Consider the following 57,671-nt stretch of genomic DNA (forward strand, 5'->3'; position numbering starts at 1 on the left):
GGGTCGCAAACCCATCCTGCCTATAAATTCAAAGTCGCCATTGGTTCCGAGCATGGGAGGTTTGCGTGTCTCTGCGGAACCGCCATTCGACGACCGCCTAGCTCTGGCTGTGCTGTGCATAGGCTCGTGCCTTGATCTCCAAGGGTTGAGATGTTTGAGCATGTCTCCCAATACATACAAGTCGCGGCTTTGGTCTTCAATCAGGTCGTCATAGTGGATTGGCCTGCAAGACCGGTGATTGATGACGAGACGGCGTTTTCTACATGAGAAAGGCCAATGATCCCTTGCCGGGCGACGCAGCCGCTGGAGTTGAAATATGCAACGGTACTTGAATCAATGCTATAAACACTGCACCTAGCTTTGTCCACGTTATGGGTCCCTGCATTTTCCAGGTTGTAGGGAGTCGGCGGATCGAGTTTTGGCAGTAGTTCTTCGGGTTGTGGGCCCTTGTATCTCAATTCAATTAGATAACAGTCAAATCAACGAGGAGAGGGTATGTCAAACCTTAATAAATGGACCACTCAACATATTGTGAAGAAATGTAACGGAGATGGACTGTGCGGGGCTTATCCGGATTGGGGGATGCACCCATCCTGGATCGCGGGGGTTGAGGGGTTGGACGCTTACAACCGATGGGTTTGCGAGGTTGTGATTCCGATCGTGTTTCAGTGGATCGACGAGCACAAAAAAGAAGTCTACGAAGGCGTGTCAGATGAACATAAAGATGATGTCGGCGTCGTGATTGCTTCGGCGTTCGAGATCGTGAAGAAGATGTCGAGTTACACGAATGGATTGATAAAGGCTGAGGAGTTTGAGGAAGCCCTAGAGAAGGAAGAGGTGGATCTCAAGACGATCAACCCGGTATGGACCGACATTGCGAAGAAGGTGAGAGAGGGAACAGAGAAAGTTTTTGACGAGAAAAGGAATGTGCTTAAGGATACGATTCGGCGAGCCGACGATAGCTCGTCGGGCAGCTCGTAGCTAGATACTTTGAGTGTCTGCCGCGATGCCGGTCGATTCTTTGCTGATGGGTACGCGGACCAGGGTGACGACGGTGATGTCGTCATCCTGGCCAAAACGTACCGCGGCTTCTGCTGCTCGGGCGGCGTCTGGGAGTGTTGCGAAGAGCTCGCTTATCCGCTCAAAGCCGTAGAGTTCCCCGGTCTTGCTGCGGGCTTCGAGCAATCCATCGGTGTAGAGCGCGAGGTGATCGTTAATCTGCAGGCGTAAGCGACTCTCTTCGTAGGTGACGGCTGGAAAGAGGCCGAGCGGGAACGAGCCGGGAATGGCTAACTCTCGATCGTTGAGGTAGGGAGGTGGGTGCCCGGCGCTGGCCAGAGTGCAGTTGCCGTCAGGGTCGATGCGCAGGGTCACACAGGTGGCAAAACCGCCTTGCATTCGACCACACAATCGCCGGTTCAACTCGGTCAACAATTGAGCGGGGCTATGCGTGTTTTCTACCAGGACGCGCACCAGTCCGACGATGAGTGATACCGCGATGGCAGCTTTGATGCCTTTGCCGCTGACATCGCCAAGAATGACGAGTGTGAAATCGCCGTCGAGGGGAATGATCTGGAAGAAGTCTCCGCCAACTTCAAGCGCAGGACAATAGGCGCTGGTAACGGCGAAGCCGGGTATCGACGGGAAAGTTTCGGGGATGAGCACCTGTTGGAGCTCGCGGGCGCTGCTCATCTCCTGCTCAAGAAGGCTCCTACGACGGCGGTCGTCCACGGAGGTGCGATAGACCGTGTAGAGCAGTGCGAGGAGCAGGAAGATTCCGGTGAGCGTAGGCAGCGATACTGCACTGCCATAGATGTGGAAGATGGGCTCGCGCAATTTGTCGGCTAGGGTCCAGTGCGTGAAGCGCCTTCCCTGGGGAGCTAACCCCTGCACAACCTGCATCATGCCCGAGAGAAATGCCGCGATGACAAGCAGCCTGCGGGCCAAATCCAATCGGCGTCGCTGTTTGACGGCGAGGGCGACCAGTGCCAGAGGTACCGTCGCGGTGATGAAGTAGATGCCGGTGAGCAGCGCGTCCGCAATTTGAATGAGCCAGAACCATCCCACGCTCGCGTCCACCAGCGACAGAAGACCATCGAGAATACTGACGGACAAGCTGACAATGGCGAAGCGACGGACCAGACGGATTAAGGACTGGTTGTCGTCAAGGCGCAGAAGCCAGAGCAGCAGAAACCAAAGGGAGATGTCGCGAATGGAGGAGACAGGCGGTCCTAATGCGTTTGATACACCTACTGGCCAGGCGATGCGCATCCCGTAGAGAACCATTCGAATGAGCGGGCTGAGGGCGAACCCGGTCATCCACAAGAGCGTCCGCTGCTGCCGATCTCGAAGCCAGGAGAATAGGCCGAGCAGACCGGCGATTCCGTAGAGCAGGTATTCGCTGAAAGAGAATTGATTGGCACGGAGCCACTGGTAGTCCAACGTGGTTTTATAAGCGGCGAGAGGTTCGGGATAACCGACAACTGGGGACCCCTCGAAGCCGCCGGATCGTCCGGAATCTTCGGAAAGAAGAGGCGCTTTCCAGACGCGAACGGCAAGGGTGCCATGAAATGGGTGCTCGAGTCTTGGTTCGAATTCGGGAGCGCCCGGACCGAGGGGGTAGATGATCGGTGCATCTGAGGATCGGTACCAGATGGGATAGGAAGGAAACTTTCCGCTGCGGCCGATGGAGTCGCCGTTCCAGAAGATCTCGTACACATCGTCCAGGTGGGGCACGAGGAGGGCGAAGTTGGTTTGATTTCCTGGCGCTGAGTCTAATGACAGGTGCAGGCGGTACCAAGCATAGCCGGTGTAACTGGGATGTCCCTGCTCGCCCCAAGGCCTTTCTGCTGTCAGTTTTTCCCATCGAGAGTCGTCGAAGGAGGGCGAGGCCCAGTTGGGATCGTCTCCCAGATGGAATTGCCAGGGACCATCGAGGGGTGCGACGGCTTTCCCTAGACCTTCGATCCTCATTCCAGATTCGGATGAGGGCGGTGGCGCAGCAAGCGCTTGTCCCGAAGCGAGCCCCGGTAAAGATGCGAGGAGGGAGGAGACGTAAAGCAGGAGTGCGGGCAAGCAGCACGAATGCGTTAGACGCCAGGCAAGCCGAAGCATGTGGCCAGCATACGCCGGGTATCCGACTCTGAGGTATCGAAAGCGTCCGGAGCTTGCAGTATCTCAGAGTCTCGTGTTTTCACGAGCTGTATTTCGCGTAAGAACGCACTTGATTTTTATTACAAATCGCGATATAAATATTGCGATTTGTAATAGCATGAAACTCAGTGACAAAATTCGTTATCTTCGTGAGGTCGAGGGCAACCTCCGCGGTCTCAACCGCGCCATGACTCAGCAGGAGCTGGTCCGTGCGATTCAACAGGAAAATGGCACGGGCAAGAAGGCAAGCAAAGCGACGATCAGCCAGTCGTATCTGTCCCAGATTGAGAGTGGAGCGCGCCCGCATCTGACGAATACGACGCGGCTGCTGCTGGCGAAGTTCTTCAAGGTTCATCCCGGCTATCTGGTCGACGATCCCGAGGGCTACCACTCTGAGTTGATCTCCGACCTACGGACCGCCGAAGACAAGCTCGATCTCTGGCTGGTCGGCGGCGCGGAACGTTTCCGTCGTGATCCCGCACTCTGTCAGGCTCTGCTCGCGCTGGCTAACCATAGCGATTCACGGCGCTGCTTTCTTCTAATCGAAAGCATTCTTGATACGCCCACGCTACTGGACCGCCTCTTTCAGGTTCTTCGTCCTGAAAGTTCCTCGCTGATGGCTGTACCAACTCAACCAGCTCCCAAAAAAGCTGCGAAACGGAGCACCAAATAATATGGACTCCTTCTATCTCATCTGTTTCTGTGTCGGTCTGATTCTCAGCCTGATCTCTGTCTTTGGAGGCTTCGCCCATCTGCACGTCGGCCGCTTTCACATTGGCCATGCGGCTCACGGCCACGCGGCACCCGGCGGAGCGCATCGTGGATCCGGAATCTCGGCAGTGAACGGCTTCACGATCACAGTTTTTCTCTGTTGGTTTGGTGGAGCTGGGTATCTACTGCACCACTCCAGCATATTTGGAGGCGCTCTGGTCTTGCTAATCGCCTTGATAAGCGGTGTCGCTGGAGCCGCGCTCATCTGGGCTGTTCTCTTTAAATTGCTTCTTCCTCGCGAGCGTGTTTTGACACCGGAAGAGACGGAGATGGCCGGCGTACTCGCTCAGGTCAGTGACTCAATTCGTGACGGCAACGGCATCGGCGAAATCATCTTTTCGCAGGCCGGGGCTCGTCGTGCTGCTGCTGCCCGGAGCGAAGACGGCAGCGCGATCGAGCGTGGCGCGGAGGTTGTTGTGATTCGTTATGACCGTGGTGTGGCGTACGTTCGCCGGTGGGAGGAACTCACAAACGGGCTGCCATAACACGCCGATTTTTTCGTCACAGGGCGGCCTCACTTGCCGAGGCGCTTCCCCGCCATCTCCCTCGTGAGGCAAGCACATCACACGCTCTCTCGTCCGTCTCGGACAAAGGAACGATATGCCGAACTCGGTCATTATTATTGTTGGTCTGGTAGTTCTCGCCACGCTTGCCTTAGCGCTGCTCATGGCTAAGATGTTTCGCAAAGCTGGTCCTAACGAAGCGATTATTGTCTATGGTTTTCGCGGGCCCCGCGTCATCAAAGGCGGCGGTGCGGTGATCTTTCCGGTCGTTGAAAACTCTCGACAGCTTTCGCTGGAGCTGATGAGCTTTGATGTTGCACCGCAACAGGATCTCTATACCAAGCAAGGCGTCGCGGTGACTGTGGAAGCGGTTGCTCAGATCAAAGTCCGTTCGGACAAAGAGTCCATTCTTACCGCGGCTGAACAGTTTCTGACAAAGTCTCCCGACCAGCGTGAAGGTCTTATCCGCCTTGTGATGGAGGGCCATCTGCGGGGCATCATCGGCCAGCTCACCGTCGAGCAGATTGTGAAAGAGCCGGAGATGGTTGCCGAACGGATGCGCTCCACTTGCATGGATGACATGAGCAAGATGGGGCTTGAGGTGATCTCTTTCACGATTCGCGAGGTGCGCGACAAGAACGAGTACATTACCAACATGGGCCGTCCCGATGTCGCTCGCATCCGCCGCGATGCCGAGATCGCGGCAGCGGAGGCTGAGCGTGACACGGCCATTCGCCGCGCCATTGCACTACGCGAGGCGGCAGTAGCGAAGGCCTCAGCCGATCAGGATCGTGTGATCGCAGAGACGGCATCGCTGGCCAAACAGGCCGAAGCTCAACGCGACCTTGATATCCAGAAGGCGCAGTTCACTGAGCAGAGCCGTCGTCAGGAGGCACAGGCCGACAAAGCTTACGAACTTCAGACGAACGTCATGCAACAGAAGGTGATTGCTGAGCAGGTCCGGGTGCAACAGGTTGAGAAACAGGAGCAGGTGAAGGTGCAGGAGGCTGAGATCCTGCGTCACGAGAAGGAGCTCATCGCGACTATTCTCAAGGGTTCCGAGATCGAGCGTCAGCGCATCGAGAATATTGCTCAGGCTGATAAAACACGGATCATGATGGAGGCGGAGGGCCGCGCCGCGGCGACTAAACTGCAGGGCGAAGCGGAGGCCAACATCATCTTCCAGAAGGGCGAGGCGGAGGCGAAGGCGATGAACGTCAAGGCCGAAGCCTATCAGGGGTGGACGCAGGCCGCTGTCGTCGACAAACTCATCACGAATATGGCCGATGTTGTCCGTGCCATGGCAGAACCGCTCAGCAAGGTCGACAAGATCACTATTGTTTCGACTGGGAATGATGGGGCGACAGGAGCCAACAAGATCACCGGCGAGATGACTAAGATCGCCGCCCAGGTTCCCGCGCTCTTCGAAGCTCTATCCGGCATGAATATTCATGATTTGATGTCCAACGTCAAAGCGATGAAACCTCGCGATGACGGCAACAGTCCACAGGCATAATGTGTCAGCCGGCGTGGAGCACTCTCCGCGCCGGCGCACTACCGCAGTAAAGGAGGACTCTCATGGCACTGCTCGAACGTGTAGGAACACTCTTACGAGCCAATATCAACGACCTCATCGAGAGGGCTGAAGATCCCGAGAAGCTCGCAAAGCAACTTGTTCTCGATATGGAAAACCAGCTTCTCCAGGTCAAGACACAGGTCGCCATCGCCATCGCCGACCAGCACCTTCTGCAGAAAAAACTGAAGGAGCACGAGGATGCCATGAACCAGTGGAATCGCAAAGCCGAACTCGCTGTTCAGAAGCAGCAAGACGATCTGGCCCGCGCTGCACTGGAGCGCAGTTTGAGTAACCAGCGGCTGACGTCGAACTTCGCTCAGCAACTGGAAGATCAGAACGCTGAGACTGAAACTCTTCGCAACGCTTTCAATCGCCTTCAACAAAAGCTGTCCGAGACGCGATCTGCTTGCGAGTTGTTGATCGCCCGGCAGCGTCGAGCCCGCACCGTCGGCAAGGCCAATACGGCTCGCACGATCGCTGCTTCGCATGACCGATCGACCGCCATGAATCGTCTGCGCGCCAGCATTCAGCGCGACGAAGCCAACAATGCCGCCAGCCACATGATCCTTGAAGCTCAGTCGCTCGAAGATCAACTGAACACCCTGGAGAGAGAGGATCAGATCGAGCGCCTCCTCGAAGATCTCAAGAGCCGCCAGCCCAGACTGACGTGATGGCGGGTGTCTTGAAGGTAGGGTTGCTATTTCACAGCGTATTTACTTCGCCATACAGTGAACCCGTTTTGGTACAAGTTATCCACTGTTATTGATCGGGTTAGGTGACTTAGGTCTTGATTGGCGCGGGTTTCGAAGGCATACTCCAGAGAGAGTTCGCAGGATGAACTTGTAAGACGGTGCCAACTGAGACACCACTGTGACCCGATATAGCCGTCAAGACGTAATCCGGATCCTTCACTTGCAGGCACGCCAGCTGACGGCGTGGGAGCGAGCGGGGCTGATCTCTCCCCGCGAAGACTACTCTTTTGAAGCGTTGGGCCAACTGCGAAGGCTGCGCGATCTGCAGGCGACGACGAAGATCTCTGCGAAAAATATACGAGCGTCGGTAGATGCTATGCAGCGGCTGGGGGGAGTGCGAAACCCGCTGCTGGAGGCGAGCTTTGTGCGTCGTGGATCGCGGTTGAGCTTCCGGCATGGCGGTGCGCTAATGGATCCGGTGACTCAGCAGCTTGCCTTTGATTTCGAAACTGCACCGGCACGTCAGCTTCGCGTTGTGGGCAGCGGAGACGCTGTTCTGCGGCAGGCGGCAGAGGTGCAGGAGATGTTTTTGCGGGCCGTGCAGTTGGAGGAAAATCCATCTACGATCCAACAGGCTGCCGAGATCTATGCGGCGATTCTGGAGATGCGTCCGCAGCATGCGCCCGCGCTAATCAACCTTGGGACGATCCACTACAACCTGCGCCGATTTGAAGAAGCGGAAGGCCTCTATCGGCAGGCAACGGTGGCCGACCCCGAATACGCGCTTGCATTCTTTGACCTGGGCAATGTACTGGATGAGATGCAGAGGCTGGGTGAGGCGACGACCGCGTATCAGAAGGCTGTTGCGTTGGTTCCCCAGTATGCGGATGCACACTACAATCTAGCGTTGGCGTATGAGCGGCAAGGCCAGCGTCGACGGGCGTTGCGGCACTGGCTGGCGTATGTGCGGCTTGACCCAGTTGGGCCGTGGGCAAACCATGCCAAAGAGCAGGCTAGGAAGATTTTGAATACCGAGAAGCTCTCGATCGTCAGCCGGCGTGGACGTCTGGTGAAGGTCGCTGGATAGCGGTCTTGCTCTCTTCTTCGATATCAATTTAGATAGTGTGTCTCTGCTCAGGGGACATAGTGAATGCCTATTCAGTCGTGTGTTCAAGATGCTAGACTCACCTTTTCCTGAATACGAGTTGAGGTGAGTGGATGTCGCAGCAGGCTGGACCGATGGCGTTGACGCAGTTGGGGGATGACGAGCAGCTTTTTCGCGATACGATACGGCGATTCGCGGTGGAACAGATTGGTCCACTGGTGCGCGGCATGGATGAGTCGCAGCAGATGGATGCCGCGATGATCCGGAAACTCTTCGAACTCGGGTTGATGGGGATCGAGATTCCCGAAGAGTACGGCGGGGCAGGTGGTACGTTTTTCAATGCGATTCTCGCGGTCGAGGAGCTCTCTGCGGTCGATCCGTCCGTAGGGGTGATGGTCGATGTGCAGAACACGCTTTGCATTAATGCGCTGGCGCGATGGGCGAACGTAGAACAGAAGAAAAAATATCTGACGCGCCTTGCGACAGATACGATCGGATCGTATGCGCTGAGCGAAGCGTCGTCCGGTTCCGATGCCTTTGCGCTGCAAGCGCGGGCGGTGAAGCGCGGCGACGATTACGTTCTCAACGGGCAGAAGCTCTGGATCACGAATGCGAAAGAGGCCGGGCTGTTTATCGTCTTTGCGACGATCGATCCGGCGGCAGGGTACAAGGGAATTACGGCGTTCCTGGTCGAGAAGGGCGCGCCCGGATTTACGCTTGGGAAGAAAGAAGACAAGCTTGGTATTCGCGCGTCCAGTACGTGCGAACTGATCTTTAACGACTGCGTTGTACCGGCAGCGCAGGTGCTGGGCGAGCCGGGCAAGGGATATAAGATCGCTATCGAAACCCTGAACGAAGGTCGTATCGGGATAGGGTCTCAGATGCTCGGGCTGGCGCAAGGTGCGTGGGGCCATGCGGCAAAGTGGGCCAAGGAGCGCAAGCAGTTTGGCAAGACTCTGGTAGAGTTTCAGGCGATGCAGTTTCAACTGGCCGAGATGGCGACGGAGATCGAGGCCGCGAGACTGATGGTCTATAACGCGGCTCGGCTGAAAGATGCGGGCCTGGATTTTCTAAAAGAAGCGGCAATGTGCAAATATTTCACGTCGCAGGTAGCTGAACGCGTTGCCAGTCTCGCGGTCGAGGTCTATGGGGGATCGGGCTTTGTGAAGGACTATCCGGTCGAGAAGCTGTATCGCGACGCCAAGATAGGCAAGATCTATGAAGGCACGTCGTTTATGCAGCTAGCTACTATCGCTAAGTTGACGCTGGGCAAGGTTTAGCGTCTCCACGTCGATTTCTGGCCCCTAGCCGATTGCTGTCCAATGCTCTAAACTAGAAGAGAGCATTGGTATGACCACTTTATTGAAATCAGAACAACGCGCGCCACTCCCCTTTCTGGGGTTGGCCTGCGCAGTTGGTGTTTCGACGATCTACTACAACCAGCCGCTTCTACTGGAGATGGGTCGCTCCTACGGTGTTACGGCTGGCCATGTGGGCTTTGTCGCGGTGGCGACCCAGGTGGGTTACGCGACTGGTTTGCTGGCCTTCGTTCCACTGGGCGACGTGCTGGAGCGCCGCGCTCTGATGATGCGAATGTATGGTGCGGAGGCGGTTGCCCTTCTGCTGGTTGCGCTTGCCCCTGGACTGACCTGGCTGATTGCTGCGAGTGTGTTGCTTGGGCTCTTTGCGTCGGTTACCCACGTTGCGCTTCCTATTGCGCCCGACCTTGTGTCGCATGAAAAGCGCGGACGGGCTATCGGCACAGTCATGACCGGGCTGCTGTTGGGTATTCTGCTGGCCCGCACCTTCGCTGGCTGGGTGAGTAGCATTCATGGCTGGCGCTGGGTCTTCGTGGTGGCGGCGGTGGTGAATGCGGCATTTGTTCCGCTGATGGGGAAGGTGATGCCCAAACTGCCCCCGAAGCAACAACTGCGCTATGCGGACGCGATGAAGTCGCTCTGGACGCTATTTCGTACGCAGCCTCTGCTGAGAGAATCCTCCGTTGTCGGTGCGCTTGTCTTTGCGTCCTTCAGCTGCTTTTGGACGACGCTGGCTTTTGTACTGCATAGTCATTACGGACTTGGCGCGGGCGTCGCCGGCACCTTTGGTGTGGTCGGCGCGGCGGGAGCATTGGTCGCACCACTTGCGGGAAGGTTGTCCGACAGGCATGGGTCGCGATGGGTGATCTCGCTTGGGATGGGGCTCCTGGCGTTCTCCTACGTTCTGTTGTGGGTGGAAGAGCCGATCAAGCTGCCGGTGACGATCCACATCGTTGCCCTCGCGGTTGGAGTGCTGGTGCTGGATATAGGGGCGCAGATGACGCAGGTAGCCAACCAGACTCGGATCTTTGGGCTGGTCCCCTCTGCGCGCAGCCGGATCAATACGGTCTATATGACGGTGTATTTTAGTGGGGCGGCGGTGGGGTCAGCCCTGGCGACGATCGCGTGGGAGCACTGGAAGTGGAACGGAGTCTGTTGCCTGGCGATCGGCTTTATCGCGTTGGCGGGGCTACGACATGCGACTGCCAAACGCAATGTCGAAGCGGATCTTCACCGCACTGAGGAAGAAGATCTTTTGCTCGAGGCTTAGGGGAGCTTAGCGCGCAGCAGACGCAGTGTGCGGGTGGTGGGCGAGGCGGGGATCGAACCCACAACCCCGAGCTTAGAAGGCTCGTGCTCTATCCAATTGAGCTACTCGCCCGCGAGCGTCTGTATCGATTGTATCGGGGAAGGCGAGCTTTCAGGTTTGAAAAATTGGCGGAAGCTTAGCCCAAGGCAAGATCCTTACTGCGCAACAGTGCAACGACAGCGTCCAGAGCAGAGGCCCAGTTCTGTTCTGCGGCGTAGGGATCGTGGCCGATGGCCTTTACATAGAGGCTGGCCGCGAAGCCCTCCTGGGGACCAGTGAGATCAACGAGTGCAGGGCGGATGACACAGTCGAGCATGGCATAGGGTTGATCCAGCGGAGAGGAGTGGCGTGTCAAACGGTGCATCATTTGCTCCATCTGATGGTAGGAGGCGAAGAGAGATCGTTCGCGCCAGAGGATGTCGATGTAGCTGCCAAAGCCGGCCGGCGCATCGTCGGAGGTTACGTCAAGGTTTGCGCGAAGACTGTCGAGCTCATCTGCATCGAGCGGCCATGCGTCGCACTTCGCGGTGAAGACGGCAGATCGGGGGGCGTTGAGCGCGCGCAGAGCATGCATCAGTGGTGGATGCTGTTCGACTTCAGGGAGATGGTCGAGGTCGTAGGGGTTCTCGCGGAGATCGATGAATCGGCGATTTCCGGAGAGATCGGATGGGTCAGACCAAGGAACCACAAGCACAGGATCGTCTGAAGAACATTCGGCGGACCAGTCAGAGAGCATTAGAAACTATCTTATGCGTTGGCGAGCAGGAACCGCAGCAAGGTGTGCTCGGCCCAGTAACCATCGTATCCGGTGTCAGCGTCGGGCTGGGCAAGAAAGGCGCAGTGGCCGCCGTGGTGAGTCGTGATCAGCCGGATATTCGGATTCGCCTCGAGTCTGCTGCAACTCTCATCGGTAATGCGGACGAAGGGATCGTCCAGCGCATGGAGGATGAGCGTCGGCACAGCGATCTGGTCGATGACGCGGGCTGCAGCGGCGCGGTAGTAGTAGTCTTCGGCGCCGGCGAACCCTGAGTAGAGTGCAGTGATGCGGTCGTCCAACTCGCGCAGAGAACGTACTCCGATAGCAAGATTTGGATCGTAGACGTGAGGAAATAGTGCGACTTTGCGGCGATAGCGGCTCAGGAGAGCGCGAAGGAACTTCAACTCGTAAAGACGGTTCTGCTTACGATGCAGAGCATCGGCCGAGGGGCCAAGATCGAGCGCGGGGGATACGCCGATTACGGAATGCAGTTCTGAGGGAGCGTCAGAGCCAAGCTCGCCAGCAAGCTTGAGGACTAGATTTCCGCCCATCGAGTAGCCGATCAACGACACTGACCGGAGCCCGCGTTGTGCCACGAAGAAGTTCATCACAGCGAGCACGTCATTGGAAAGGCCCGAATGATAGAGTGTCGGCGTGAGCGCCTCGGTGCCTCCGCAGTTGCGCATATTCATCCGGATGATGTTGCATCCGGCCCGCCACAGCTTGTTCGAGTTGCCGACAACGTACTGCGAATCCGAGGAACCTTCCAGCCCATGCACGATGATGGCTGTTGGTCGTGAAGAACGAATATCTTCCGGCTGCCAGTGGCAGTGGCAAAGAACCTGGCTTGCGATCTGGCTGGCTGTGGCTGGCGAAACCTCGACGAGGGTGGCCTCCGGCGCGGGCAGGCTATTGAATCGCGGCAGGTAGTTGCCCATGATCGTTTGCAGATGTCCGTTGATAATGAAACGCCGAGGCTGAAACTCAGCAGCGTGGCTTTCGATGCTCTCGATCTCGGCTGTCGGCGTCACTGTTTCCCCGCCAGAGCCTGGATGCGGGAAAGAAATTGCGTGGCGTTGAGTGCGCCAGTTGGCTCGTCCTCGTGCTTGAAGTAAACGTAGACGTCGCGCTGCTGGGCGAGGATTGCGAAACGCTGCGCAAAAGCGTCAAGCTCGATTGCAGAGTAACCGCTGCTCCGCCGCAGCCGATAGCAGGTATGGCCCTCCGCGGTATGCACCTCTGGCGTCAGTAGGTCATCGCTCTCGGCAATGCAAACTGCCGCCTTATGCTCGCGCAAAATCGAGTAGATCTTCTCGTCAAACCACGATTCGTGACGGAATTCAAACGCGATCGGCGGGGCGCCTTTTTCGTGAAGCGCGGAAAGAAAGAGGAAGGTGCTGAGAAGTTCGGCGTCAGCCTTGAAGTTTGGAGGAAGCTGGAAGAGCAGGAGACCAAGTTTGCCCGCCTGACGAACTGGCTCAAGCGTCGCCACAAACTGAGCTACAAGCTCTTCGCAGTTGCGTAAGCGCTTGAGGTGGGTGATGCGTTGCGGCGCCTTGAAGCTGAAGCGAAACTCCGGCGGGGTCGCGGCGAGCCAGCCCTCGAGTATCTTCGCCGTCGGCAAGGCGCGGAAGGTGTAGTTGACCTCGACCGAGGTAAGCTGCGAGGCGTAGAACTCAAGAAATTTTTTCGCCGGAATGCCCGCAGGATAAAACTCGGGCTTCCAGGTCGGATACGCCCAGCCCGATGTCCCGGCGTACAGGCGCGCCAAGGATTTAGGAGCGGCGACCGGGACGGGCGTAGAGGAAGCTTTGGGAACGCGGGGCAAGGTTGATCCGCAGTCTAAAGAATTGAGAAGTTTGGGGCGGCTAGTGGGTTTCGAACCCACGACATCCGCTGCCACAGAGCGGCGTTCTGCCACTGAACTATAGCCGCCGTATACTGGAATTATAGCACTGGCCGCCTGCGGGGCAATCTCTCGGTGGGGGCGGGGAGGGTTCCATGCCGTTTACCGCGAAGCCCGAGGTCTTGTCACCCCGTATCAAGCGCAGCGGAAAAGCCTTTGATGACGAAAATCTCGATCTGCTCTCGCACGTTCTGGACGATTTCATCAGGATCCCCGGCACCTCGATCCGCTTCGGTCTCGACGGCATTGTGGGCTTCATCCCAGGGATCGGCGACCTGATCGGCGGGATAGCCTCCTGCATCATCATCGTCGCGGCGTGGGTGCGCGGGGTCTCCTATGCCACCGTGGCGCGCATGGTGGCCAATGTCGCGATTGAGGTCGTGGTCGGTTCGATCCCCGTTCTCGGCGATATGTTTGATATCGCCTGGCGCGCTAACCGTCGAAACTACGCTCTTCTCGTCGGCAGTGTCGATGAGCCACGTAAACACACCCTTCAGAGTTGGCTGTTTCTCGGGGTCGTCTGTCTCGTGTTGGCTGGCCTGGTCATTCTGCCGCTACTCCTGCTCACGTGGGTCTTCGACGGCGTCTTCCACGCGATCTTCGGGACCAGCAGCCACGGCCTCTTTCGAACGTTATGATCGCAGTAGCAGGTTTGATGCGATAAACTAAACAGAGTCGGGGCGTAGCGCAGTCTGGTAGCGCATCTGGTTTGGGACCAGAGGGTCGGGGGTTCGAATCCCTCCGCCCCGACCATTATTCTTGTGTTTGCGCGAGCACGCGCTCCAGGCTGCGAACCAATCTCTCATTGTCTGCTTCCGAACGAACTGCAATTCGCAGGTGCCCTGCTGCGAGTCCGGTGAAATTTATGCAGGAGCGAAGCACTATGTGGTGCTCGACGATCATCTTCTCCCAAATGAGATGGACGTCTACCTCTGCGGCAAACCGCAGCAGCAAGAAATTCGTACTCGAGGGATAGGTAAAGATCTTCAAGCGAGCGAGTTCCTGCTGCAGCCAGGTCCGTCGTAAAACATTCTCCCGGCGAGCGTTCTCAGCATAGAGTTCATCCTGCAAAGCGGCACAAACTGCATCTGATGCCAATGTTGTAAGCGGCCATGGCGCAATCCTACGATTCAGACCCTCTATCGAAGAGTCATTGCTGACTGCGTAGGCGACTCGTAGCCCGGGAATCGCAAAGAATTTTGTAACTGAACGGAACGCAATTAAATTTTCCTGTTCAGCGGCAGCTCGTGTGAGGGACTGCGCTGGAGCGTAATCTATGAAGGCTTCGTCGAGCAGCACTTTGATTCCGTGCTTTGCGGCCATTTCTACCAGTCCTCGCATCTTGTCGGCTTCGCAAAGTACACCGGAAGGGTTCTGGGGATTCGCGAGCAGAAGTGCGTCACATCCATCGTCCAGCAGAGCTCGCACCAGGACGCCCGGATCGTACGAAAAGTTTTCTTCCTCGGAGAGATTGTAGGGAACCACCGCCACGCCTGCGTTCACGAGCGTTTGCCAATACTCGCTGAACGAGGGCACGGGCAGGAGACAGCGAGAAATCCTGAGCGAACGCAGAGTGGCTTCGAGCAGAGGTACAAAACCATTTGCTACAGCGATGTTTTTTTGCGAGCTATTCGAAGCTTCCGCAATTATTTTTTTGAGTTCGGTAAGTTCAAGATCGGGATATGCTGCCAGAGTGGCTGGGTCTGTGAGTGCGCGATGCAGCGCGGCGAGCGCGGATGCAGGGGGGCCGGCCGGATTTATATTGGCGCTGAAATCAACAAGCTGTTCCGCCGGGACTCCATATCGAGCAGCGATCTGACGAAGTTGCCCACCGTGTGCTGGCAAGAAGACCTGCGGAGGCTGTTTCATCTACGTCCCCGGCGCAGCAACAGTGCGGCAACTGCTCCAACGGCAGAGACGACTGCGACTATGCGAATTGCCTGTCTCGCCTTGAGTGCATTGGGAGGTGGAAAGCTAGCGCCGATGAAAGGCGCAGGCACCGGCTCTCCAGCATAGTAATTTCCCCCTCCCAGCCGAACCTGGAGGGCACCGGCCATGGCACTCTCTGGCTGCCCCGCATTCGGACTTTTGTGTTTCATGCCGTCGCGATGCCACGTCTCGATCGCAGACGAAGGACTTGCGTCTACAACTCCGGCGACGGTTGCAATTCCTAGAGCTGCCAATCGGGAGGGCAGAAAATTGGCAACATCATCCAGCCGCGCTGCCGCCTTTCCAAAGTAAAAATACCTATCATCTGCGTGGCCGATCATAGAATCGAGAGTGTTGATCGCCTTGTAGGCCATAGCGAGCGGAACCCCTCCGATAGCCATGTAAAAGAGTGGTGCGATGATGCCGTCCGAACTACTTTCTGCGACGGTCTCGATCACCGCCCGGCTGATCTCGTGTTGGTCGAGCGACTGCGTATCGCGACCGACGATCCGTGCCAGTCGTTGTCGCGCCTGACCATTGTCGCCTTCCTCCAGAGCGGTGACGACAGCAGAAGCCTCATCGTGCAGACTGCGCGATGCGAGGCACGTCCATGCGAGCAGCGTCTCCGCAACAAATCCCGACCTCCGGCCTCGTTTGTTCACCCAGTCGATGATTCTTGCCGTACCTAAATACACCGAAACGACCACGCCGAAGGTCAGCAATCCGCCCGTGGCAAACTCTGCTGCGGGAGTCTGCCGAGTCCTCCGCAGAATTCGCTCCCCTCCCTCGATTCCTCTGCCAATCAATCTAACGGGATGAGGGAACCATTCAGGATCGCCTGCCATCCAGTCGAATATATAAGCTGCTGCAACAACTCCTCGACTGCTCATCGCCCTACGCCTGCGCTTCGAAGTTGCGGATAGGTGTCTTCAAGAGGAACCTTGTAAGGCAGCCCCACCCAATCGAAGACTGTTTTTATATCGAGTGAACTCTCTACTTCACGCGCGAGCCGATTCAAGGAGTCTTCGCGAAGTTGCTTCCAGAGATTCATCTTTCTTGGCGAGGAGAGCTTGTGAAACCCACGAGCAGCGCCGAGAAACTGGTGGCGAAAGCTGTCTTCGTCGAAGATGCCGTGGAGATAGGTACCGAAGACGCGGGTGTCAGCGCAGATGCAACCGTCTCTGCTTATGCCGGACGGATCGGTCTCAGACGAAAGAGTTGAGAAATGCTTCGCTCCCGCTTCATATTCTGTATGTCCGATGTGAATCTCGTACCCGGAGACTCCGCTGTTCGCAACGGACTGTCCAAACAGAACTGCGGCCGCCAGCTGTCCCTTTGCGTTTCGAGTCACCTTCTCGGTTTGCATGATAGTGTGAATCGGAAGCAAACCAAGACCCGCAACTGATCCATTCCGCTCCATCCCAGTGGGGTCACTGATCGTTTTTCCGAGCATCTGCATGCCACCGCAGATACCTGCAACCAGACCTGTCTGCGCGTACTGCTTTATGGCAATCTCGAGACCGGATCTCTTCATCCATAGCAGGTCGTCCACAGTCTGCTTACTACCCGGAAGAATGACTACATCAGCCTGTTTGATTGCCTCTGCAGTGCGACAGAACAGAAGAGATACAGATGGCTCCGCACGCAATGAATCGAAGTCAGTGAAGTTCGAAAAAGAGGGCAGCGCAATCACTGATACCCGCAGAGCACGGTCTGTTGAGCTGTTTGACGCTTGTGCTGGTGTCCACTGAGTTTGAGTTGTAGCAGGCAAGCCCAGGCTGTCTTCTTCTTCGAGCATCAGCGAAGACAGGTGAGGAACGACTCCCACACATGGCTTTTGCACTCGCTCTTCCATCATTCGTATACCGGGCTCTAGAAGATTCGCATCGCCGCGAAATTTATTGATCGCGAATCCGCGAACGCGTTGGCGCTCGTCAGGCTCCAATAGTTCAAGCGTTCCAAGCAACGACGCGAAGACCCCTCCGCGATCTATATCCCCGACGAGCAGACAGCTCGCCTCGGCCATCTCTGCCATTCGCATGTTTGCAATATCATGTTGCTTCAGATTGATCTCTGCGGGCGATCCAGCGCCCTCCAGAATAATCACCTGATACTCAGAGGCCAGGGAATCATAGCTCTCGCGGACCACTGGCAGCAGCTCTTCTATGCGCCGTCGATGATAGTCCGCTGCCGTGACACGTCCCCAGATCTTTCCGCGTACAACCACCTGAGAAGAATGATCGCCAGACGGCTTGATCAAGATAGGATTCATGTGAACCGAAGCCGCGACACCGGCAGCCTCTGCCTGCAAAGCCTGCGCTCGGCCAATCTCAAGACCTTCAATCGTTGCCGCAGAGTTCAACGACATGTTCTGAGATTTGAACGGCGCGACACGATACCCGTGCTGCGCAAAGATGCGACACAGAGCGGTGGTCATCAACGACTTGCCGACATGGGAGCCTGTGCCCAGAACCATAATCGCACGCGCCCTCATGATGCCGTCCGTCCTTCATCCCATTTGCTGTCGTATTGGTCCAACGAGAGCACGCTCTTCAGTGGTGTTCTCTTTTCCCAGCCCGCGCGCTCCAAATCCGGCGTCGTTGAAAACGCATCCACATATCCCAGGCAGAGATAAGCGACCGGAGTTATATGGACGGGAATCTTCAGCGCCTCGCGCAACAAAGCTGGTTCGAGAATACTCACCCAACCGACGCCAACTCCCTCAGCCCTCGCAGCGAGCCACAGATTCTGAATCGCGCAGACGGCCGAGTAGATCGCGGTCTCAGGCATCGTCCGCCGCCCCAACTGATGCCCCTGGCTACTCTGCGAATCACACACGATGCACAGATTCTGCGGCGCTTCTAAAATTCCTTCGAGTTTCATTCCTGCATAGCTCTGTTGCTGTTCTCCTTTGTAACCGGCCCGTGCCTGCTCGTTTGCTCCGAGAAAAATCTGATGGACCCTCTGGCGCACGGCGAGTTCGCGCACAACGATAAATCGCCACGGCTGCATCAGGCCGACAGAAGGCGCATTGTGTGCGGCCTCCAGGAGCCGATGTAGAAGTTCATCTGGGATCAGCTCTGGCAGAAAGCCGCGACGCACGTCTCTCCGTTCGCGGATCGCCCGGTAAACCGCCCGTCGCTCACTCTCATCGAAGCCTGTAGCCTTCGTCATTTCCATGCTCTTGACCACTTCGGTCCCGCGGTATCTCCGCTGCGCAACCGTGCATCCACGCCTGCTTTGACTTCAATGAGTCTGCCGAAGAGCCAGATCACATCGGATAAGCGATTGAGGTAAGAGAGTATTTCCGGCTTGAACTCTACGCCGCTGTTTGCAAGTCGAACCGCGTTTCGCTCTGCCCGGCGGCAAACAGTGCGTGCGACCTCAAAAGCCGCCGATTCTGTATGTGCGCCTGGTAGCGACCAGTCGGAAAGTATGCCTTCGGTCGCCTCGATCTGATGAACGAGATTGGTCAGCATATCAACGTCCTCAGTCAAGACAGATGGTGGACTTTTCTTGCTCTCTGGAGGAGTAGCCAGCGCAGACCCCACTCGAAACAGTGTGCGTTGAATTGTCTCGGTCCAATCGTGAATCTCTTTGTTCGTGCAGATGCTTCGGGCAAAGCCCAGAGTCGAGTTCAACTCGTCGACTGTGCCATAGGCCTCAACGCGCAAGTCAGCCTTCGAGATACGAATCCCGCCGGCAAGTCCTGTCTCGCCTCCATCTCCTCGTTTTGTTGCGATGCTCATAGTCTTTCCCCTTGTCCTTCTTGAATTTCGTCAAACGGCTCCAGCGACTCTTCCACACGAATACGAATGACCTTGCGAAGAGCGGTTCTCTCGTAGCGCAGAATCATGCTGCTATCAAGAAAATCCGTGACCCGCGGAGGACGATCGGAGAACAGCTGCTCATCATGGAAGAACCATGGGGTCGTCGCACCCAGCTCCTCGATGCTCCGCGCATAGATCACAACGGCTGGTATCCGATCTACTCCCGCCTGTAGCAGATGGTAGGCGCGATGATAGCCGTCGCGCAAAAACCACCGCCCGCGTAGTTCAGCCACTTCGAAGAAAGGGCTGCCGCCATAGAGTGAAAGTGGCAAAGCCCCACATCCGCTTGTCTTCGGAGTAAACCGCAGTTGGAGGTCAGGATTGTTCGAGTGCAGGCTAATATCCAAACGGTCAGTATCGCTGCCGTTATGAACCAGAAGATGCTCGGTGCTGCGTTGCGAACTGACTGCGAGCGAGATCAATCCGGGCCAATCACCTTGTTTTGGCGTGAACGAAGCTTGCCGCGAAGGGCTAAAGATCAACCTGCGCTGAAATGCAAGCAAGAGGCGCAGGTCGACCACGCCCAGCGTCCAGTCAAGGCTCTGATACTCCAAGTGCAAGTCTTCGCGTTGCGTTGCCATCGCGAGCAAAGGTTGAATGTCTCGTGTTTCTTGCTCGAGCAGGGCGTTTGTAGTTGCGTAACGATCGCGTTCGGCTAATCTCGTGTTTGCTCGTCTAATTCGAGCAGCCAACTCTGTCGAATCGAAACCTGCGGCGCCGTCGCGGTAGGAATATTCATCCAAACCCCAGGCTATCAACTCATGCACGTCAACCTTAGGGGAGGTCATAAGTGTGCTCCAATGACCTGGCCCCGGAGCGAGAGTGCGACACTATGACGAACGATGGCACAGTAAGTCTTAGTCTGCCTCCAGGCATCGGCCTGATTGCAGTTGTTCAGCGAACACAGCACAGTCCTCAGCACCCCGGCGTGAGTCACAACCGCGATGCTTTGCTCTGCTGCCTTTGTAGACAAGAATTCCACTTCATTCAACACGCGCTGTTCAAAGTGTCTGAAAGCTTCCCCGTCAGGGGCGGCCAGCATCGGGTGTTTCGCTATCCATTGACGCGCATAAACCGCGTCCCGTTGCTCAATCTCTTTCCAGCTAAGACCCTCCCATGTGCCGAAGTTGATCTCGCGCAGTGTTGGACGGACATTGCACTCGACCCCGAATGCCTCGGCGATCGCGTTGGCAGTCGATGAGGCGCGACGCAGATCGCTCGTGTAAACAATCTCGATACTCTCCTCGCGAAGCCTGTTGATCAGTTCGGAGATCTGTTCACGTCCCCGCGCATTAACCTCAGGGTCAGAGTGACCGCAGAAGGTTCCGGCCATATCTGTCTCGGCATGACGAATGAAGAGGATTCCGCTCATGCGATCCATACTCCACAGAAGTAAACCGCGATTTCAGTGAGCTGATTGGTCGCACCGAAGCAGTCGCCGGTTACGCCATCGATCTTTCGATAGTAGAACCACCCGCTCAATACCACCACGAGGAGAGAGGCGAGAAGCGGCTCCGTGGAAGCACCCCGAAGAGCGAAGACCACGACCGCAGCAGCGAAGATCGAACCAAATAACAGTGAAGGTAGAGATGTAAGTCGAGCGATGCGCGCACCTTGTCCCTCCTGTTTGCGAGCAGGGGGAAGAAAATAACTTAGTGGAAGGGAACTCCATCGGCAGAGTACATGGGCCGAGATGACGTATGCGGCAAAGTGCTCCATCGGCATCGAAGACAGCAGCAGATAGCGCGCCAGTAAAGACAGGACAAGTGCGGTTGCGCCATAACTTCCAATTCTGCTGTCTCGAAGGATCGCCAATACCCGATCCTTCGTCCATCCACCACCGAACCCGTCTGCAGTATCCGCAAGGCCATCTTCATGGAGGAAGCCGGTAATCAACACAAGGTAAGTCAACACGACTACCGCGACGAGTGGACGAGCCAGGTGCGACGTCAGCAGCTTTTGCAGCAGCACGGCTCCTGATCCGACGACCAGTCCAACCAGCGGAAAGAATTTGACGGCACGCGAGAGGGAATCGGACTCGAACGCTATTTCAGGCATGGGAATTCGCGTGAGGAACTGAGAGGCGACCACAAGCTCTTCACCAAGTCTCCGAATCTGTTTTGCTGCCGTCAATCCTTAGCCTCGCTCACCCCAGCAGATTCAAACGTCGCCATCTGGTTGTAGAGGCACATTGCTGATTCGAGAATCGGCATAGCCAGGACCGCGCCGGCGCCTTCGCCGAGCCGCATATTTAAAGTCAGAATCGGCTTCAATCCCAGGTAGTCCAGGAGTGCCTGGTGTCCAGGTTCTTCGGATTGATGCCCAGCAAAAAGATAGCCGCGCACCTGCGGCACCATCGCAAACGCAATCGCCGCTGCTGCCGTCGAGATGAACCCGTCGACAACGATTGCCACTCCATGCCGCGCCGCGCCGAGTATGAAACCTGTCATCGCGGCAATTTCCAATCCGCCGACGATACGGAGTACATCGACTGGATCAGGCAGAGTATGGCCTCCCGCTTCACCGAAATACTTCTGCAAAACCGCTTCGATGATCCGGCGCTTGTGCTGCAACGCCTCGGTATTCACGCCGGTCCCTTTGCCGGTCGTCACCTCAACCGACCTCCGGGTAAGGAGAGATGTGATGGCGCTCGCCGCCGTGGTATTTCCGATGCCCATCTCTCCGACAGCGACTAAGCTGTGGCCCTTCGCCTTCGAATCGTCTGCGAGGTTCAATCCAACGTTGAGAGCTTCTATCACTTCCTCTCTGCTCATCGCCGGCTCTCGCATCATGTTGCGCGTTCCTCGGCGCACTTTTCGATGCAGCAAACCATCAATCCGATCGAAATCCGCATCAACGCCTACATCGACTACGTTCATCTCTACACCATGAAGTTTCGCAAGCACATTGATAGCCGCACCATGAGCAAGAAAGTTGAGCACCATCTGCCGCGTCACTTCGCTTGGATACGCACTGACGCCCTCAGCGGTGACTCCATGATCGGCGGCAAAGACGTACACGGCCTTTTGCAACGGCTTCGCATAGTTTTGCTGTCGAATCGACACCATCTGGGCCGCGAGATCTTCGAGCCGACCGAGGCTACCCAGCGGCTTCGTCAATGCATCCAAATGCACTCGCGCTCGCGCAAGCCATTGTTGACTTGGCACTTCGATTGTCGACGTGATTTTAGGATCGATTAATTGAGTTGATGCGTTCACCCATCCCTCCAGACCCAGAGTCTGCACGCCGCCTCACTTCGTCACCGCCTGCGGCATTCGCGCTCGTCGAACTGCAGCGACAAAATCTCTCGCGATCTTAGTGTTCGCTCGCAGGTGTAGATGGACATAACTGGCCAGCACATTGCCTTGACGGAACCCTTCAAGCTCTTCTTTCCCGGACATTGAGTATTGCACGCGATAACATGTTGCCGCTTCTCCCCGCGAGACGATACAGGAGTAGTGAAAGCTATGCCCGCGCACAGTTGTCCCCTTCACGCCCAGCAGACAGTCTTCAGTGAACTCTACGGTGACGTATCCAAACTGTACGAGCTTACCGGTCATCTGCATCGAGAGTGGCAGCACGTCAGCCATTGCGAAGGTCTCTCCGCTGGCGGTGCTAAGGCTCTTGGACAGATAAATCATTCCACCGCACTCCGCATAGACCGGTCTTCCCGAAGCAGCGAAGGCACGAACATCATCCAGCATGCTCCGATTGTTGCTCAACTGTTCTGCATGGAGTTCGGGATATCCTCCTCCTAAGTAGAGTCCGTCCAGTCCTGTTGGAAGACACCTATCGTGCAGTGGACTGAACTGAACGATCTCGGACCCCTGTTCGCGCAGTAGATCCAGATTGTCCTCGTAATAGAACGAGAAAGCGTGATCCGATGGCACGCCGATTCGCACAGCTTCTTCAGATTGCGAGTGCCTCACGCCTGAATCCTGATCCTCGTTCAGCTTCAAACCGCACTGGAGTTCAAGCAAACGATCAAGATCGAAGAACCTTTCTGCAAGCGCAGCCAGTGTGTCGATCGCAGTATCATCTTCAGTCGCAGCCTCAGCTGCACCCTGCAGGCCTAGATGCCGCTCGGGAATTGCGATCGTCTGATCACGGGGCAGCCAACCCAGAATCTTCGTCCTGCACGAGGTCTCAATCGCCGCCCGCAGCATCTCGTAGTGCCTCTCGGTCGCAACGCGATTCAAAATCACACCCGCAAGCCGCAAATCCGGATCGAACATCTCAAAGCCGAGCAGAACCGCAGCGATGCTCCTCGCTGTCTTCGCAGCGTCGACAACCAGCACCACAGGCAGCTTTAGCAGCTTGGCGATCTCCGCAGTGCTACCTGCTTCGGTGTTCCCGCTCTTTCCGTCGAACAACCCCATCATACCTTCAGCGACTAGAACATCCACACCGCGCGCGACACTGCGCAGAACACTGCGATTAGCCTCTTCGCTTAGCATCCACGTATCAATGTTTCGAGCTTTTCGGCCGCAAATTCGCGTGTGATGTCCAGTATCCAGAAAGTCGGGTCCACATTTAAATGGCTGCACAGCGAGCCCACGTCGTCGGAGCCCCGCCATAATCGCCAGTGCAACCGTCGTCTTGCCAACGCCGCTAGCGGTGCCCGACACTAACAGGCCTCTCACAGCGTCACCTCAAGATGTCCCTTCAAGGCAAGCGGCAGTCCCGCCACCATCAACACAACATCATCGGCAACTCTTGCCACGCTTTGATTGATCTCGCCCAGCAGATCGCGATATCGCCGCCCCAGGGGATACGCCGGCACCACGCCACTGCCTACCTCGTTCGAAACCAGCACCACTGAACAACTTGCCGACCGCAACGCCTCACATAAAGCCTCGACGCGCCGATCCACAGCCCCCCGATCGTCACCTTCGGCCTCAAGAAGATTCGCTGCAAAGATCGTCAGGCAATCAACCACCATCACATCGCAGCTGGATCCCCGCTGCGCCAGCACCTGAACCAGCTCCAGTGGCTCCTCCACGGTGATCCACTCTGCCGGCCGCTCTTCGCGATGCCGTTCGATCTTCCTCTGCATCTCGTCGTCCGAGACCTTCGCCGTCGCCACAAAGATCACGCGGCTCTCTCGCTCTGCAAGCTGTTGCGCATAACGGCTCTTGCCGCTGCGAACGCCACCAAGAACGAGTGTCACGGAACTCTGGCGCATCTCCTGCATCGTTAGCTCCTCGCCCGGCATCTTTCGAAGCAATCGAGCAGAGCGGGATGAATTTTAGGCAGCGCTCGGGCAGACTCTTACAGTCGGCGAGAATGCTCTCCAGCTCTCCCAGCGAAGCTGAATCAAGCCTGATCGGCCACCAGCAGGTCTCCTGACTTACGCTTCGTCGAGCTCTGACTCACCTTCCCAGGACGAATCCCAGTGGCTTAGTACCAATCGTCAAAACTCTCAGCGCTTACAGTTACGGGGTAGCGACGGATTCACACCGTCTTCCCAACACCAGTGTAGAAAAAGACTATCCCGGTCATTGCGCCGGGTCAAATCTTTACAACTCCGCGACCTCAGCTAGACCTTCGCTCTTCCTTGCCATCCGCCGCGCCGCAACCCGAGCATCGCGCACCAGATCGGGCACGCCCACGCCATGATACCCGTTGCCGAGCAACCACAATCCGTCGAGCGCGCTCACTCGCTCATCGAGCTTCTTCATCCGCTCCAGATGTCCCACTGCGTACTGCGGAAGACTGCGAGGCCAACGTCGCACCACAGTGACCTGCGGCTCCGGCAGCGGACCCAGAATCCTCGCCAGCTCCATCCGCGCCACAGCGGCTGTCTCGTCATTACCGCACCGCATCAGCCGTTCGGCCGCTTTCCCGCCAAAGAAGGCTCGCACCAGCCGTCCTCCCTGCGGTACCCGGTCTTCAAACTTCTGATCGACAAAGGTACCCGCAAGCAGCAGACTATCGGAGCCTGGCGGCACCAGAAAGCCGAACCCGGGCGGAACAGGAAACTTCGCGGCGTCAGGAAATCCAAATGCCGCTACCACCGCAGAGCTTGTGTCCATCTCCATCAAAGGAGCGACCTCGGGGTCCACCGGAGACAGTAGGGAACACGCAACATCGACCGGCGCAGCCATCATCACTGCGTCGAAACGTTCGACACCTCGCGCCGTTCCTACCAGCCATCCCTCTTCGCCGTACGAGATGAACCTTACCTCCGCGAGCAGTCGAACCCAATCCTCAGGAATCGCAGCGATCATACGATCCACCAGCGTTCCCATGCCGCTCCTCAATGTTGTAAACACGGAGTGTCTCTTTGCCGCAACACTCGCCTGCAATGCGCCTATCAAACTGCCGCGCTCCCGCTCCATCGCGACAAAGGGAGCCATCACCGCACGCACGCTCAACTTCGTCACATCGCCGCCAAACACGCCGCTCAGAAGGGGTGCTCCTATCTTTGCCAGCACCTCATCTCCAAAATGGCGGCGAACAAACTCCGCAACGCTCTCGTCCTGGTCAGGGGCGGCCTCACGCAACTCCTCTGCTCGTCCCATCTCTTCGTGATACGCCAGCTTCGCCGCAGCGCTGAACATATCCGAAGCATCCATCGCATCGAGATCGACCGGCACCATCATCCGCATACCATCCGGCATCGCCTGCAGCTTCTTGTCCACCAGCACATAGGTCTTGCGCGTCGCGTCATTCGACGGCATCACTTCATTGCCCAGGCCAAGCTCTTCTGCCAGCTCCCGCGCCCACGGCTTCTCCGTCACCCACGCATCGGGCCCGCATTCAATGACGAACCCGCCTTCATGAACCGTCTCGATGATTCCACCCAGTCGCGTCGAGGCTTCGAACAACACCACCTGCAACGATGCGCCGTTGCGCGCCAGACGCGCCAACTCGTACGCCGCCGCCAGCCCGGCCACCCCGCCGCCAACAATCGCAACGCGCTTCATCTTCTCTCCAGAAAAATATTCAGCAATAAAAATCGGAGGCCAGAGCCTCCGCCTTCGGCCCTCAAGACAGCCTATACCTACGCCGGAACCAACACCTCATCGACAGTCGCCTTATATTTGCCGGAGACGACGTCGACCAGCGCCTCCACCAGCACCTCGGAGTCATTCAGGCTCTCCGCACGCCAAAGCTTCAGACCCAACTCGCTCGCAGTCTGACGAAAGGCGATGTCGATGTCGTACAGAATCTCCACGTGATCACAGAGAAACCCAACCGGTTGCATCACCACGCCCACATGCCCTTCGGCTTTGATTGCCTTCAGCGTATCCTCCACGGTCGGTCCAATCCACGGTCCACCGCTGATGCCCTGGCTTTGAAACGCAAAGTACCAGTCCTTCTCGTGAAAGCCAACAGCAGCCATCCGATCCGCCACCATCTGCGCAGTACGCTTGGCCTCCACCGGATACGGGTCTGGCGAATCCTGCGCAGGAGTTCCCGGCCTTGCTCCTGCAACCGAAGCCTCACCGGTCATAATCGTTCGGCACGGCACGCTATGCGCCGTAAACAACACTGGAACCCGCTGCCCCGACTCAGCGCAGGCCTCAGCCCACACCGGCCACAGCTTCTCGGCAAATGCCTCCGCCAATAGCGGACTCTCCGCCCATCCGGCGACAAACTCGACCTCGATTCCAGTTGCCGCAGCGAGCACGGCCTTCCGGTAAAGTCCCACGCTGGTCCGCGAGTTCTGCGGAGCCAGGCACACCGCTTTGATCCGCGTCACACTATCCCGCCGCATCTCCGCGACCGTGTCTGCAATGTAAGGATGCCAGTTGCGCATGCCGACATATACCTTGCCCGCGCCCAGCACATGCTCCAGCATGTGTGCCTGAGTCATCGTCCACTTCGTCAGCGGCGGAGGCTCTAGGCCAGGCGCCTCCTGTAGCCCGATCTGCGCATACCGATGCTGCAGCTCCTCCACAACTTCCTGTGGCATCGCACGGCCGCCGGTCACCTTGCTCAGATACTCTGCCATCTCCCCCAGCATGTCCGGCGTGCCATGTGCCAGCAGCAGCACTGCGCTCTTACCTGTCTCGGAACTCCCCGTCGTGTCGCTCACAGCGCACTCAACTCCTTCACCCACTCCACTACCCGAATCACATTTTCCACCGGCGTTCCAGGCACAATGCCATGGCCCAGATTGAAGATATGTCCCGGCCGTCCAGCAGCAGCAGCCAGAATCTCGCGCACTTGCTCCTTCAACACATCTTCGTTCGCAAACAGTGCAATCGGATCGAGATTGCCCTGCACCGCGCACCCCGCGCCCACCGCCTTCCAGCCTGCGTCGAGCGGCGTCCGCCAGTCCAGCCCAATCACATCCGCTCCCGTCTCGCTCATCGCGGGGAGCAGGGAAGCGGTCTCCACCCCAAAGTAGATCACCGGCACTCCGAGTGCCTTGATGCGCTCGACCAGCTCCGTCGTCCATCCAAGACAATATTGCCGATAGTCCCGAACGCTCAGCTTTCCCACCCAGCTATCAAAAACCTGGATCACATCTGCGCCCGCCTCCACCTGCTGCTGCGCATAAGCAACTAAAACGGTAACAATCTTCTCCATCAGCAGCGACCACGCGGCTCCATTGGAGTACATCATCATCTTCGTCTCGATGTAATTGCGGTCCCCGCCGCCCTGCTTGCCACCCTCAATCATGTAACCCGCAAGCGTCCACGGAGCCCCGCAGAATCCGATGATTCCCAGCTCATCCCCATCGGCACGCGGCGCAGCAAAGTGTTGCGCAACCTGTTCGATCGCCCGCGCTACGTACTGCAGCTCTTCCACACGGTCGGTCCGCAGCGCCTTTACATGCTCGAGTGTCCGCACCGGCGTATGAACCACCGGCCCTTCTCCCGCAACAAACTCGAAGTCCAGCCCCATCGGCGTAAACGGCAGCAGCAGATCGGCAAAGATGATCGCAGCATCCACACCCAGCCGCTCCGCAGCCGTAATCGTCACCTCGGCAGCAATCTCCGGCGTACGACAGATCTCCAGCAGCGAATGGTGCTTCCGCACGGCCATATACTCCGGCATGTAGCGCCCTGCCTGCCGCAAGAACCACACCGGCGTTCTATCAACTGGCCGACGCAGGCACGCCCGAACAAAACGGCTGCCGCCCGATCCCGTATCAGCAGACGTCACTGCCGCACCCTCCACGATCGCATCACTCAAAAGACTCATCCTCTATAACCTTTTAAGCCTAGCACCCGTAACTCGTCGCGCGAACTCGCGTCAGCCTGAGCTGTTCATGACACCCGAAAAATTCACGTCAATTTGGCGTCGAGTACCGCCCAAAAAGCCTTCGCTCAGGCCTCCAGCCGGAACGTAAACTCTTCAATCACAGGGTTTGTCAGCACTTCGCGCGCAATCCGTTCCACCTCGGCCTGCGCGGCGCTTTGTTCCAATCCATTCTCCAGAGTCAGCAGGAAATACTTCCCTTGCCGTACATCGGCAACGCCGCGATATTCCATCCGCCGCAATGCATCTGCAACCGTCTGCCCCTGGGCATCCAGCACCGTTCGTTTCAGCGTGACATAGACATGAGCCTTCATCTTGTCTGATTATAGACAAGGTGCAGCTTTCGCCCTCAATCGAGGCCACGAACCCTCCGCCAGGCAGCCCGGCCATTTGAAACACCACGCCAGCCACGCCTACATTTCTATCGGACAAGAGAAGAGACACCAGCCTTTATGACGAACTACCTGGAACTCCCCGTAGGGACCAACAGTCCCGAGGTCATCAACGCAGTCATCGAAATCCCCTACGAGGGTGTCAACAAATACGAGTACGACAAAGAGCTCCACGTCTTCCGTCTCGACCGCAACCTCTACTCCCCCGTCCACTACCCCGGCGACTACGGCTTCATCCCCAGCACCTTAGGCGACGACGGCGACCCACTCGACTGCCTCGTTCTCGTTGACACCCCCAGCTTCTCCGGCTGCGTCATGCAGGTCCGCCCCATCGGCGTCCTCGAGATGCTCGACCAGGGCCTCGGTGACGAAAAAGTTCTCTGCGTCGGACAGGACAACCCCCGCTACAAAGACGTCTGGAACTTCTCCGAGATCTACCCCCACATGCTCAAGGAGATCACCCACTTCTTCGCCATCTACAAAGACCTCGAAGGCAAGCGTGTCGAAGTCAAGGGCTGGCGCGACGCCTCCTTCGCTCGCAACAAGGTCCTCGAAGCCCAGCAGCGCTTCCTCGACAACAAGGTCACCCCCATCCCCAAGCCCGTCCCAAAAAAATAACTAAGCCCACACCCCGACCAACGGGAGGGACCCAGCATCGCGTCCCTCCCCAGACCGGTATACAAGTCACGAAGTGACCGCCCCACGCGAAGTGGGCCCGTCGGCAGGACAAGCTCTCTTCACGCACCCAAGCGCCCCCGCCGCACCATCCGCGCCGCCCAATAAACCACCGGCCCCGCCGCCGCCACAATCCCCGCAAACTCCAGCGCCGGCAGCCCCGCCACGCGCTCCCCCCTCGCCGCCCACAGCGCAAACGCAATCAGCACCCCCGGCCCAACCCCCATCCCCACCGCACCCCAAACCCCGCCTGGCACCCGGAACGGCCTCGCCAACCCCGGCTCCTTCACCCGCAACACCACCAGAGCCACAAACTCCAGCATCAGCGCCCCTCCATACAGCACCAGGTCAATTGAGATCAGCCGCTCAAACGACAACCGCAGCGCCAGCGCCCACCCCACCGAGCACACCGCCACACTCACCCACGGCACGCCCCACCGGTTCTTCCGCTCCACTACCTCCGGCAGCAGGCCTTCCTCCGCCAGCGCATACGGAACCCGCGTATAGCTCATCATCAGCGCATTGAACATCCCCCCGCCATTGATCATCCCGCCCATCACCACGCACAGCGCCAGCCACGGCCCCACCAGCTCCCTCGCCGCATCCGTCCACGCCCCCGTAGAAAACCGTGCCGCCGGAATCCCCGCCAACCCCACCGCCGCCAGCGGCAGCACATACGTCACCGCCACCAGCCCCGCCGCCACCAGCATCGCCCGCGGATAATTCCTCTGCGGCTCCTCCACCTCCTGCGCCACCGTCGACGCGTTATCCCACCCCATGTAATTCCACAGCGTCACCGACACCGCCCCCGCCCAATCCACCCCCGCCGCCCCCACCCCCATCCCGCCCGCCCCACCATGCACTCCCTGCGCACCCCCGCCCGCCAACCCCTTCCACAATCCCACCGCCGTCAACACCACAAAGGGCGACAGCAGCACGCAAAACAGCCCCACCGACCCCTCACCCACCGCCCGCGCGCCCCGCAGATTCCAGACCATACACACCGCCACCACCGCCAGAGCCCACCCCGTCCCCCGATACCCCGCCGTCCACGCCGGCTCAATCCTCCCCAGGTACAGCACAAAGATCGTCGGGTAGATCGCCATATCGAAGACGCTCGCCGCCAGGCTCAGCCACGCCTCCTGAAACCCCCAGAACTCCCCCATCGCCCGCCGCACCCACCGGTAGTACCCACCCTCCTCCGGTATCGCCGACGCCAGTTCTCCCACCATCAAACTCGTCGGCAGACTCCACACCACCGGAATCACCACCAGCAGCACCAGCGCCCACCCATACCCCGCCATGCCAATCACATCTTCCAGCCCATACGGCCCACCCGAAACCATAAAGTAAGTAGCAGCAATCAGCGGCAGCAGCCGCATCTTCCCGGCTCCTCCTACCCCACCCCGCCATGATCCCAAATCTCTCAGCGTCGATAAGTGTTTTATGTCATCATCCTGAACGTAGTGAAGGATCGCTGTATTTGGTCCCTCTCGTTTTATACCGCCATCCAGGCTATGCGCGAAACGGAATCAAGAAGCCCACGGGGCTCAGTCTTTTCTTTTTGTTGTCATCCCCGAAGGGAATCTGCGGTTGCCTCGTAGCTGTATCCGGCGAGAATCTGCTGTTGCTTGTTCTTCTGTTGTCATTCCCGAAGGGAATCTGCGGTTGCCTTATCATCCGTCTCAGGGGAGATCCGCCGCGGCATCTTTCAGCACCTTGTCTTCCTCCCCCAGCCTCAAGCTATAATGGCCACAGCCGGGCATCGCCGAGAGGCGGATGCTCACCGCAACACAGACGGAGAGTTGGCCGAGTGGCTGAAGGCGGCGGTTTGCTAAACCGTTATAGGGCGAAAGCTCTATCGGGGGTTCGAATCCCCCATTCTCCGCCATAAGCCTTGTTTAAAAACATCCGAGTACATCCTGGCCGCCTCACCACGCGGTCAAAATGAGCCAGTTACTCGGAACGCAGCGCTTCGACCGCATTCACTCTTGCGGCACGCGCCGCAGGCACAGCTGAAGCAATTACGGCCGCACCCAGAATGACCACCGCGGAACCAACAAACGCAAGTGGGCCCGGTTGATGGATACCTGTTACGTATCTGGCGATTGCGCGTGCCAGAGCAAAGCCCACCACCACACCCGCGCCCACTCCGATGCCGGCCATCGTCACGCCCTCTACGAGAACAGTGGTGAGAATGTTGCGCGGCAGAGCGCCCAGGGCCATGCGGATTCCAAACTCGCGCGTACGCCAGCTCACAGAGAAAGCAAGAACGCCCGCCACGCCCACCACGGAGATTAAGAGTGCCACGGCGGCGAATCCGCCAAACACTATCGCGTTGAGGCGGTCGGGCGACAGCACCTCCGCGCGAACGTCTCCGAGCGTGCTGGCCTTTTCCACGGGCTGGTCGGCTGACAGATCGCGAATGGTTCGTGTAATGGCCGGGACCAGCGCGTAAGCATCCTGATGTGCGCGTACGAACAGGCGGCCGTTCCATCCTGGTTCCTGTTCGTCCGGCTCATAGATCGTCATGGCCGGTGACGGGATGATATTTTCATCGTCGAAGTCGGGTACCACGGCAATGATTCGTCTTGGTTCGGTGCTGATACCGACAAACTTCATTACCCCGTCCGTCCACCACAGTGTATGGTTCACCGCGTCCTGCCCTGGATAGAGCATCTTTGCAAGACTCTGACTGATGATGACGACGCGTTCGGAGCCGTCCTTGTCGCTGGCGTTGAAGTCACGGCCCTCCTGAATCGGCACACCGAACGTGTCGAAGAATCCCGGCGATACCACCCGGAACTTGCCCCGAAAATCCTGACCGTCCGCACGTTTGGCGCCTTGGGCGGCAAATTCAAAGCTGACGTTCAAATGATCGTCACGCCAGGGAGCGGCGAAACCGGAGGATACGTGCTCCACTCCCGGCAGCGCGCTGACCCGGCGTTGCGCCTCGCGATAGAACTCATCCACCTGCTGGGGTGTCCGCCCATACGACATCTTCGGAAGATTGAGTGCCAGAACGTTAGCCGAATCAAACGGCGGCCGCGTCTGCTCCAGCACAAACAGAGTCTTCATCAGCACACACGCTCCGGCAAGCAGCAGAAATGAGGCTGCGATCTGCGTAACAGCAAAGATGCGGAGACGCCGGCTGCTCCCTCCGGCAACACGTGTTCCCCGGCCGGTAAGCCCGCCTTGCGGCGCATTTGCCGAGGGAAGCCGCGGAATGAATGCCAGGAAGACGGACGCGATCAACGCCAGCCCAATCCCAAACCACACCAGACTGAAATCGAGCGTGAGCTCCTCGGCGCGCACTGAGAAGCGCGATGCATAACGACCCAGCACCGCTACCATCGGTATGGCGAGGGCCACTGCCGCCACTGCCCCGCTTCCGCATAGCACGAGGCTCTCAGCCAACAGAGAACGGCGCAACACTGCAGTGCTTGCGCCCAGCGCCGAACGTACCGCCAGCTCCGGTTCGCGGCGCACCGTTCGCGCCAGCACCAAGTTAGCAATGTTCGAACTCGCAATCACGAAGAGCAGACCCGAAGCCGCGAACAGTATCCACAGAATTGTATTGGCGCGCGAATTGATCTGCTCGTGCATGCGCGTTACGTCGATCTTGAAATGCTCCTCCGGCTTGTAAACCTCCGGGTGTGCCGCCACCATGGCGCCGTATACGCTGCGCAGTTCCGCCCGCGCATTGTCGACACTCGCGCCGGGAGCCAACCGCGCGAAGACTTCCGTCATGCGATGCTCGCGCCCCGTCACCATCGTGGCGGAAAGATGATGCGGGCTGGTGACGATATTGGCGATGATCTCTGTTGCCACCGGATAGGGAACGGATGGTTCCAGAACACCAACCACGGTCGCGGGGCGCGCGCCACAGCAGCTCTCCAGCCGCACAGCCTTTCCAATCACGCTGGGATCGGAGTGCAGCGATGTCCTCCAGAAGTGATAGGTCAGCACCACAGCTCCGGCGGCATTCTGACCGTCATCGGCCGGAGTCAGCAGGCGTCCAAGCACCGGGCGCAGGCCCATCACCTCGAAGTAGTGTCCATCCACCACGCCGGCAGGAATCTCGCGTGGCGTGCCTAGACCCACGACCGTAAAATCTATCTCTGAAAATGTGCCCAGTTCCTTAATTGACTTCAACCCGCTGCCGATGTCCTGAATCTCGGGGACCGAAAACGCTGTGTTGGTTTCGCCGATGCCGGGGGCACTCTGACGCAGATAAAGCAACCGATCTTCGTCGCGATTCGCCAGCGGACGCAGCAGCACGGCACGGACCACGCTGAAGATTGCGGCGTTGGCGCCGATACCTAATGCCAACGTAAGGGCGACTGTAATCCACAGCGCAGGCACTCGCGCCAGGGAACGCACGGCAATTCTCAAATCGCGAAAGAACGACATATCAAATCTCCATTCAGGTGATTTTCTCTGCCCGCATCCAAACCAGGGTCAAGCCAGCTGAAAAGCATGAGTATCGCCAGGCTAGCCCCTTCCATGATCCTGATCATTTTTTCCTCGTAGCCGTCCTCATCGCGAGGTATCCTTTCGCCGTCGTTGCTCACTTGCCCTCACGATTTCGTTCATGTCCCCTGCTGGCCGAATCTCGAAGATGTTGCCATACGTCATCGCCGGGTGCTGCGCCATGAGCTGTACAGCATGATTTATGTCCCGCGCTTCAAGGACGAGAATGCCACCGAGTTGTTCCTTGGTCTCCGCATAGGGACCGTCGGTAGTTGCCACTTTGCCGTTTTTCCAATACAGGGTCAGGGCAGTTTCCTGAGACTGAAGCGCTTCTCCACCAGCCCAGTGCCCGTTGGCGCGAAGATGGTCGTCGTATTCAAAGCATTTGTCGAACATGGCGTTTCGCTCGCCCTCAGCCATGCCATCAAATTTGTCTTTATCGTAGTACCCCAGACAGACGTATTTCATTGTTCTTCTCCTTATGTTGGGACCAGCAGCGCGATCTTGCGCGTCGGCTTGTTCAACCTATAGTCGTCCGGCACAGGGAAAATCGACAGCAGAGCCAAATTTTTATTGCAACTCCCTCAGCCGCCCTGCGAGGAACCGACGCTCCTACCCAGCCTGCGGCACAAGTCCGCGCGGGCGAAGTGCGCGAGATGGTACCTGGCGAGTTCCTCGCGGCCAGCAAAGCGTCGATGAGAGAAGCCCCGCTCAGGCCTGCGCACATAGCGATGGCGCCGGCGCATTCCGTTTATAGCCCTGAAGCGCGGGGCTAAAATGAGCCAGGGACGCGGTTTATCCTGTACGCCGGCCTGAGGCCACGTGTCCAAAGCAGCGGCAAAGGCCTCTTCAAACCTCGCCGCGTCAGATTAACCCTGTCTTCGAACAATCTTGCGTGTACTTCAGTACAGGCCCAGGCCTCACTCGAATTGGTCCTATCGAAACAAGATCTCTTATAATAAAGTAAAGGGATAATGGCATTCGCAGGTTCTGTCTCGTCTAGAAGACTCTATTTCTACCTCGCGCCATTCATTCTTATTCCCTGTTTTTTATTGGTTTCAGCGTGCTTTTTCCTGCCCTCACGTTGGGTTGCGGTTCGCTCGGACAATAAGTACCTCATCAACTTGGCCTGGGGCGCGACCCTCCACAATTTCAACTGTCAGATCGTTGTCTACGGTGACTCAACCGCTATGGTTGGCATCGACCCTGCTTTGATCCGCCAGCGGACCGGGCTTAGTACTTGCAACATCGCTGAGTATGAGGGAATGACGATCTTTAACGGAACCATGGTGCTGGATCGATACCTCTCACAGAATCAGAGCCCAAAGTTTCTGATTTTTCTTTACTCCCCAGAGGACTTTGATCCATTGAGCCAGCGGCAGATAGTCGGGATGTATGAGGCAATGACTTGGCGTGTGGGACAACCGAATCGCCTTATCAACCTGGCCGCTCTGCTCAGACGTCCTGATGAATTCTTTTACTGGGCCGGGTTTGGGTGGCGGCTCGCCCTTGAACGAGTCAGAAACCGGCCAGCCTCAAACGATATCCTGCAATTCCGCACCGCTCATCAGGGACAGTACCCCATTGACGCTCCAACCGCGACGGAATGCGAAACAATGGTGAGGCCGCCAAGTGTCCCCAATCGCGAGTGGGTAGCGGGACTTAGAAGCTACAACCGCGATGGAACCACGGTCCTTGTCGACTCCACCCCAATGGCGCCCTGCGATCCGAAGCTATCCTACTTTCAACAAAAGCTTCCCGCTCTCGTAGACAATCGCTTCCAAACCATTCCCATAACCGCTTTCACAACAGAAGGCCGTATGCACGTCAACGCCATTGGGTCTGCGCTGCTCTCAAATATGGTGGCCGATCAGGTTCTCCAACATATGTCCGTCGACTCCACAGGGAGAAAACCCTGATTGCTCTTCTCCTCTGCTATCTTCATCTTTCTCTTCCTTCCCGCGAGTCTTATCGGGTATCAGATCGTAAGCCGTTTCAGCCGGTCTGCCACTCTCGCCTGGCTAACGATCACCTCCTTTTTTTTCTACGGGTATTGGAATTCGTCCTACCTCGTCCTTTTGACCGCCTCCATCGTGATGAATTATCTCTTCGCCAGGATGTTGGGCGAGGGAAAACCAGAAGCGAGCCAGAGCCGTTGGCTTGTCATCGCGATTCTCGCCAACCTCGGGCTTTTGGCTTACTACAAATATCTTTTTCCCTTCCTTAACTTTTTTCATGATCATGGTGTTACTAACCACGCCTTCGCAAACGTAGTGCTGCCGCTGGGAATCTCATTCTTCACATTTACCCAGATCGCATACTTGATCGACCTTCGCCAGCAGATCGCGAAGCGTCAGGGACTGCTGCCCTATTCCGTATTCGTTACTTTCTTCCCACATCTGATCGCCGGCCCTATCATTCATCCCCGCGAATTGATGCCTCAGCTGGACGAGGATCGCATCCGCGGCTTGGATGCCGGCGATCTTGCCCTCGGCCTTTCCTGGTTCGTCATGGGGCTTGCAAAAAAAGTACTCATCGCCGACCGTATAGCTCCACTCTCTGACGTTGTCTTTCATAACCCAGGAAGTGCGGGAATTGTCACAGCGTGGCTCGGCGCTCTCGCCTATTCCATGCAACTTTACTTCGATTTTTCCGGCTACTCCGACATGGCTCTCGGCTTGGCTCGCATGTTCTCCATCGAGTTTCCATTCAACTTCAATTCGCCTTACAAGTCACAGGGCATCATTGAGTTTTGGCAGCGATGGCACATGACACTTTCACGCTATCTCAACGAATATCTCTACACCCCAATTCTGCGATGGACCAATGGCCGCCGAATCAGTGCCGGCAAGAAGGTCTCACGCAAGGCCAGTGCCACACTGGAAGGCTTCACCAGCATGGTCTTCTTCCCTGTCATCATGACCATGTTTCTCGCCGGCATCTGGCACGGCGCAGGCATGCAATTTGTGATGTTCGGCGTTCTTCAGGGTTTGTACCTTACGGTCAATCACGCCTGGCGCATCTTCACCCCTCAGGGACATCGGTTCCATCGCAAGGTGCCTGCACCCTTCATGATTGCGCTTACCTTCGTTGCCTTTCTCATCAGTCTTGTCTTCTTCAGATCTGCGAATGTGCATGAGGCCGTTTACCTATTGCAGACCATGTGCGGTATTCACGGTAGGGGGCCGGCTTTTGACGCATTTCCCTACATGAAATACATTCCTCCAACCTCCAGATTTTTGAGTCACCTCTCAACCGCTGCACTCTCTCTCTTGATCTGTTTTTTCATCATATGGGCGCTCCCCAACACCCAGGAGATCTTGGGTCAATTACCCAAAGACGAAGTTCTCAAGCCAAGCATCTTGCCGAATCTTCGATGGAGGCCAACAGCCACGTGGAGTCTTGGCCTGACACTCTTGTTATGCTGTGCGATCCTCTTGCTCGACGCGAGTACCAGCTTTCTATACTTTCAGTTTTAGGTGCCTCAGCTTAACCAGCTCTCGCCTGATAACCACATCGAATCCTGTATTCTTGGCCCATGTCTCATCCTGACGGAATTGATCTCGCCAGCTTGTCCGTAGACGAATTGTTGACCAAACGCAAAGGCCTGCGACGCAAGCTTGCGGCGAGGGAAAACCTTCAACCCATTCGCATTGCGGTGCTCAGTGGCAGCACCACCAACGAAGTTGTCGATCTCCTCGAACTCAGACTGCTTGATGCCGGCTTTGCACCAACCTTTCACCAGTCCGAGTACGGCCGCTTCTACGTTGACGCAGTTCATGACGCGGATGCCCTAATTCAATTCGAACCCCATCTCATCTACGTACACACCTCCGTGAGGAATATTCAGCGGTTCCCTCCCGTAGGATGTTCGGAAATCGAGTTCGAGGAGCACGTAAAAACTGAGATCAATTTCTTCCAGGAGATATGGACATCCTTGGAAGAGAAGATCGGCTGCCTCGTGATCCAGAACAACTTCGAGTTCCCGCCCTATGCCATCCTGGGCAATCTCGACGCAACTCTAGCTGGCGGCCATACTCGATTTGTCTCTGCGCTCAACCTGGAGTTTGCACGGAGAGCGGCATCCAACTCCAAACTTCTCGTCCAGGACATCTGCAGCATCTCAGCGCGCATTGGCCTTGACCAATGGTTCGACTTCGAACGTTGGTTCAGCTACAAGATCAACACGTCACTCGAAGGCAGTCATGCCATAGCCACCTCGCTGACTGCTATCATTCGCGCAATTTACGGCAAAGCTCGCAAAGTTCTTGTGTTGGATCTTGACAACACAATTTGGGGCGGCGCCATCGGTGACGATGGCGTCGAGAAGATCCAGATCGGTCGTGAAACCCCCGTAGCTGAGGCTTATTCCGCCTTTCAGCAGTACTGCCTCTCATTACGCAATCGCGGCGTACTTCTTGCCGTCTGCTCGAAGAACAGCGAGGAGATCGCCAAACAGGGCTTCGAACATCCGGATTCAATACTCAAGCTCGAACATATCTCATGCTTCAAAGCGAATTGGGATCCCAAACACGAAAACATTGCTTTGATCGCGAACGAACTTAATCTCGGCGCCGACAGCTTTGTCTTCGTGGATGACAATCCTGCTGAGCGCGAAATCGTTAGAGCTCAGATCAACGGTATTGCTGTTCCCGACGTTGGAAGCGACGTGGCGCAATACGCCAAAGTCCTCGAGGCTGGCCGCTATTTCGAGCAGATCTCACTCTCCCAGGAAGATTACGAGCGCGCCGCTCTCTACGACCAAAACACCCAGCGCACGGTCTTCGAAGGTAAGTTTGCCGACTATGGTGAGTATCTGGATTCGCTCTCGATGACCGCGGAAATTGGCCGCTTTCAGCCAATCTACCTCGAACGCATCGCTCAACTCACCAACAAAACAAACCAGTTCAATCTCACAACCCGTCGCTACACCCTTGGCGAGATTGAGTCCATTCTTACGGACCCGGATGCAATAGGAATCTACGGCAGACTCAGCGATCGATTCGGAGACAATGGACTCATCTCTATTGTGCTTGGTCGCCGCAAGAACGACATTCTAGACATCGATCTCTGGCTCATGAGCTGTCGCGTCCTCAAGCGCGACATGGAACTTGCAATGTTGGACGCGCTGGTTCAGCGAGTCCGCGGAATGGGTATTGCAGTCCTGCACGGGCACTATCTCCCCACGAAGAAAAATGCCATGGTCCAAGATCACTATCCGAAACTTGGATTTGAAGTAGTGTCCCAAAACCCTGATGGCTCCGCGATATACTCACTGGAGATCAAGGGCTTTACGCCCCGCAACACCCACATAAAAATCATGGAGCCCGGTAATGAGTAGCGAGGATCGTCTTCCTGAAATTCAAGAAATCTTTCGTGACATTCTGGACGAACCGAACCTTGTCCTCGATCGTCACTCAAACGCCGAGAATGTTCCCGATTGGGATTCCCTTGCGCACGTCAACCTGATCACCGCCATCGAAAAGCGATACAAAGTAAAGTTTGCACTCGGCCAGTTGCAGCAACTCCATCACGTAGGAGATCTGCTCGATCTGCTCGACCAAAAGTTAGCCTCCAAGTAGGTCGTTTGTACCCGACGAATAGGACGAAATTGCGATGCTCCCAGGTTCGGCGCTACATCTTCATCACGTAGGTTATGTAGTCAAAACTATAGATTCAATCGCTAAGACCTACGTCGATCGTTACGGATACGAACTGTCGACCCCAGTCATCCACGACCCTCTTCAAACTGCCTTTGTGCAATTTCTAAAGCTCGCAGGCGACCAGACATTTCTTGAGTTCGTATCTCCGGATAGTCCCGAAAGCAAGCTTGTCAGCGCCTCGAAGCGTGGCGGTCTGAATCATCTCTGCTTCACTGCCGACAATCTCGAACAGACTATAGTGCAGCTGGAAGAAAGCGGTATGCGCCTCATCTCTGAGCCTAAACCCGGCAGAGCATTTGGAGGGCGCCGGATCTGCTGGCTGGTCGGCGAAGATCCCCTGCCGATTGAACTGGTGGAAAAACTCTCTGAGAATGACTTATGCGTCCCACTAGCGCCCGTAGATCACGAAGTCAACTCCTTTGAGTCATAAGGATTCCACCTTCAGTTAGTACATCGAACCTGCACCAAATCGAACAAATACCTCTGGTACCCATTCATAGACTCCCATCGCACGAGTGGGCATTCGCTTCACGCGCGAACACCGCTTCCGAATCGAAATCAATCTTTTGGTGGAGAGTCTTAACCCTCACTCCACGAGTACCATCATCCGATGATTCCGACCGAACCAATTGGCAGCATCCCTCGTCCTCCTCAACTGATCGAAGCGCTAACGTTGCATCATGCCGACAAAATCACCCGTGACTCTCTGGACAGCGCCTACGATGAGGCACTTCGAGACACCATCGATCGCCTCGAGCAGACCGGGTCGCCGGTCCTGACCGATGGCGAACAAACCAAGCCCAGCTTCGCCACTTACCCTCTCATCGGTCTCTCAAATCTCGCGTCCGATGGAGTCATCATCCCGTTCGCCGATGGCCACCAACGCCAGCTGCCTCGACTTACCTCCGGCCCCTTTCGTTACGGCACTCATGCCAAAAATTTTCTCAAGGCCGCGCGCACCTATACCAATCGCCCAATCAAGCAGGCTGTTATCTCCGCCTCTGCGCTCAGCCTCCTCTATCCGTCAGCAGAGATTCCCGGCTACTCCCGAGAGTCCTTCCTCGCGGATCTAATCGACGAGGCCGAAGCTGATATTCGCGGGGCTCTCTCCGCAGGGGCAGCATCCGTACAGATCGACTTCACCGAGGGCCGGCTCTCCCTCAAGCTCGATCCCTCCGGCAACCTTCTGCGCAGCTTCGTCGACCTGAACAATCAGGTCTTGCAACGCTTCACTGCTGACGAACGTCAGAAAATCGGTGTGCATGTCTGTCCCGGCGGAGACCACGATTCGACCCACAGCGCAGACGTTGACTACGCCGGACTGCTACCAGATCTATTCAAGCTCAATGTCGGCCGTTTCTATCTTCAGATGGCCAGCGAACCGGACAAACCGCGCATCCTAAGGCTCGTAGGCGACTTGGCAGGGCCTCAGCATCTTGTCTTCATAGGCGTCATCGACCCAATCAATCCAGCCATCGAAACTGCAGCCCAGGTCCGCGACCGCATCCTCGAAGCAGCATCCTTCCTACCCATCGAGCAACTTGGAACCACCGACGACTGTGGCTTTGCACCATTCGCTGACGACACCTCGACCGCCCGAGACACTGCATTTCAAAAAATCCGAGCCAGAGTAGAAGGAACAGAGCTAGCCAGCAGGCAGTTGGGCCACTAGCCACCGCCCCATGAAAGCGCCGCCGTACGAACCACCGCGGTGGCCCCTACATCAAATGAAACCAGTGCCTCGGGTGCTCTATTCATGCGGCCATCGCATGAGTGGGCCTTCGCGCCACGAGCGAACGTTTTTCTTCCCCGCAATCGATCATCATCCGCACCATCTTCCACGCCGAAGAAGTATCTAAAAAGAGTTTTTTGCGCCCTACGAAAACTGCTACGCCTAACCATGTCTTCGTAATACAACGCGAAACGAAAAAACTGCCTCTCACGCCCTGAACGAAACTTCGCGGCCAAGCCGCAACTCGGAGAGTCAATGAAAAAATCTACGCAATGGATGTGCTGCGCGATGCTCGGCATCGCCGCCACACTCCTACCAGCCAAAGCAAAAGCAGTGACGGACGACGACAAGAAGTTTCTCGCGACGGCAGCGCAATCCGACCAGAACGAGATAGCCCTCAGCCAGTTGGCAGAACAGAAAGCCACCAATCCCGCAGTGAAGGCGTTTGCCGACAAGATGGTCAAAGAACACACGCAGATGACCGAAAGCATGAAGCCCTTCGCAGACTCCTGGGGCCTCGCAGCTCCAACCGGCCCCGACCCCGACCACCAGAAAGAACTGGATAAACTCAACGGTCTCTCCGGCAATGACTTCGACAAGGAGTACATGGACCAGATGGTGACGGATCACTCGAAAGCCCTGAGTGCCTTCACCACCGAAGCCAAGGACACCAAAGATGTAAAGTTCAGAACCGCAGTCATCAAAGGCAAGACCGCCGTCGCAGCCCATAAGAACATGGCCTACGACCTCAAAAAGAAGCTGTAACGGCGCAATTGCATCGCGCTCTATGACTCAAAAAATGAAGCTGGGTGCCCATCCTTCGCGTCTCTTGCGAAGGGTGGGACGCAGTCCGCCTGAACGGGTATGCGCGACTGATCAACACTTCGCCGCCACCGCATCAGGTCCACCCGCTCCCTAATAACTCGTGGCCTCAAGGAGGGCATGGACCCGCCGTCCCTCACATTCCCGAAACGGGAACCCAAAAAATAAATCCCAAAACTCTGCCACATTTTTCTCAGCCAAAAAACTGACTGCTAAAACACCACGCCAGCCACGCAAAACACCACAACTACACCACCAAAACACCACGTCAAAACACCCACTTTTCGCAAAATCCCCAAGAAAACACCACGAACTCACGCGCCAAAAAAATACCCAGGCCGCCAATCAAAATTTGGCGGCCCGGGCCTGTCCATCGGTTTGGTGATCCGTCAATTCCCGCTGGACTTCAAGGTAACCCCCGTCTTCAACGGCAGCGATTCAACCGAATCGCCAACGGAGATCGTGAATCGATTAGAGCCGATCGCCCATCGCTTGGCCGCGACGTCATAGTAGGAAAACGATCTTGCCTCCAACGGAATCTCTACATGTTTCGTCTCGCCCGGCGACAGCTCTACCCGCAGAAACCCCTTCAATTCATGCTCCGGGCGCGGCACCTTCGGGTGGTCCTCTGTTACATAGAGCTGCGCAACTTCAGCACCTTTGCGACTACCCGTGTTCGTCACATCGAAGCTGGCAACGCCTTTCACCTCGCCGCCACTGTCGTTCTGATCGACCTTCAGATTCGCAAACTTGAAGGTAGTGTAGGAGAGACCGTATCCAAACGGAAACAGCGGCTTGACCTTATTCTTCTCGTACCCACGGTATCCAACGAAGATGCCTTCTTTGTAGTCGACCCGCTTTGAGTCGCCCTCAGGATAGTAACTAGCGAAGGTTGGATTGTCCTCCGCTTTGCGCTCGAAGGTGGCGGGCAGATGTCCCGACGGGTTAACATCGCCGAACAAAATCTCCGCCAATGCCTGTCCAGCCTGCTGCCCCGCGTACCATGTCTCCAATACTGCGGGCACGCGATCGATCCATTGCGTCGAATCCACGTTCCCACCCGATGTAATCGCGACGACAACCTTCGGATTCGCCGCAACCATCTCGCGGATCAGTTCAGTCTGCCCATACGGCAACGAGAACGTTCTGTCGCCACCCTCGCCTTCGCTCTCTTCCTCAAAGCCAGCTTCCACCAATACAACATCGGCTTTCGCGGCAAGCTGCACAGCCTGTGAATTGACCACCTTGTCTTCAGGTACGATTCCCAGCACCACGTGGCCTCCGATGGGAGTCTTTTGCCACTCTTCGACGACTATCTTGTGAGGCCCCGCCGCAAGCTCGAGCGTCAGGTGCGGCTGAAACGCACGCACAATCTTCCAGTTGTCGATCACGAGCTTGTCGTCGACATACACCCGATTGCCTGAGCCCTCCCCGGAGTCCTCCAATGCGAAGATGTATTTGGTGGATGTCGCGGCGTTATAAAAGCCGGTGAGTCGGTGAGAAACTTCAGCTGGGGGCGAGTTGAACAGCATTTCTATCACCGCATCCACATTTGCGATGACATCCTTGATGGTGAGTCCTTCGAGGACCGCATGGCGCGTGACTGTCTTTGAAGCCGGAACTCCGGAGAGGTCCAGGTTATTGAAGCTCTCAAGCGTCAACCCGGCCTTACCGTTCTTGGCATCCGTAGTAAACTCCGTCGCCGACGCCAGATGCGACAATGTCGGAACGCCCCTGTCATACAGCACGGTCGTCGCTGCGCCCACCTCGTTGGAGATGCCCTCAAGCGCGCTCACCATATGGAACGGAACTACGCCGGCGCTTCCTCCGCCCACCGGAACGCCCGGATAGGCGTCTGGTCCGACTACCAGAATCGTCTTAACCGCCGACTTATCGAGCGGCAACAAGTTACCCACGTTCTTCAGCAACACCGTCCCCTCGCGAGCTGAATCGAGGGCAACTTCCCTGTTCTTTGCATCAACGAAAGAGATCGACGTGTCGTGCTGATCACGATTCAGCCAGCCATAAGAAGCAGCCGTCTCTAGAATATGACGCACCTTCTCGTCGATCGTCGCCTCGGGCACCTTGCCGCCCTGAATAGCCGGCCCAAGGTTCCCGTTGTTCATGAACTTCCCGCCCGGCTCCTCAATATCGAGCCCACCGTTCGCCGCGCCGATCGCATCGTAGGTCGCATCCCAGTCCGACATCAGCACACCCTTGAAGCCCCACTCGTTGCGCAGGATGTCGATATTGAAGTAACCGTTCTGGGTCGCATGTTGTCCGTTGATCAGATTGTAAGAGTCCATCACCGAGCTCACATGCCCCTGCTTTACCGCTGCCTCGAAGGCAGGCAGATAGATCTCGCGCAGTGTTCGCTCGTCGATCTCGGAGTCTGAGTCGTGCCGCAGAAACTCACTATTGTTGCCCAGATAATGCTTGACCGTGGCACTGACGCCCTGCTCCTGCATTCCGATAATGTAGCCAACTGCAATCTGCCCCGAAAGGAACGGATCCTCGCCGAAGTACTCGAAGTTACGTCCGTTTCGTGGCGACCGGTAGATATTAACCCCAGGCCCAAGCATGAAGTGGACTCCACGTGCCCGGGCGTCGCGACCTATTCCCGCGCCCACCCGTGCCGCCAGTGCAGGATCCCACGAAGCCGCCATGTTAATCCCGGCTCCGTAGGTCGTCGAGGGAAACCCTGAGTTTGACCTCGTTCCGTATGGACCATCTGACATATCGAGAGCAGGAATCCCAAGCGACGGAACGGCCCGCACACCAAAGCCTGTTCCTCCGATGTAGTCCAGCTTTTGCTGAAGCGTCATCTGCTTCACCAACCTATCCACCTTCTGTTGTTCGGCAGCGTCTAGTGAATGCGGGGCTTGGGCGGGGACTGGGATGGACGAGATCGCAAAAGCCGCACTCAGGGCCAGCACCGTTAGGAGCGAAGATTTGAAGGGGTGGCAAAGCTTTGAACGCATGAAAGTGTGTCCCTCGTAGTTCAAAAATTGTAAACGCACCGTCCTGGCTCTTGTCGGCGATAGCCATCTTTATCTCCAACTAGCCACGCAGAGGAGAGTCGGCCCACGGATGAAAATCACTCTTCAGAGAACAGGAAACCCAAGATAATCCCCAAACCCTGTCACATCTTGCCAGAAATTAAAAGCTGCCCAGGACGAGGCGGCTCGATAGATCGCCCAGGAGATCTACACGTCGAGCTCGCTCCGAATCGTGCCGCCATACCCACCATACCCGCTGCCAACGGCGCAATCGAGCCAATTTGGTAACCGAAGGGAGTCGACGACTTAATATTCAAATCCCTGAGAAAAACCCTCACGGAGATATGGTCGGCAAGGTCCCTTACCTGCGGCTGCTGCCGCGATCGGGCTTAATCCCAGCCTCCGACTCTTCGGAGTCTCCTCCGACAGGTCGGAGCAAAGGCGTCGTAAGGCAGATTGTCACGCCAGGCCGACACTTCGATAAACCCATATCTTGGAACGACTAAGCTTTCGAAAACAATTTGATTCTGGTTGGTCTACAGATTGCTTCTGCTAGCGGCATGTTCCAAATCAGCTTGAGAATGATGGCTCGACCCAACCGTTCGCTCGAAGCGATCGAGGCGCTTCGGTCTATCAGGATTGCGGCCCGAATGGACCGCGGATTTATTGAAGGGCGCATTTACCAGGAAGCTGGTAATCCGGACGCGATCTGCTTTGAACAGGATTGGTCAAGTGAACCGGAGTTGAAATCGCACATTCGTTCGAGCTGCTTTACGGACCTCCTGATGCTCATGGAGACCTCTCCTGTAGCGCCGATACTTGAGATCCATTCAGTGATCGACCTTTTCGGCATGAAATACATCGAGGCGATACGTTATTCCGAAAGGTGATGCGTACCACACATCCACTGCAAGTTCAGACCAAGTTCAACGGCCAACACTTTTGAATTGAGCAAGCCATAGAAGAGGACAAAATGAGTTTCAAAGCGCACTACAAAAAGTTGACGCCGGCACTTTTAGCCTTTCTGATGTTGCTAATTTATGTGACACGGGTATCGCAAGCGCAGCCCGCACAAACAAAAAAACCAAACATCGTCGTCATCATGACAGACGACGTTGGGATCTGGAATATCAGCGCGTACCATCGTGGCATGATGGGCGGCAGCACGCCCAATATTGACCGAATCGCCAAAGAAGGGGCACTGTTCACCGACTACTATGCGCAGCAATCATGCACGGCCGGGCGCGCCGCGTTCATTACCGGCCAGACGCCGTTTCGGACCGGCTTGTTGATGGTAGGTTTGCCCGGCGCGAAGCAGGGCCTGCAGGACAAAGACCCAACAATCGCGGAGCTACTCAAACCCGAAGGCTACGCGACGGCACAGATCGGCAAAAACCACCTTGGCGACCGCAACGAATACTTGCCTACCGTGCATGGTTTCGATGAATTCTATGGAATCCTCTATCACTTGAACGCGATGGAGGAGCCGTACGCGTACGACTATCCAAAGATGGCCAATTTCAAGGAACGTTTTGGCCCGCGGAACGTTATCTCTTCCACGGCCACCAGTGTGGCCGATTCGACCACGGACCCGCGCTGGGGAACGGTGGGAAAGCAGAAGATCGTAGATGAAGGTCCATTGCCGCCGCATCCAAATATGGACCCGAAAGCAACAACGAACATGGAGGATATCGAACCTGTACTCGTCAAGCATTCGACGGACTTCATGGAGCGCTCCGTAAAAGCTGGAAAACCTTTCTTTCTCTGGCATAACTCCACGCGTATGCACGTCTGGACGCACCTCTCTCCGAAATGGCAGGACAAGAGCGGCTTTGGCCTTTACGCGGATGGGATGATGGAGCTGGACTGGGAAGTAGGCGAACTACTCAAGAAGATTGACGACCTCGGCATCGCCGATAACACGATTGTGTTGTTCACGAGTGACAACGGCCCCGAAATCTTTACCTGGCCCGATGGCGGCAATCAGCCTTTCCGGGGGGAGAAGGGCGTCACCTACGAGGGTGGATTCCGCGTGCCCATGCTGGTGAAATGGCCCGGCGTCATCAAGCCCAATACGATCGTCAACGACATCATGTCGATGGAAGACTGGCTACCGACGCTGGTTGCTGCTGCCGGAGATCCAGACATGAAAGATAAGCTCCTGAAAGGTGTGAAGGTTGGCGACAAGACCTTCAAGACTCATCTTGATGGCTACAACTTCATACCCTACTTCAAGGGAGAAGTCACCACAGGACCGCGTCACGAATTCTTCTACTTCAGCAACACTGCAGACCTGATGGCGATGCGCTACGACCAGTGGAAAGTTAGTTTCAAAACGATCAAGGGCAATCTTTTCACCGGAGAGGCACAGAGCACCCAGGCTCCTATCGTAACTAATTTGCGGCAAGACCCGTGGGAACGTTACCAGGATGAGTCGATGAATTACGGGAAATGGTGGGGCGACAAGCTGTGGACGATGGTGCCAGCAACGGTGATTGTGTCCCAGTTCCTCGAGACGTTCAAGGAATATCCACCCAGTCAAAAGAGCGGTGGGCTCACGGTGACCCAATTCCTTGAAGCGGTCCAAAATGGAGCCTCGGGTGCCGGCAAGTAGAATTTTCGGTCGTCGGCGAAGATGATGAATTTCTGAAGATGTGAGAGGAAGAAGATGATGAAAACTAAATTCGCATTATGCACGATGATACTGTGTTCGGCTTCGATGGTTGCCGTCGGACAAACCGTCTCAGTCAACTACAACCAGAACCAGAGTTTCTCGCAGTTTCACACGTATGCCTGGGCTTCGGAGAACGCCAACAAAGTCCAAAATTCAATATTGGCGCAAGTAGCGGTACAGGATATCGACGCCGCATTGCAAGGCAAGGGTCTTCAAAAAGTAGAAGAGTCTCAGAACCCTGACCTCGTCGTCACTGCCAACGGCGGCATGAAGGAACAGACCAGCTATACCGCGATGGGCATGCGCGGATTTGGAGGTGGCATGGGCACCATCACACCACAGCAAAATGTCATAGGGACGTTGATCGTAGATCTATACGACGCTAAAGGTAAAAGTCTGCTCTGGCGGGGAATTGCGCAAAACACCCTAAACAACAATGGCAATAAGAACCAGCAGTTGGTTCAGAAGGCCGTGACGAAGATGTTCAAACAGTGGCCAAAGAGCTAATCAGTGCCGAGAGATAGCTCTTAGCCTTGGGTCTATAGCATTTTTGATAGTTCCCACTCCTCGGAAACAAGCTGAGAATTAGCAATAGTCAGGTGTCCAGGCGGCAACTGTCTGGATCTGTACGGCGTCGTTCGGAGCCGTTCTGTCTCGCAGAGCGGGTGGTAGGCGCGCGCCCTTGTCGCTCCACAAAGGTCAATCGCAGGATAGGTCAACGAGGAGCTTACTATGCACAAGTCAAACCACCAAATCCTCAGGAACGCGCAGTTGGCGGCGGTAGCCACAATCACCCTATTCTGTTCGATTTCTCAGGTCCTCGCTCAGAAACCTGAGATGCAAGAAAAGCTGGCCGAGATCAAGCAGTCTTCCGCTGCGAACAAGCTAGCACTTGCGCGTTATAGCTGGATGGAACAGCAGACGATCAGCCTAAAAGGTGAAGTCAAGAAGACACAGCAGTTTCAGGTGCGCATAGGTCCGGACGGGCAGCAGCAAAAGATCGAGTTGAATCCACAGGCGGCGCCTCAGCCCAGCGGGGGACGGTTTAAGCAACGTGTCGTTGCAAAGAAGACTGAAGAGTTTCAGGTGTATGGGCAGCAAATCGCCGCTCTCGGAAAGCAATATTCGCAGCTTGATCTGCAGGCGCTCGATCAGGCCTATCAGCGAGGTGACATCTCGATGCAACCCAATGGCGCTGACGGAACGATAATCCTGAGCGTCAAGAACTACCTCAAGCCCGGTGACTCTCTGACGCTCGTCTTCGACCGGCAGCAGAAGGCGATTCGGGCGGTACAGGTGGCCAGTTATCTCACTGATCCGAGCGACGCCGTGACCATTGCTGTCCAATTTGCCAAATTGCCCGATGGCACCAACCACGTTTCAACCAATCAGGTGAACGGAGTTAGCAAGAAGTTGGGAGTAATGATTCAGAACTCTACTTATCAGCCCATAGGTTGAACACGGCACAACATAACGCACCAGGTGTTTCAGAAAGGTAGCCATGCACACCCTAGCCAAGAGATCATTGCTCCTGCTCAGCGCTCTGGCGGCGAGTAGTTGCTGCTGTTCTCAAGAGCTTCCTAAGCAGGATAAGACAATGCGTCCCAAGCTCGGCTTGGTCCTTGAAGGGGGTGGTGCTCTAGGACTTGCTCACATCGGCGTCATTACCTGGATGGAAGAGCACCGCATTCCCGTCAGCTATGTAGCCGGAACCAGCATGGGCGGCCTGGTTGGCGGAATCTATGCAACCGGGCGCTCCCCGGCTGAAGTCAGAGAACTCATCAACGGGATCGATTGGGATCAGGTACTAAGTGGGGCAACTCCATTTAGTGATCTAGCTTTCCGTCGCAAACAAGATGCTCATGAAGTGCCGGGTTCCCTTGAGTTTGGTTTGCGTAAGGGCTTGCAATTTCCTGCGGGCTTCAACACCGGTCAGGAGGTCGATCTGATTCTCGACCGAGTAGCTCTCCCTTATTCAGAACTCGCAAGCTTTAATGATCTGCCAATTCCGTTCGCCTGCGTTGCAACGGACTTAGTCTCTGGTAAACCGCATGTCTTCCGCGACGGCCCGTTGTCGCTGGCGATGAGGGCGACGATGTCGCTACCGGGAATCTTCTCACCCGTCCGATCTGGAGATCATCTTTATGCCGATGGCGGCTTGCTCAACAACATCCCGATAGACGTCGCCAAGGAGATGGGTGCTGATGTCATCCTCGGGATCCATTTGGAGACAGAACCTCTCAGTCCGAAAGCAACTCTGCCGAGCTACGGGGTGTTGGGTCAGTCCATCTCTGTCATGATTGCGGCCAATGAACTTCGTTCGATGGAGCAAGCCGATCTACTCGTAACCGTTCCGCTCCAGAAATACACTGCTCTCGATTACGACAAAGCCGATGCCATCATCAAAGCAGGATACGACGCAGCTGCAGCCAAGGCTTCGGTTCTAGCGGCGTATTCGGTAAGCCAGGCGGAGTGGGAACAATATATTGCAAATCGAAACGCGCGGCGTAAGAGTGTACCCATCCCGACCTTTATTCAGGTCACCGGCACATCCTCTCTCGATATGGAGAAAGGTATGGAGAAGCAGCTGTCCGGGCTGGTGGGGACGCCAATCGACTCAAGAAAACTCGACCAGGACATGATGTCGATCGTGGGAGAGGGACGCTTCACCACCTCCACCTATTCGATGGTTGAGAAGGATGGTCAACAGGGACTGCAGATTCAAACCGAGCAAAAGGCATACGCGCCGCCCATCGTCCGGCCACTCATCTTGATTGACGGCTCAGACTACAACAACGTGCTGTTCAGCATTGGAGCCAGAGTTACCTTTCTTGACTTTGGGAGCTATCGGTCCGAGCTGCGCAACGATGTCATTGTAGGGTCTCAGTACTTGCTGCAAAGTGAGTACTACCATCCTTTTACCCCAGCTAGCAATTGGTTTATAGCGCCCAGAGTGGGAGCGAACAGCCAGCAACTGAATGTCTACTCCGGCAACACCTTACAGGCAAGCTACCGTCTGCGGGAGGTTCTCGGCGGTATAGACACCGGCTATGCCTTTGGACGTACAGGTGAATTCCGACTGGGATACGAAGGGGGCTTTCAACAGATCTCTCCGGAGATCGGCAAAATTCTAACGCTACCTACAACCTCCGGAGCGACTGGAGATGTCAGGATTCAATACCAGCTAACAACGCTGGATCAACCTGTTATTCCGCGCTCAGGCGTCAGTCTTCTGGCCTATACGAAAGGGTATACGGTCAATCCCGCGGCACCGGGGCCCTTCCCGGTTACCGAGATCCAGGCCCAGGACTTCTTCCGATTGAGCGCACCTTCCTCGATATTTGTCACCTTGAATGGCGGCAGCAGTTATGGCTATAAGACAGGAGTGCCGGCGTTCTCTCTGGGTGGGTCGCAACGTCTCGTGGCCTGGAGCACCAATGAGCTGCTTACGAATCAATATTTTCTGGGGCAGATTGGCTATATTCGCGAGTTGATCAAATTGCCACCGCTGCTAGGCAGCACAGTCGACTTCCTCGGAGTGTTGGAATTAGGAAAGACCTACAAGCTTCCCAACGGACCTAGTCCTCCGAATCTGCCGATGGATGTTGCCGCTGGGGTACTGGTAAACACAATATTTGGGCCCGTCTTGGTCGCCGGTTCGGTCGGCGACTACGGTCATGCAAGGTTCTACTTTCGCATAGGACGAGTTTTCTGAACGTTTCAACGGGGCCACGGAACTTATGGAAGGCTCGTCCGCAGCCAATTATGACCAGGAGGAATCAGTTGAGTACAGAGCATCCGGCTACAAAACCCGGACTCAAGCAGAAGGCCAAGCACGAGCTTGTCGACTTCGCGTGGATAGCCTTTTATCTTGCCTTTTTCTTCTGTGCGCTCGTAACGTACACCATGCTCGTGCTGAGGAACTATGACGTTAGCGATAGCTCCATGAACTACACCTTTGCCCTGGTCAATGCTCTGGTCATCGGCAAAGTCATTCTCATCGGAGAGATGGCAAGACTCGGCAGGGGAGCCGAATCTAGACCGCTTTATCAGGGTGCCCTCTATAAGGCGATTGTCTACAGTCTGCTGGTTCTCGCCTTCCACTTTCTTGAGGAATTCATTCGACGCATCATTCAAGGCAAACCTTTCGGAACTGTCTGGCACAACATCCACTCAGAAGAGCTCATCGCACGAAGCATCGTCGTCTTCTGTGCGTTCTTACCTCTATTCGCTTTCAGAGAACTCCGACGCGTGCTGGGAGAGCAAAAGCTCTATGCACTATTTTTCAAATCCCGAGTCGAGAAAGTCAATGGCTCTTCATCCGGCGAGGGAGCGCAATAGATGGTTGGTTTCTTGCAAAATCCTGATGACAGTTGATGCTCAATCGAGCGCATAATTGTCACACTCTGCTGCGCATCCCGCGACGAAAACTTACACCCGCATGTCACCTGAAAGGAAGTTCAGCTATGAAGACAAAATATCTGGCACTCCTCGGCATCTTCGCCGCCTCGCTCGCTCCGCTTAGTCTGGCACAAGTCCCGGTTTTCAAAGTCACGCCGCAACAGAGCACAGTCAAGTTCTATGTGAAGTCTTCGGTCGCTCTAGCAGGCGACTTCAAAAAATGGAATGCGTCCCTCACTTTTACATCGACCGATGTCACGTCGGGGTCCTTGGATATCGAGATTCAGGCCGCAACCGTGGATAGCGGAAGCGGCATGAAGGACGACAAGCTCAAAAGCAAAGACTTCTTCGACGTCGACCAAAATCCTTTGATCACGTTCAAGTCAACGAAGATTGTTCAGACCGGTCCAACGACGTTTGACGTACCAGGGACCTTCACCATACGCGGTGTCTCCAAGCCCGAAACCTTAAGCCTGACCGTCAGCGGCGTCGGGACAGGCTCTGGTGATATCAAGGGAACGATGGCCTTCGACCGCAAGGAGTTTGGGATGAACAGCGGAATTCCATTCATCAAAATCGCCGATCGTGTCGAGGTCAATGTCGACATCTTCGCAAAGCGCGTTAGCGGTCCTCCAGTCACCATGAAGAAGTTCTAGCTGCACATCAACGCTGATCCATTGGCGAATCAAGAGAAGGCGCGACGCTTTTCTCGGACGGAGAACAAAATGATCAAAGCTTTCTTCAAACAGCTTCTGGCAATGACACTCTCTCTTCTGCTTATCTTCCCGGTGATACCGCGCGAAGCTGCAGGCCAGCAGCCGGCACCGGCGGGGTATTCGGGACAGGGCGCGCCTCTCTCTGCGGACGAACTGCAACAGTTAGTTGCGCCCATCGCACTGTATCCGGACGCCCTGGTTGCCCAGATCATGGGGGCCGCCACATTTCCGGACCAGATCGCTGCCGCAGCTTTATGGGTTCAGCAAAATAAGAACCTCGTCGGCTCAGCTCTGGCAAAAGCGGTCGATGCACAGCCGTGGGATCCCAGCGTGAAGGCACTCACGCAGTTCCCATCGGTGCTCGACAATCTTGCGAAGAACCTCAGCTGGACCTCGTCGTTAGGAGAGGCCTACCATACACAGCCCGCTGACATCATGTCTGCTGTTCAAGTTCTGCGAGCCAAAGCAAAGGCTGCCGGAAATTTGAAATCGGGGTCACAGATTACCGTGGTACAACAAGCGCCTCAAGTGATCGTCATTCAGCCCACCAATCCGCAAGTGGTCTACCTGCCGACGTATAACCCCACTGTGGTCTACGGGACACCATATGTGACACCGGGATACAGTACCGCAGCGGTGGTGACTACTGCGGTCCTTGCGTTCGGAATTGGTATCGCAGTTGGCGCAGCGATTAACAACAGCTGGGGTTACAGCTACTGGAACTGTAACTGGCACGGTGGAACGGTTGTCTATCACAGCAGTGGCTACTACGGAAACAGCGCATGGCATGGCGGGTACTATGGCTCCAGCGCGACCGCTTATGGGCCAAACGGAGTCGCAAGAGCGGGTACTGCGTACAATCCTTCGACTGGCACGTATGCTCGAGGTGCGTCTACCACCACAGCCTACGGCACGCAGAAGGTTGGCCAGGCATACAACCCGAACACGGGAGCATACGCCGCCACCCATCAAGCCTCGAACGCCTATGGGAGCTATGGCAGCTCAGTTGTTTCCAAGAACGGCAATACTGCCTACACGCAACACCAAACCACTGCGAATGGCTCGGTGGGATCGGTACAGACCTCCGCAGGCGGCAAAGGTGTCGCCGCGTCGGGCGCATATGGTAACAATGCGGCTGCGGGACAAGCCGCAAATGGCAATAAGTACGCGACGGCGAACGGGAACGTCTATAAGAACACGGGAAGCGGCTGGAATCAGACACAAGGCACCCCCCATAACAGTTCGAGCTACTCAGGAGCTAACTCCGCTGCTTCTAAGGGCTATGGAGAACAGCAAAAGAGCGGCGGATCGTCTGCCTTTGGAGGAGGCAGTAGCGGATGGCAATCCCGACAGGAGAGCGCTCGCGGCTCAGCTAGCCGCGGCGGTGGTGGCGGCTGGGGAGGTCGAAGATGACATCAACAACGCGGGCCGAAACGAAACTAATCCTGGAGGATGAAATGTCGCTCACACGCCACAAACTTTTGTTCACACTACAGCTTCTTTTTCTGGCCGTCCTACTGCCTTTGGTCGCGTGCAAAGAATCTGAGAAGCCTTCGACGAGTGCGTCTTCATTGAGTGTGTTTGCTTCGCCGGACGACGCCGGCAACGCTCTGTTGACTGCAGCGAAGTCCGGAGATCAAAACGTACTGACGACAATCTTCGGCCCGGACTCCAGAGAGTTGATCAACTCTGGAGACGCTGTGCAGGATAAGCACACCCTCGACCTGTTTGTAGCCGGATATGTGCAGATGCACCGCTGGCGCAAGATGCCAGATAATTCGCAAATCCTCTTGGTGGGAGCGGACAACTTTCCTTTCCCAATTCCGCTAAAGACGAATACCGACGGGAAGTGGTTCTTCGATACCGCGGCAGGCAAGGAAGAGGTGCTGAACCGCCGCATCGGCAGGAATGAATTGGCGATCATCGACGTCTGTGAAGCGGCAGCAGATGCGGAAGCAGAGTACTTCTATCATCCTCACGACGGCGAAAAGGCGAAGGAGTACGCGGCGAAGTTCCTCAGCGATCCGGACAAGCAGAACGGCCTGTACTGGAAATCCGCGGATGGACAGCCCGCGAGCCCGCTCGGTCCTCTCGCGGCTGCCGCAGCCTCAGACGGGTACAGCGCGAATCCCGAGGGACACACTGCGTTTCACGGATACTACTTCCGGATGCTGAAGGGACAAACCGATAAGGCACCGGGCGGAGCAAAGGAGTATGTGGTCAATGGGAAGATGACTGGTGGGTTCGCATTCGTTGCCTATCCTGCGACCTACGGCAACTCGGGAGTGATGACCTTCATCATCAACCAGGATGGCGTGCTCCTTCAAAAGGATCTGGGAAAGACGACAACGGAGACCGCGAGCGCCATGAGCGAGTTCGATCCCGACTCCAGTTGGACTATCGTAGAGCAGTAAACGAAATCACCACCTTTCTGTACGCCCGGTCTAGGTGAATCTCTATGAATACCCGATCGGTTCAGGCGAAATGCTGAAAAAAGTTTCATGAAAGAAGGTGTTCAACGCTTCTGCCAGTATCGGTATTACTGTTAGCAATGGTTAAGTGCGATGCGAAGACGCGATCTGGCACCGCAGCGCCGAACCTCAAAGAGGTCTGAGTACCGAGACTAATTCCTATGTCTATCGATATCCAAGCGGAGCAGCCATCGACGCCGCTGTGTCATGCGTCCGCTCTTCAGCCGTTCGAGATGGACGCCAACGAATTAGAGCCACTCCCTAAGGGTCGATCGCTAAGCGGATTAAGCGACTTGGGCTGCTCGCCCCCATGGGCGATCCCATGCCTTACTAACATGGAATCCAGTGTCGTCGGTTTGACCCCAAGAAGCTCAGCGGCACCATCTTTTCCACGAACTCGCCATCCCGTCATCGCGAGCACGTTGCACAGATGGCCGCGCTCAGCGTCGCTGAGAAGCAAACTGGGAGCTGAATTGTTCGATGAATCGCTCGGGGGGCTGATGAAAAGTCTCGAACCATTCGCGAGGATCATTGCCCGTTCGACAGTATTTCGCAATTCGCGAATGTTGCCGGGCCAGGGATACAGTTGCAGTGCGCGTAGGCTACCTTGGTCGACGGATTCAATAGGTTTGCAAAATGATTTTGCAAATTCATGTACAAATGACTGAACTAGCAGCGGAATATCTTCTGGGCGTTCTCGTAGAGCTGGCATCCGAATGGGAAAGACGTTGAGTCGGTAGTACAGATCATCTCTAAATCGCCTTTCGCGAACCTCTTTATCCAAGTCCCGATTGGTTGCTGCAATGATTCGCACATCGAAAGAGATGCTCTTCGAGCTCCCAAGTCGTTCAACCTGCTTTTCCTGAAGTGCGCGGAGTAACTTTACCTGCACTTCGAGAGGCAATTCGCCAACCTCATCCAGGAACAATGTTGAACGATGTGCTACTTCGAAACGTCCTGCCTGTCGCGAAAGTGCGCCCGTATACGCTCCTTTCTCTCGACCGAATAGTTCACTTTCAATAAGGGTTGCTGGGATTGCCGCGCAATTTAGCCGTACCATCGGGCGGTCTCTGCGAGGGCTGAGTTCATGGAGAGCGTTCGCAATAAGTTCCTTTCCGGTGCCAGTTTCGCCCACTAGCAGCACACTGGAATTGGTATGTGCTACCTGTTCAACCTGCTCCAACACGCGTCGAAGAGCGTAACTTTCGCCGACGAGGCCTCTGCAGCCCCGAACCGTCTTTATCTCTTGTTGCAGATACATATTTTCTCGTTGAAGTTGGTCACGTAAGCGCTTCACTTCCTCGAGCGCTCTCTGGATTTCGTCCTCTGCGCGCGTGCGCGCAAGAGCGCTGCCTATTATCTCGACAAAAACCCGCAGCCGGTTCACGACGACATCGGGCCACTCCCGTTGATGACGCACTGTGCCAAAGGCCATCGCGCCGATCACTCTGCCGCCGACCTTCAGTGGAAAGGTTAGGTTGGAGCGAGGCCCGAACTTGCGTGCAACCTGCCTCTCCGAAACTGCTTCCTCGGGTAAGTCGTCGATTCGCGAAAAGCAAACCACATCGCCCCGAAGGATTGCGCTCGCCATCCAAGGTAGATCTTTGACGGCGAAGCCAGGAAACGGCTGTAGGCCCGGGAGTTGCCAGCTGTGAGTGGCGACGAAACGTTCGTCATCACGTAATTGCACCAAAGTGCTGCGGTCAAGCCCCAGAGCACGCACAATGTCCTTTTGAGCCTCGACAATCTCATGATCGATTGACGCAGATGTCACGCTCACGAACTTCGCCGAAAGCTCCGTCATCAACGTCTCAAACCGGAGTTGGTCATCTACACCCGCCTGAGCTGGCGAATCGTTCAATCTTTCTGCCGCCATACTAAGAGCTCGCCTCGACATGTGACCTCTCTCTAAGTAAATCTCTAGGGGCCCGGACACGAACTACTCGGTTAACATTCATGTAAGTCTGGATTAGTTGGGCCTATCCTGGAAATCGGCCCTATGGCCTATGAGACGAATGTCCACAGCAATAATCTCCCAATCACGGCCAGTTTCGTCAGGGTGGTGATTCCCTTGAGAATTCTGAAACTCGCTGGAGGGAATGCACTTACTGTCTACCTAAAACCGAGTTAAGGCAACTGTTTGACGCTAAAATCTTTACAAAGTGTAGATAGCAGACATTGAGGCGCAGTGTTTATTAGACACAGAAGTGCAGATAGTGATCTGCTTCCACAGATTTAGAGGAACGCGCACCAAGCCGGAATATCCAAGGCGACCAGCCGATGTACTCTGCCGATTAATCGAAGTTGCCTCCGGTTAGTAGGAGGTGATCGAAACGCAACGTTTTCATCGCTTTTTTTGTTTGCAGGTGTAAGTCCATTGTCAGCAATACCTGCAGTATAGAGAGCAAAAGCGACCCTGGTTGTAAGCTTGCTCTGCAAGGTTGTGTTTTGAAGGCAAGTTTTCCTGATGCCTCAATAGGTACTGCCGTCCCGCGATAGAGATTGCGAGTGCCGATAGCGATATATCCAACAGATCCTCTCAAGATTCAGTAAACTTGCGATGCCTGCTCCTTGACACCAGCGGGAA

50 protein-coding genes, 4 tRNA genes and 1 riboswitch are annotated in these 57,671 nt (G+C 56.2%); of the genes, 28 read left to right on the forward strand and 26 right to left on the reverse strand.

Annotated elements, in window-relative coordinates:
- Positions 1 to 495: 495 nt before the first annotated feature.
- Positions 496 to 981 carry a hypothetical protein gene (locus HDF12_RS04245; RefSeq protein WP_179581367.1) on the forward strand — a complete coding sequence of 162 codons (486 nt, stop codon included), beginning with the start codon at positions 496 to 498 and terminating at the stop codon, positions 979 to 981.
- Here HDF12_RS04245 and HDF12_RS04250 read toward each other — a convergent pair whose 3' ends face one another.
- Positions 982 to 2,973 (reverse strand): PP2C family protein-serine/threonine phosphatase, encoded by a 1,992-nt coding sequence (locus tag HDF12_RS04250; protein ID WP_179581368.1) that lies wholly within the window; start codon positions 2,971 to 2,973, stop codon positions 982 to 984.
- A gap of 298 nt (positions 2,974 to 3,271) precedes the next feature.
- Between HDF12_RS04250 and HDF12_RS04255 the strand changes: the two genes are divergently transcribed.
- The 7 genes from HDF12_RS04255 (at position 3,272) to HDF12_RS04285 (ending at position 10,389) form a co-directional block, all read left to right on the forward strand.
- Complete coding sequence (locus tag HDF12_RS04255) at positions 3,272 to 3,826, forward strand: helix-turn-helix domain-containing protein (protein WP_179581369.1); 555 nt, start codon at positions 3,272 to 3,274, stop codon at positions 3,824 to 3,826.
- 1 nt (position 3,827) lies between these two features.
- Positions 3,828 to 4,409: an NfeD family membrane protein gene (locus HDF12_RS04260; RefSeq protein ID WP_179581370.1), complete on the forward strand. Its 582-nt coding sequence runs from the start codon at positions 3,828 to 3,830 to the stop codon at positions 4,407 to 4,409.
- Between the two features lie 115 nt (positions 4,410 to 4,524).
- Positions 4,525 to 5,943: a flotillin family protein gene (locus HDF12_RS04265; RefSeq protein ID WP_179581371.1), complete on the forward strand. Its 1,419-nt coding sequence runs from the start codon at positions 4,525 to 4,527 to the stop codon at positions 5,941 to 5,943.
- Between the two features lie 62 nt (positions 5,944 to 6,005).
- Entirely contained in the window at positions 6,006 to 6,674 is a 669-nt protein-coding gene (locus HDF12_RS04270; RefSeq protein ID WP_179581372.1) for a PspA/IM30 family protein, read from the forward strand.
- A gap of 241 nt (positions 6,675 to 6,915) precedes the next feature.
- Positions 6,916 to 7,782: a tetratricopeptide repeat protein gene (locus HDF12_RS04275; protein WP_179581373.1), complete on the forward strand. Its 867-nt coding sequence runs from the start codon at positions 6,916 to 6,918 to the stop codon at positions 7,780 to 7,782.
- Between the two features lie 131 nt (positions 7,783 to 7,913).
- Positions 7,914 to 9,080 (forward strand): acyl-CoA dehydrogenase, encoded by a 1,167-nt coding sequence (locus HDF12_RS04280; protein WP_179581374.1) that lies wholly within the window; start codon positions 7,914 to 7,916, stop codon positions 9,078 to 9,080.
- Between the two features lie 70 nt (positions 9,081 to 9,150).
- A complete protein-coding gene (locus HDF12_RS04285) occupies positions 9,151 to 10,389 on the forward strand; it encodes an MFS transporter (RefSeq protein WP_179581375.1) in 1,239 nt (412 codons plus the stop codon).
- Positions 10,390 to 10,423: 34 nt separating this feature from the next.
- On the opposite strand, the gene HDF12_RS04290 is transcribed toward HDF12_RS04285, so the two are convergent.
- The 5 genes from HDF12_RS04290 to HDF12_RS04310 form a co-directional block, all read right to left on the reverse strand.
- Positions 10,424 to 10,500 (reverse strand) — tRNA-Arg (locus HDF12_RS04290).
- Positions 10,501 to 10,564: 64 nt separating this feature from the next.
- Positions 10,565 to 11,164, reverse strand: coding sequence for a hypothetical protein (locus HDF12_RS04295; RefSeq protein WP_179581376.1), 600 nt, complete (start codon positions 11,162 to 11,164; stop codon positions 10,565 to 10,567).
- A gap of 11 nt (positions 11,165 to 11,175) precedes the next feature.
- Positions 11,176 to 12,216, reverse strand: coding sequence for a YheT family hydrolase (locus HDF12_RS04300; protein ID WP_373563839.1), 1,041 nt, complete (start codon positions 12,214 to 12,216; stop codon positions 11,176 to 11,178).
- Complete coding sequence (locus HDF12_RS04305) at positions 12,213 to 13,013, reverse strand: DUF72 domain-containing protein (protein ID WP_179581377.1); 801 nt, start codon at positions 13,011 to 13,013, stop codon at positions 12,213 to 12,215. Before HDF12_RS04305 ends, HDF12_RS04300 begins: the two co-directional genes overlap by 4 nt.
- A 32-nt stretch (positions 13,014 to 13,045) precedes the next feature.
- Positions 13,046 to 13,120 (reverse strand) — tRNA-His (locus HDF12_RS04310).
- A 66-nt stretch (positions 13,121 to 13,186) separates the two neighbouring features.
- Between HDF12_RS04310 and HDF12_RS04315 the strand changes: the two genes are divergently transcribed.
- Positions 13,187 to 13,729 carry a DUF4112 domain-containing protein gene (locus HDF12_RS04315; RefSeq protein WP_179581378.1) on the forward strand — a complete coding sequence of 181 codons (543 nt, stop codon included), beginning with the start codon at positions 13,187 to 13,189 and terminating at the stop codon, positions 13,727 to 13,729.
- 38 nt (positions 13,730 to 13,767) lie between these two features.
- Positions 13,768 to 13,844: transfer RNA gene (locus HDF12_RS04320), tRNA-Pro, on the forward strand.
- On the opposite strand, the gene HDF12_RS04325 is transcribed toward HDF12_RS04320, so the two are convergent.
- The 15 genes from HDF12_RS04325 to purS all read right to left on the reverse strand — a co-directional run bounded on the left by HDF12_RS04325 (position 13,845) and on the right by purS (position 28,380).
- Positions 13,845 to 14,960 (reverse strand): aminotransferase class I/II-fold pyridoxal phosphate-dependent enzyme, encoded by a 1,116-nt coding sequence (locus HDF12_RS04325; RefSeq protein WP_179581379.1) that lies wholly within the window; start codon positions 14,958 to 14,960, stop codon positions 13,845 to 13,847.
- Positions 14,957 to 15,910 carry an adenosylcobinamide-phosphate synthase CbiB gene (gene cbiB, locus HDF12_RS04330; RefSeq protein ID WP_179581380.1) on the reverse strand — a complete coding sequence of 318 codons (954 nt, stop codon included), beginning with the start codon at positions 15,908 to 15,910 and terminating at the stop codon, positions 14,957 to 14,959. The genes HDF12_RS04325 and cbiB overlap by 4 nt, the downstream gene beginning before the upstream one ends.
- Positions 15,907 to 17,496: a cobyric acid synthase gene (locus HDF12_RS04335; protein WP_257025340.1), complete on the reverse strand. Its 1,590-nt coding sequence runs from the start codon at positions 17,494 to 17,496 to the stop codon at positions 15,907 to 15,909. Before HDF12_RS04335 ends, cbiB begins: the two co-directional genes overlap by 4 nt.
- Positions 17,497 to 17,510: 14 nt before the next feature.
- Positions 17,511 to 18,194 (reverse strand): 5,6-dimethylbenzimidazole synthase, encoded by a 684-nt coding sequence (gene bluB, locus HDF12_RS04340; RefSeq protein ID WP_257025341.1) that lies wholly within the window; start codon positions 18,192 to 18,194, stop codon positions 17,511 to 17,513.
- Complete coding sequence (locus HDF12_RS04345) at positions 18,191 to 18,769, reverse strand: cob(I)yrinic acid a,c-diamide adenosyltransferase (protein ID WP_179581383.1); 579 nt, start codon at positions 18,767 to 18,769, stop codon at positions 18,191 to 18,193. Before HDF12_RS04345 ends, bluB begins: the two co-directional genes overlap by 4 nt.
- Entirely contained in the window at positions 18,766 to 19,593 is an 828-nt protein-coding gene (locus HDF12_RS04350) for a hypothetical protein (protein ID WP_179581384.1), read from the reverse strand. The genes HDF12_RS04345 and HDF12_RS04350 overlap by 4 nt, the downstream gene beginning before the upstream one ends.
- A 41-nt stretch (positions 19,594 to 19,634) precedes the next feature.
- The gene (locus tag HDF12_RS04355; protein ID WP_257025342.1) at positions 19,635 to 20,222 is read right to left on the reverse strand and encodes a histidine phosphatase family protein; all 588 of its coding nucleotides are present in this window, start codon (positions 20,220 to 20,222) and stop codon (positions 19,635 to 19,637) included.
- Entirely contained in the window at positions 20,219 to 20,983 is a 765-nt protein-coding gene (cobS, locus tag HDF12_RS04360) for an adenosylcobinamide-GDP ribazoletransferase (protein WP_179581386.1), read from the reverse strand. Before cobS ends, HDF12_RS04355 begins: the two co-directional genes overlap by 4 nt.
- Positions 20,980 to 22,095 carry a nicotinate-nucleotide--dimethylbenzimidazole phosphoribosyltransferase gene (gene cobT / locus HDF12_RS04365; protein WP_373563840.1) on the reverse strand — a complete coding sequence of 372 codons (1,116 nt, stop codon included), beginning with the start codon at positions 22,093 to 22,095 and terminating at the stop codon, positions 20,980 to 20,982. The genes cobS and cobT overlap by 4 nt, the downstream gene beginning before the upstream one ends.
- A 6-nt stretch (positions 22,096 to 22,101) precedes the next feature.
- Positions 22,102 to 23,493: a cobyrinic acid a,c-diamide synthase CobB gene (locus tag HDF12_RS04370; protein WP_179581388.1), complete on the reverse strand. Its 1,392-nt coding sequence runs from the start codon at positions 23,491 to 23,493 to the stop codon at positions 22,102 to 22,104.
- Complete coding sequence (gene cobU, locus HDF12_RS04375; RefSeq protein WP_257025343.1) at positions 23,490 to 24,035, reverse strand: bifunctional adenosylcobinamide kinase/adenosylcobinamide-phosphate guanylyltransferase; 546 nt, start codon at positions 24,033 to 24,035, stop codon at positions 23,490 to 23,492. The genes HDF12_RS04370 and cobU overlap by 4 nt, the downstream gene beginning before the upstream one ends.
- A gap of 133 nt (positions 24,036 to 24,168) precedes the next feature.
- A riboswitch (cobalamin riboswitch) is annotated at positions 24,169 to 24,343 on the reverse strand.
- Between the two features lie 26 nt (positions 24,344 to 24,369).
- Complete coding sequence (hemG, locus tag HDF12_RS04380) at positions 24,370 to 25,779, reverse strand: protoporphyrinogen oxidase (RefSeq protein WP_179581390.1); 1,410 nt, start codon at positions 25,777 to 25,779, stop codon at positions 24,370 to 24,372.
- A 77-nt stretch (positions 25,780 to 25,856) separates the two neighbouring features.
- A complete protein-coding gene (hemH, locus tag HDF12_RS04385) occupies positions 25,857 to 26,894 on the reverse strand; it encodes a ferrochelatase (protein ID WP_348641598.1) in 1,038 nt (345 codons plus the stop codon).
- Entirely contained in the window at positions 26,891 to 28,000 is a 1,110-nt protein-coding gene (hemE, locus tag HDF12_RS04390; protein ID WP_257025344.1) for a uroporphyrinogen decarboxylase, read from the reverse strand. Before hemE ends, hemH begins: the two co-directional genes overlap by 4 nt.
- A gap of 134 nt (positions 28,001 to 28,134) precedes the next feature.
- Positions 28,135 to 28,380 (reverse strand): phosphoribosylformylglycinamidine synthase subunit PurS, encoded by a 246-nt coding sequence (gene purS, locus HDF12_RS04395; protein WP_179581391.1) that lies wholly within the window; start codon positions 28,378 to 28,380, stop codon positions 28,135 to 28,137.
- Positions 28,381 to 28,518: 138 nt separating this feature from the next.
- Between purS and HDF12_RS04400 the strand changes: the two genes are divergently transcribed.
- The gene (locus tag HDF12_RS04400; protein ID WP_179581392.1) at positions 28,519 to 29,076 is read left to right on the forward strand and encodes an inorganic diphosphatase; all 558 of its coding nucleotides are present in this window, start codon (positions 28,519 to 28,521) and stop codon (positions 29,074 to 29,076) included.
- A gap of 119 nt (positions 29,077 to 29,195) precedes the next feature.
- Here the strand turns inward: HDF12_RS04400 and HDF12_RS04405 are convergent, their stop codons facing one another.
- Positions 29,196 to 30,515 (reverse strand): APC family permease, encoded by a 1,320-nt coding sequence (locus HDF12_RS04405; protein ID WP_179581393.1) that lies wholly within the window; start codon positions 30,513 to 30,515, stop codon positions 29,196 to 29,198.
- Between the two features lie 417 nt (positions 30,516 to 30,932).
- Here HDF12_RS04405 and HDF12_RS04410 point away from each other — a divergent pair.
- A tRNA-Ser gene (locus HDF12_RS04410) sits at positions 30,933 to 31,024 on the forward strand.
- 65 nt (positions 31,025 to 31,089) lie between these two features.
- On the opposite strand, the gene HDF12_RS04415 is transcribed toward HDF12_RS04410, so the two are convergent.
- On the reverse strand, positions 31,090 to 33,546 hold the full coding sequence (locus HDF12_RS04415; protein ID WP_179581394.1) for an ADOP family duplicated permease: 2,457 nt from the start codon (positions 33,544 to 33,546) through the stop codon (positions 31,090 to 31,092).
- A gap of 126 nt (positions 33,547 to 33,672) precedes the next feature.
- Positions 33,673 to 34,074 carry a YciI family protein gene (locus tag HDF12_RS04420; RefSeq protein ID WP_179581395.1) on the reverse strand — a complete coding sequence of 134 codons (402 nt, stop codon included), beginning with the start codon at positions 34,072 to 34,074 and terminating at the stop codon, positions 33,673 to 33,675.
- 797 nt (positions 34,075 to 34,871) lie between these two features.
- On the opposite strand from HDF12_RS04420, the gene HDF12_RS04425 reads away from it, so the two are divergent.
- From HDF12_RS04425 to HDF12_RS04455, 7 genes are all read left to right on the forward strand, one after another.
- Positions 34,872 to 35,525 carry a hypothetical protein gene (locus tag HDF12_RS04425; RefSeq protein ID WP_179581396.1) on the forward strand — a complete coding sequence of 218 codons (654 nt, stop codon included), beginning with the start codon at positions 34,872 to 34,874 and terminating at the stop codon, positions 35,523 to 35,525.
- Positions 35,526 to 37,085: an MBOAT family O-acyltransferase gene (locus HDF12_RS04430; protein WP_179581397.1), complete on the forward strand. Its 1,560-nt coding sequence runs from the start codon at positions 35,526 to 35,528 to the stop codon at positions 37,083 to 37,085.
- A 110-nt stretch (positions 37,086 to 37,195) separates the two neighbouring features.
- Positions 37,196 to 38,947: an HAD-IIIC family phosphatase gene (locus tag HDF12_RS04435; protein ID WP_257025345.1), complete on the forward strand. Its 1,752-nt coding sequence runs from the start codon at positions 37,196 to 37,198 to the stop codon at positions 38,945 to 38,947.
- Positions 38,940 to 39,188, forward strand: a complete 249-nt coding sequence (locus HDF12_RS04440) for an acyl carrier protein (RefSeq protein ID WP_179581399.1) — start codon at positions 38,940 to 38,942, stop codon at positions 39,186 to 39,188. Before HDF12_RS04435 ends, HDF12_RS04440 begins: the two co-directional genes overlap by 8 nt.
- A gap of 34 nt (positions 39,189 to 39,222) precedes the next feature.
- Complete coding sequence (locus tag HDF12_RS04445; RefSeq protein ID WP_179581400.1) at positions 39,223 to 39,699, forward strand: VOC family protein; 477 nt, start codon at positions 39,223 to 39,225, stop codon at positions 39,697 to 39,699.
- Between the two features lie 180 nt (positions 39,700 to 39,879).
- Complete coding sequence (locus tag HDF12_RS04450; protein WP_179581401.1) at positions 39,880 to 40,941, forward strand: cobalamin-independent methionine synthase II family protein; 1,062 nt, start codon at positions 39,880 to 39,882, stop codon at positions 40,939 to 40,941.
- Positions 40,942 to 41,256: 315 nt separating this feature from the next.
- Positions 41,257 to 41,766, forward strand: a complete 510-nt coding sequence (locus HDF12_RS04455; RefSeq protein WP_179581402.1) for a DUF4142 domain-containing protein — start codon at positions 41,257 to 41,259, stop codon at positions 41,764 to 41,766.
- Positions 41,767 to 42,212: 446 nt separating this feature from the next.
- Here HDF12_RS04455 and HDF12_RS04460 read toward each other — a convergent pair whose 3' ends face one another.
- Complete coding sequence (locus HDF12_RS04460) at positions 42,213 to 44,804, reverse strand: beta-glucosidase (protein WP_179581403.1); 2,592 nt, start codon at positions 44,802 to 44,804, stop codon at positions 42,213 to 42,215.
- Positions 44,805 to 45,343: 539 nt separating this feature from the next.
- Between HDF12_RS04460 and HDF12_RS04465 the strand changes: the two genes are divergently transcribed.
- The 9 genes from HDF12_RS04465 to HDF12_RS04505 all read left to right on the forward strand — a co-directional run bounded on the left by HDF12_RS04465 (position 45,344) and on the right by HDF12_RS04505 (position 55,027).
- Positions 45,344 to 45,712, forward strand: a complete 369-nt coding sequence (locus HDF12_RS04465) for a hypothetical protein (protein WP_179581404.1) — start codon at positions 45,344 to 45,346, stop codon at positions 45,710 to 45,712.
- Between the two features lie 83 nt (positions 45,713 to 45,795).
- Entirely contained in the window at positions 45,796 to 47,436 is a 1,641-nt protein-coding gene (locus HDF12_RS04470; protein WP_218892296.1) for an arylsulfatase, read from the forward strand.
- 54 nt (positions 47,437 to 47,490) lie between these two features.
- Entirely contained in the window at positions 47,491 to 48,003 is a 513-nt protein-coding gene (locus HDF12_RS04475) for a DUF4136 domain-containing protein (protein WP_179581405.1), read from the forward strand.
- Between the two features lie 330 nt (positions 48,004 to 48,333).
- Entirely contained in the window at positions 48,334 to 48,954 is a 621-nt protein-coding gene (locus HDF12_RS04480; protein WP_246373617.1) for a hypothetical protein, read from the forward strand.
- A 139-nt stretch (positions 48,955 to 49,093) separates the two neighbouring features.
- Complete coding sequence (locus tag HDF12_RS04485; RefSeq protein WP_257025346.1) at positions 49,094 to 51,211, forward strand: patatin-like phospholipase family protein; 2,118 nt, start codon at positions 49,094 to 49,096, stop codon at positions 51,209 to 51,211.
- Between the two features lie 68 nt (positions 51,212 to 51,279).
- A complete protein-coding gene (locus HDF12_RS04490) occupies positions 51,280 to 51,837 on the forward strand; it encodes a hypothetical protein (protein WP_179581408.1) in 558 nt (185 codons plus the stop codon).
- A gap of 125 nt (positions 51,838 to 51,962) precedes the next feature.
- The gene (locus HDF12_RS04495; protein ID WP_179581409.1) at positions 51,963 to 52,553 is read left to right on the forward strand and encodes a YceI family protein; all 591 of its coding nucleotides are present in this window, start codon (positions 51,963 to 51,965) and stop codon (positions 52,551 to 52,553) included.
- Positions 52,554 to 52,622: 69 nt separating this feature from the next.
- Positions 52,623 to 54,026: a DUF3300 domain-containing protein gene (locus HDF12_RS04500; RefSeq protein ID WP_179581410.1), complete on the forward strand. Its 1,404-nt coding sequence runs from the start codon at positions 52,623 to 52,625 to the stop codon at positions 54,024 to 54,026.
- Positions 54,027 to 54,070: 44 nt separating this feature from the next.
- The gene (locus HDF12_RS04505; protein WP_179581411.1) at positions 54,071 to 55,027 is read left to right on the forward strand and encodes a DUF2950 domain-containing protein; all 957 of its coding nucleotides are present in this window, start codon (positions 54,071 to 54,073) and stop codon (positions 55,025 to 55,027) included.
- A gap of 277 nt (positions 55,028 to 55,304) precedes the next feature.
- Here the strand turns inward: HDF12_RS04505 and HDF12_RS04510 are convergent, their stop codons facing one another.
- Positions 55,305 to 56,960 carry a sigma 54-interacting transcriptional regulator gene (locus HDF12_RS04510; protein WP_179581412.1) on the reverse strand — a complete coding sequence of 552 codons (1,656 nt, stop codon included), beginning with the start codon at positions 56,958 to 56,960 and terminating at the stop codon, positions 55,305 to 55,307.
- Positions 56,961 to 57,671 lie beyond the last annotated feature (711 nt).

This window comes from Tunturiibacter gelidiferens, assembly GCF_013410115.1.
GTDB lineage: Bacteria > Acidobacteriota > Terriglobia > Terriglobales > Acidobacteriaceae > Edaphobacter > Edaphobacter gelidiferens.

Coding starts and splice junctions, on each gene's coding strand:
- HDF12_RS04245 (WP_179581367.1), top strand. CDS start 496: ATGTCAAACCTTAATAAATGGACCACTCAACATATTGTGAAGAAATGT.
- HDF12_RS04250 (WP_179581368.1), bottom strand. CDS start 2,973: ATGAGGATCGAAGGTCTAGGGAAAGCCGTCGCACCCCTCGATGGTCCC.
- HDF12_RS04255 (WP_179581369.1), top strand. CDS start 3,272: ATGAAACTCAGTGACAAAATTCGTTATCTTCGTGAGGTCGAGGGCAAC.
- HDF12_RS04260 (WP_179581370.1), top strand. CDS start 3,828: ATGGACTCCTTCTATCTCATCTGTTTCTGTGTCGGTCTGATTCTCAGC.
- HDF12_RS04265 (WP_179581371.1), top strand. CDS start 4,525: ATGCCGAACTCGGTCATTATTATTGTTGGTCTGGTAGTTCTCGCCACG.
- HDF12_RS04270 (WP_179581372.1), top strand. CDS start 6,006: ATGGCACTGCTCGAACGTGTAGGAACACTCTTACGAGCCAATATCAAC.
- HDF12_RS04280 (WP_179581374.1), top strand. CDS start 7,914: ATGTCGCAGCAGGCTGGACCGATGGCGTTGACGCAGTTGGGGGATGAC.
- HDF12_RS04285 (WP_179581375.1), top strand. CDS start 9,151: ATGACCACTTTATTGAAATCAGAACAACGCGCGCCACTCCCCTTTCTG.
- HDF12_RS04295 (WP_179581376.1), bottom strand. CDS start 11,164: ATGCTCTCTGACTGGTCCGCCGAATGTTCTTCAGACGATCCTGTGCTT.
- HDF12_RS04315 (WP_179581378.1), top strand. CDS start 13,187: ATGCCGTTTACCGCGAAGCCCGAGGTCTTGTCACCCCGTATCAAGCGC.
- HDF12_RS04325 (WP_179581379.1), bottom strand. CDS start 14,960: ATGAAACAGCCTCCGCAGGTCTTCTTGCCAGCACACGGTGGGCAACTT.
- cbiB (WP_179581380.1), bottom strand. CDS start 15,910: ATGAGCAGTCGAGGAGTTGTTGCAGCAGCTTATATATTCGACTGGATG.
- HDF12_RS04335 (WP_257025340.1), bottom strand. CDS start 17,496: ATGGTTCTGGGCACAGGCTCCCATGTCGGCAAGTCGTTGATGACCACC.
- bluB (WP_257025341.1), bottom strand. CDS start 18,194: ATGACGAAGGCTACAGGCTTCGATGAGAGTGAGCGACGGGCGGTTTAC.
- HDF12_RS04345 (WP_179581383.1), bottom strand. CDS start 18,769: ATGAGCATCGCAACAAAACGAGGAGATGGAGGCGAGACAGGACTTGCC.
- HDF12_RS04355 (WP_257025342.1), bottom strand. CDS start 20,222: ATGAGCGGAATCCTCTTCATTCGTCATGCCGAGACAGATATGGCCGGA.
- cobU (WP_257025343.1), bottom strand. CDS start 24,035: ATGCGCCAGAGTTCCGTGACACTCGTTCTTGGTGGCGTTCGCAGCGGC.
- hemG (WP_179581390.1), bottom strand. CDS start 25,779: ATGAAGCGCGTTGCGATTGTTGGCGGCGGGGTGGCCGGGCTGGCGGCG.
- purS (WP_179581391.1), bottom strand. CDS start 28,380: ATGAAGGCTCATGTCTATGTCACGCTGAAACGAACGGTGCTGGATGCC.
- HDF12_RS04400 (WP_179581392.1), top strand. CDS start 28,519: ATGACGAACTACCTGGAACTCCCCGTAGGGACCAACAGTCCCGAGGTC.
- HDF12_RS04405 (WP_179581393.1), bottom strand. CDS start 30,515: ATGCGGCTGCTGCCGCTGATTGCTGCTACTTACTTTATGGTTTCGGGT.
- HDF12_RS04415 (WP_179581394.1), bottom strand. CDS start 33,546: ATGTCGTTCTTTCGCGATTTGAGAATTGCCGTGCGTTCCCTGGCGCGA.
- HDF12_RS04420 (WP_179581395.1), bottom strand. CDS start 34,074: ATGAAATACGTCTGTCTGGGGTACTACGATAAAGACAAATTTGATGGC.
- HDF12_RS04425 (WP_179581396.1), top strand. CDS start 34,872: ATGACGATCTTTAACGGAACCATGGTGCTGGATCGATACCTCTCACAG.
- HDF12_RS04440 (WP_179581399.1), top strand. CDS start 38,940: ATGAGTAGCGAGGATCGTCTTCCTGAAATTCAAGAAATCTTTCGTGAC.
- HDF12_RS04445 (WP_179581400.1), top strand. CDS start 39,223: ATGCTCCCAGGTTCGGCGCTACATCTTCATCACGTAGGTTATGTAGTC.
- HDF12_RS04450 (WP_179581401.1), top strand. CDS start 39,880: ATGATTCCGACCGAACCAATTGGCAGCATCCCTCGTCCTCCTCAACTG.
- HDF12_RS04455 (WP_179581402.1), top strand. CDS start 41,257: ATGAAAAAATCTACGCAATGGATGTGCTGCGCGATGCTCGGCATCGCC.
- HDF12_RS04460 (WP_179581403.1), bottom strand. CDS start 44,804: ATGCGTTCAAAGCTTTGCCACCCCTTCAAATCTTCGCTCCTAACGGTG.
- HDF12_RS04470 (WP_218892296.1), top strand. CDS start 45,796: ATGAGTTTCAAAGCGCACTACAAAAAGTTGACGCCGGCACTTTTAGCC.
- HDF12_RS04475 (WP_179581405.1), top strand. CDS start 47,491: ATGATGAAAACTAAATTCGCATTATGCACGATGATACTGTGTTCGGCT.
- HDF12_RS04480 (WP_246373617.1), top strand. CDS start 48,334: ATGCAAGAAAAGCTGGCCGAGATCAAGCAGTCTTCCGCTGCGAACAAG.
- HDF12_RS04485 (WP_257025346.1), top strand. CDS start 49,094: ATGCGTCCCAAGCTCGGCTTGGTCCTTGAAGGGGGTGGTGCTCTAGGA.
- HDF12_RS04495 (WP_179581409.1), top strand. CDS start 51,963: ATGAAGACAAAATATCTGGCACTCCTCGGCATCTTCGCCGCCTCGCTC.
- HDF12_RS04500 (WP_179581410.1), top strand. CDS start 52,623: ATGATCAAAGCTTTCTTCAAACAGCTTCTGGCAATGACACTCTCTCTT.
- HDF12_RS04505 (WP_179581411.1), top strand. CDS start 54,071: ATGTCGCTCACACGCCACAAACTTTTGTTCACACTACAGCTTCTTTTT.
- HDF12_RS04510 (WP_179581412.1), bottom strand. CDS start 56,960: ATGGCGGCAGAAAGATTGAACGATTCGCCAGCTCAGGCGGGTGTAGAT.